The sequence below is a fragment of the Variovorax sp. MHTC-1 genome (genome assembly GCF_003984645.1).
In the GTDB taxonomy this organism is placed as follows: Bacteria; Pseudomonadota; Gammaproteobacteria; order Burkholderiales; family Burkholderiaceae_C; genus Variovorax.
Genome location: NZ_RWKI01000001.1, coordinates 505302 through 561096, shown reverse-complemented (window position 1 = coordinate 561096; position 55795 = coordinate 505302). Strand labels below are relative to the sequence as shown.

At 67.9% G+C, this 55795-nt stretch carries 52 protein-coding genes, 2 tRNA genes and 1 riboswitch (2 of these 55 only partly in view); of the genes, 36 read left to right on the top strand and 18 right to left on the bottom strand.

What is annotated here, in order from left to right:
* Both EJI01_RS02650 and EJI01_RS02645 read right to left on the bottom strand, forming a co-directional pair.
* Positions 1-96, bottom strand: the 5' end (the start) of a protein-coding gene (locus EJI01_RS02650) for a cell division protein ZapA (protein ID WP_126835539.1). The gene continues 240 nt to the left of window position 1, outside the view; the window shows 96 of its 336 coding nt (coding positions 1-96); it begins with the start codon at positions 94-96; the stop codon falls past the left edge of the window.
* The gene (locus EJI01_RS02645) at positions 96-320 is read right to left on the bottom strand and encodes a DUF904 domain-containing protein (protein ID WP_126835538.1); all 225 of its coding nucleotides are present in this window, start codon (positions 318-320) and stop codon (positions 96-98) included. The genes EJI01_RS02650 and EJI01_RS02645 overlap by 1 nt, the downstream gene beginning before the upstream one ends.
* 268 nt (positions 321-588) lie before the next feature.
* A riboswitch (cobalamin riboswitch) is annotated at positions 589-828 on the top strand.
* A 79-nt stretch (positions 829-907) separates the two neighbouring features.
* Between EJI01_RS02645 and EJI01_RS02640 the strand changes: the two genes are divergently transcribed.
* The 8 genes from EJI01_RS02640 to EJI01_RS02605 all read left to right on the top strand — a co-directional run bounded on the left by EJI01_RS02640 (position 908) and on the right by EJI01_RS02605 (position 8761).
* Positions 908-2785 carry a TonB-dependent receptor domain-containing protein gene (locus EJI01_RS02640; RefSeq protein ID WP_312846017.1) on the top strand — a complete coding sequence of 626 codons (1878 nt, stop codon included), beginning with the start codon at positions 908-910 and terminating at the stop codon, positions 2783-2785.
* On the top strand, positions 2782-3354 hold the full coding sequence (gene cobU / locus EJI01_RS02635) for a bifunctional adenosylcobinamide kinase/adenosylcobinamide-phosphate guanylyltransferase (protein ID WP_126835537.1): 573 nt from the start codon (positions 2782-2784) through the stop codon (positions 3352-3354). Before EJI01_RS02640 ends, cobU begins: the two co-directional genes overlap by 4 nt.
* Positions 3351-4211, top strand: a complete 861-nt coding sequence (locus EJI01_RS02630; RefSeq protein ID WP_126835536.1) for an ABC transporter substrate-binding protein — start codon at positions 3351-3353, stop codon at positions 4209-4211. Before cobU ends, EJI01_RS02630 begins: the two co-directional genes overlap by 4 nt.
* Positions 4212-4252: 41 nt before the next feature.
* Entirely contained in the window at positions 4253-5212 is a 960-nt protein-coding gene (locus tag EJI01_RS02625) for a FecCD family ABC transporter permease (RefSeq protein ID WP_126835690.1), read from the top strand.
* Positions 5212-6000, top strand: a complete 789-nt coding sequence (locus EJI01_RS02620; protein ID WP_126835535.1) for an ABC transporter ATP-binding protein — start codon at positions 5212-5214, stop codon at positions 5998-6000. The genes EJI01_RS02625 and EJI01_RS02620 overlap by 1 nt, the downstream gene beginning before the upstream one ends.
* A gap of 21 nt (positions 6001-6021) precedes the next feature.
* Positions 6022-6591 (top strand): cob(I)yrinic acid a,c-diamide adenosyltransferase, encoded by a 570-nt coding sequence (gene cobO / locus EJI01_RS02615; RefSeq protein ID WP_126835534.1) that lies wholly within the window; start codon positions 6022-6024, stop codon positions 6589-6591.
* Positions 6592-6749: 158 nt separating this feature from the next.
* The gene (cbiB, locus tag EJI01_RS02610) at positions 6750-7772 is read left to right on the top strand and encodes an adenosylcobinamide-phosphate synthase CbiB (RefSeq protein WP_126835533.1); all 1023 of its coding nucleotides are present in this window, start codon (positions 6750-6752) and stop codon (positions 7770-7772) included.
* Positions 7769-8761 carry an aminotransferase class I/II-fold pyridoxal phosphate-dependent enzyme gene (locus tag EJI01_RS02605; RefSeq protein WP_126835532.1) on the top strand — a complete coding sequence of 331 codons (993 nt, stop codon included), beginning with the start codon at positions 7769-7771 and terminating at the stop codon, positions 8759-8761. The genes cbiB and EJI01_RS02605 overlap by 4 nt, the downstream gene beginning before the upstream one ends.
* A 4-nt stretch (positions 8762-8765) precedes the next feature.
* Here EJI01_RS02605 and EJI01_RS02600 read toward each other — a convergent pair whose 3' ends face one another.
* The gene (locus EJI01_RS02600) at positions 8766-9680 is read right to left on the bottom strand and encodes a LysR family transcriptional regulator (protein WP_126835531.1); all 915 of its coding nucleotides are present in this window, start codon (positions 9678-9680) and stop codon (positions 8766-8768) included.
* A 169-nt stretch (positions 9681-9849) separates the two neighbouring features.
* Between EJI01_RS02600 and EJI01_RS02595 the strand changes: the two genes are divergently transcribed.
* From EJI01_RS02595 to EJI01_RS02580, 4 genes are all read left to right on the top strand, one after another.
* Positions 9850-10722 carry an alpha/beta hydrolase fold domain-containing protein gene (locus tag EJI01_RS02595; RefSeq protein ID WP_126835530.1) on the top strand — a complete coding sequence of 291 codons (873 nt, stop codon included), beginning with the start codon at positions 9850-9852 and terminating at the stop codon, positions 10720-10722.
* Positions 10723-10866: 144 nt separating this feature from the next.
* Complete coding sequence (locus tag EJI01_RS02590) at positions 10867-12111, top strand: efflux RND transporter periplasmic adaptor subunit (protein WP_126835529.1); 1245 nt, start codon at positions 10867-10869, stop codon at positions 12109-12111.
* 29 nt (positions 12112-12140) lie between these two features.
* The gene (locus tag EJI01_RS02585) at positions 12141-15410 is read left to right on the top strand and encodes an efflux RND transporter permease subunit (RefSeq protein ID WP_126835528.1); all 3270 of its coding nucleotides are present in this window, start codon (positions 12141-12143) and stop codon (positions 15408-15410) included.
* A gap of 12 nt (positions 15411-15422) precedes the next feature.
* Positions 15423-16907, top strand: coding sequence for an efflux transporter outer membrane subunit (locus EJI01_RS02580; protein WP_126835527.1), 1485 nt, complete (start codon positions 15423-15425; stop codon positions 16905-16907).
* Position 16908: 1 nt separating this feature from the next.
* Here EJI01_RS02580 and EJI01_RS02575 read toward each other — a convergent pair whose 3' ends face one another.
* On the bottom strand, positions 16909-17142 hold the full coding sequence (locus EJI01_RS02575) for a hypothetical protein (RefSeq protein WP_126835526.1): 234 nt from the start codon (positions 17140-17142) through the stop codon (positions 16909-16911).
* Between the two features lie 143 nt (positions 17143-17285).
* Here EJI01_RS02575 and EJI01_RS02570 point away from each other — a divergent pair, with 143 nt between their 5' ends.
* Genes EJI01_RS02570 through EJI01_RS02555 form a run of 4 tightly spaced genes read left to right on the top strand, consistent with a single transcriptional unit; the run spans position 17286 to position 21140 of the window.
* Positions 17286-18758 (top strand): cobyric acid synthase, encoded by a 1473-nt coding sequence (locus EJI01_RS02570; protein ID WP_260602277.1) that lies wholly within the window; start codon positions 17286-17288, stop codon positions 18756-18758.
* On the top strand, positions 18755-19798 hold the full coding sequence (cobT, locus tag EJI01_RS02565) for a nicotinate-nucleotide--dimethylbenzimidazole phosphoribosyltransferase (protein ID WP_126835524.1): 1044 nt from the start codon (positions 18755-18757) through the stop codon (positions 19796-19798). Before EJI01_RS02570 ends, cobT begins: the two co-directional genes overlap by 4 nt.
* Positions 19795-20589, top strand: coding sequence for an adenosylcobinamide-GDP ribazoletransferase (gene cobS, locus EJI01_RS02560; RefSeq protein ID WP_126835523.1), 795 nt, complete (start codon positions 19795-19797; stop codon positions 20587-20589). Before cobT ends, cobS begins: the two co-directional genes overlap by 4 nt.
* Complete coding sequence (locus EJI01_RS02555) at positions 20586-21140, top strand: histidine phosphatase family protein (protein WP_126835522.1); 555 nt, start codon at positions 20586-20588, stop codon at positions 21138-21140. The genes cobS and EJI01_RS02555 overlap by 4 nt, the downstream gene beginning before the upstream one ends.
* On the opposite strand, the gene nth is transcribed toward EJI01_RS02555, so the two are convergent.
* On the bottom strand, positions 21141-21779 hold the full coding sequence (nth, locus tag EJI01_RS02550) for an endonuclease III (protein WP_126835521.1): 639 nt from the start codon (positions 21777-21779) through the stop codon (positions 21141-21143). It abuts the gene before it with no gap.
* A gap of 71 nt (positions 21780-21850) precedes the next feature.
* On the opposite strand from nth, the gene EJI01_RS02545 reads away from it, so the two are divergent.
* Positions 21851-23038 (top strand): PLP-dependent aminotransferase family protein, encoded by a 1188-nt coding sequence (locus EJI01_RS02545; RefSeq protein WP_126835520.1) that lies wholly within the window; start codon positions 21851-21853, stop codon positions 23036-23038.
* A gap of 13 nt (positions 23039-23051) precedes the next feature.
* Here EJI01_RS02545 and EJI01_RS02540 read toward each other — a convergent pair whose 3' ends face one another.
* From EJI01_RS02540 to mfd, 6 genes are all read right to left on the bottom strand, one after another.
* Positions 23052-24116, bottom strand: coding sequence for an Ldh family oxidoreductase (locus tag EJI01_RS02540; protein WP_126835519.1), 1065 nt, complete (start codon positions 24114-24116; stop codon positions 23052-23054).
* Between the two features lie 5 nt (positions 24117-24121).
* Entirely contained in the window at positions 24122-25624 is a 1503-nt protein-coding gene (locus tag EJI01_RS02535) for a tripartite tricarboxylate transporter permease (protein ID WP_126835518.1), read from the bottom strand.
* A 12-nt stretch (positions 25625-25636) separates the two neighbouring features.
* Positions 25637-26104, bottom strand: a complete 468-nt coding sequence (locus EJI01_RS02530; RefSeq protein WP_126835517.1) for a tripartite tricarboxylate transporter TctB family protein — start codon at positions 26102-26104, stop codon at positions 25637-25639.
* A gap of 15 nt (positions 26105-26119) precedes the next feature.
* A complete protein-coding gene (locus EJI01_RS02525) occupies positions 26120-27091 on the bottom strand; it encodes a tripartite tricarboxylate transporter substrate binding protein (RefSeq protein WP_126835516.1) in 972 nt (323 codons plus the stop codon).
* A 123-nt stretch (positions 27092-27214) separates the two neighbouring features.
* Positions 27215-27925, bottom strand: coding sequence for a phosphoserine phosphatase SerB (gene serB, locus EJI01_RS02520; protein ID WP_126835515.1), 711 nt, complete (start codon positions 27923-27925; stop codon positions 27215-27217).
* A complete protein-coding gene (gene mfd / locus EJI01_RS02515) occupies positions 27922-31407 on the bottom strand; it encodes a transcription-repair coupling factor (protein ID WP_126835514.1) in 3486 nt (1161 codons plus the stop codon). Before mfd ends, serB begins: the two co-directional genes overlap by 4 nt.
* Positions 31408-31505: 98 nt before the next feature.
* Between mfd and ispD the strand changes: the two genes are divergently transcribed.
* Together ispD and ispF are read left to right on the top strand one after the other, a co-directional pair.
* Positions 31506-32219, top strand: a complete 714-nt coding sequence (ispD, locus tag EJI01_RS02510) for a 2-C-methyl-D-erythritol 4-phosphate cytidylyltransferase (protein ID WP_126835689.1) — start codon at positions 31506-31508, stop codon at positions 32217-32219.
* Positions 32216-32701 (top strand): 2-C-methyl-D-erythritol 2,4-cyclodiphosphate synthase, encoded by a 486-nt coding sequence (gene ispF / locus EJI01_RS02505; RefSeq protein ID WP_126835513.1) that lies wholly within the window; start codon positions 32216-32218, stop codon positions 32699-32701. The genes ispD and ispF overlap by 4 nt, the downstream gene beginning before the upstream one ends.
* Before the next feature lie 115 nt (positions 32702-32816).
* Here the strand turns inward: ispF and EJI01_RS02500 are convergent, their stop codons facing one another.
* On the bottom strand, positions 32817-34217 hold the full coding sequence (locus tag EJI01_RS02500; RefSeq protein WP_126835688.1) for a sensor histidine kinase: 1401 nt from the start codon (positions 34215-34217) through the stop codon (positions 32817-32819).
* An 82-nt stretch (positions 34218-34299) separates the two neighbouring features.
* A complete protein-coding gene (gene ompR, locus EJI01_RS02495) occupies positions 34300-35031 on the bottom strand; it encodes a two-component system response regulator OmpR (RefSeq protein WP_028250078.1) in 732 nt (243 codons plus the stop codon).
* Between the two features lie 172 nt (positions 35032-35203).
* Here ompR and EJI01_RS02490 point away from each other — a divergent pair, with 172 nt between their 5' ends.
* The gene (locus tag EJI01_RS02490) at positions 35204-35554 is read left to right on the top strand and encodes a hypothetical protein (RefSeq protein ID WP_126835512.1); all 351 of its coding nucleotides are present in this window, start codon (positions 35204-35206) and stop codon (positions 35552-35554) included.
* 104 nt (positions 35555-35658) lie between these two features.
* Complete coding sequence (locus EJI01_RS02485) at positions 35659-36330, top strand: SIMPL domain-containing protein (RefSeq protein WP_126835687.1); 672 nt, start codon at positions 35659-35661, stop codon at positions 36328-36330.
* 14 nt (positions 36331-36344) lie between these two features.
* Here EJI01_RS02485 and EJI01_RS02480 read toward each other — a convergent pair whose 3' ends face one another.
* A complete protein-coding gene (locus tag EJI01_RS02480) occupies positions 36345-37115 on the bottom strand; it encodes a 3-hydroxybutyrate dehydrogenase (RefSeq protein WP_126835511.1) in 771 nt (256 codons plus the stop codon).
* Between the two features lie 115 nt (positions 37116-37230).
* Here EJI01_RS02480 and EJI01_RS02475 point away from each other — a divergent pair, with 115 nt between their 5' ends.
* From EJI01_RS02475 to rimO, 5 genes are all read left to right on the top strand, one after another.
* Positions 37231-39462, top strand: a complete 2232-nt coding sequence (locus tag EJI01_RS02475; RefSeq protein WP_126835510.1) for a RelA/SpoT family protein — start codon at positions 37231-37233, stop codon at positions 39460-39462.
* 51 nt (positions 39463-39513) lie between these two features.
* Positions 39514-39590, top strand: a tRNA-Val gene (locus tag EJI01_RS02470).
* A 171-nt stretch (positions 39591-39761) separates the two neighbouring features.
* Positions 39762-40130, top strand: a complete 369-nt coding sequence (locus EJI01_RS02465) for a hypothetical protein (RefSeq protein ID WP_126835509.1) — start codon at positions 39762-39764, stop codon at positions 40128-40130.
* 97 nt (positions 40131-40227) lie between these two features.
* The gene (gene phaR, locus EJI01_RS02460) at positions 40228-40764 is read left to right on the top strand and encodes a polyhydroxyalkanoate synthesis repressor PhaR (protein WP_185878788.1); all 537 of its coding nucleotides are present in this window, start codon (positions 40228-40230) and stop codon (positions 40762-40764) included.
* A gap of 39 nt (positions 40765-40803) precedes the next feature.
* Complete coding sequence (rimO, locus tag EJI01_RS02455; protein ID WP_126835507.1) at positions 40804-42210, top strand: 30S ribosomal protein S12 methylthiotransferase RimO; 1407 nt, start codon at positions 40804-40806, stop codon at positions 42208-42210.
* Between the two features lie 78 nt (positions 42211-42288).
* Here the strand turns inward: rimO and EJI01_RS02450 are convergent.
* Positions 42289-42373 (bottom strand) — tRNA-Leu (locus tag EJI01_RS02450).
* 92 nt (positions 42374-42465) lie between these two features.
* On the opposite strand from EJI01_RS02450, the gene rnr reads away from it, so the two are divergent.
* Complete coding sequence (gene rnr / locus EJI01_RS02445) at positions 42466-44721, top strand: ribonuclease R (protein ID WP_185878794.1); 2256 nt, start codon at positions 42466-42468, stop codon at positions 44719-44721.
* A gap of 13 nt (positions 44722-44734) precedes the next feature.
* Positions 44735-45496: an SDR family oxidoreductase gene (locus tag EJI01_RS02440; protein WP_126835506.1), complete on the top strand. Its 762-nt coding sequence runs from the start codon at positions 44735-44737 to the stop codon at positions 45494-45496.
* Between the two features lie 6 nt (positions 45497-45502).
* Here EJI01_RS02440 and EJI01_RS02435 read toward each other — a convergent pair whose 3' ends face one another.
* The 3 genes from EJI01_RS02435 to EJI01_RS02425 are packed head-to-tail and all read right to left on the bottom strand — an operon-like array spanning position 45503 to position 49606.
* Entirely contained in the window at positions 45503-46951 is a 1449-nt protein-coding gene (locus EJI01_RS02435; protein ID WP_126835505.1) for an NAD(P)H-hydrate dehydratase, read from the bottom strand.
* Between the two features lie 12 nt (positions 46952-46963).
* Entirely contained in the window at positions 46964-48220 is a 1257-nt protein-coding gene (locus tag EJI01_RS02430; RefSeq protein ID WP_126835504.1) for a D-amino acid dehydrogenase, read from the bottom strand.
* A 54-nt stretch (positions 48221-48274) separates the two neighbouring features.
* The gene (locus EJI01_RS02425; RefSeq protein WP_126835503.1) at positions 48275-49606 is read right to left on the bottom strand and encodes an amidase; all 1332 of its coding nucleotides are present in this window, start codon (positions 49604-49606) and stop codon (positions 48275-48277) included.
* Between the two features lie 188 nt (positions 49607-49794).
* Here EJI01_RS02425 and rpsB point away from each other — a divergent pair, with 188 nt between their 5' ends.
* From rpsB to rseP, 8 genes are all read left to right on the top strand, one after another.
* On the top strand, positions 49795-50550 hold the full coding sequence (gene rpsB / locus EJI01_RS02420; RefSeq protein WP_126835502.1) for a 30S ribosomal protein S2: 756 nt from the start codon (positions 49795-49797) through the stop codon (positions 50548-50550).
* A gap of 114 nt (positions 50551-50664) precedes the next feature.
* Positions 50665-51588 (top strand): translation elongation factor Ts, encoded by a 924-nt coding sequence (gene tsf / locus EJI01_RS02415; protein WP_126835501.1) that lies wholly within the window; start codon positions 50665-50667, stop codon positions 51586-51588.
* A 92-nt stretch (positions 51589-51680) separates the two neighbouring features.
* Positions 51681-52403 (top strand): UMP kinase, encoded by a 723-nt coding sequence (gene pyrH / locus EJI01_RS02410; protein WP_126835500.1) that lies wholly within the window; start codon positions 51681-51683, stop codon positions 52401-52403.
* 14 nt (positions 52404-52417) lie between these two features.
* Positions 52418-52978: a ribosome recycling factor gene (gene frr, locus EJI01_RS02405; RefSeq protein WP_126835499.1), complete on the top strand. Its 561-nt coding sequence runs from the start codon at positions 52418-52420 to the stop codon at positions 52976-52978.
* The gene (gene uppS / locus EJI01_RS02400) at positions 52978-53712 is read left to right on the top strand and encodes a polyprenyl diphosphate synthase (protein WP_126835498.1); all 735 of its coding nucleotides are present in this window, start codon (positions 52978-52980) and stop codon (positions 53710-53712) included. The genes frr and uppS overlap by 1 nt, the downstream gene beginning before the upstream one ends.
* 4 nt (positions 53713-53716) lie before the next feature.
* On the top strand, positions 53717-54562 hold the full coding sequence (locus tag EJI01_RS02395; RefSeq protein ID WP_126835497.1) for a phosphatidate cytidylyltransferase: 846 nt from the start codon (positions 53717-53719) through the stop codon (positions 54560-54562).
* Positions 54559-55746, top strand: coding sequence for a 1-deoxy-D-xylulose-5-phosphate reductoisomerase (gene ispC, locus EJI01_RS02390; protein WP_126835496.1), 1188 nt, complete (start codon positions 54559-54561; stop codon positions 55744-55746). Before EJI01_RS02395 ends, ispC begins: the two co-directional genes overlap by 4 nt.
* A gap of 24 nt (positions 55747-55770) precedes the next feature.
* Positions 55771-55795, top strand: the 5' end (the start) of a protein-coding gene (gene rseP / locus EJI01_RS02385; protein WP_126835495.1) for an RIP metalloprotease RseP. It continues 1346 nt past the right edge of the window; the window shows 25 of its 1371 coding nt (coding positions 1-25); the start codon lies at positions 55771-55773; the stop codon falls past the right edge of the window.

The following is a 55795-nucleotide window of genomic DNA, read 5'->3' as shown; positions in this document are numbered from 1 at the left end:
GACGCGCTCGACGGCTTCGCGCAGCTGCGGCTCGCCGCCTTCGGGGCAGCCGAGCAGATAGCTCTGGCCCATGATCTGGACTTCGACTTGTTTCATTAGGAGGAGGGAGCGTCTTGAGAGGGTTCTGCCGGCAGCTGTTCGAGCAGCGCATCGAGCCGCGTACGCGCCGCGGCCAGCCGCGACTTGAGCGCATCGCGTTCGCGCGCGAGCGCGTTCACCTGCTCCAGCAGCAACGCATTGGTGCGCTGCACTTCTTCGTGGCGCACAAGCAAACGTTCGACGCGCTCGGCGATCTGTTCAATACGGCTCGGTGCAAGCATGGGGGGCATTCTAAGTACACCCCCAGGCTTGCCCACTTCGTGTGGCCGCCAACCCCCCTTGCAGGGGGCGCCGCCAGCGGCCCGGCAAAGCCGGTTCCGCGGCGGCTCACCAACCGGCGCGCTACGCGCGGCCGACTGCGCGCAGCGATGGGGGGATGTGCGAGGCTATTCGGGAAACACCGCGGAACCGGCTCTGCCGGGCCGCTGGTGTTGCCCTCGGCGAGGGGGAAGGCGCGCGCGACACGAAGTGCGCGCAGCCTGGGGGCGAGCTTAGAATCCGCGCGTTGGTGCTCGCGCCGCGGTTCACGCGGCGCAGTTCAACGGGAAGCAGGAGTCGAAGCCTCACGGGGCCGAGCCAGCCTGCGCTGCCCCCGCAACGGTCAAGCAGACGGCACCCCTTCGGTGCCACCCCCGTCAACAAGCCACTGGGCGCCCTGAAACAGGTGCCTGGGAAGGCGACGAGGGCGCGCTGCCAGCCCGGATACCGGCCAACGAGGCGGCCGCCGCATGCGTGAAGCATGAGGCGGTCATGACGTCCAAGCACCGGCGGGGAAGCCGGTGGCGGACTTTGATCTCTTGTGTTTCCCATGATGACAACCTGCGTTTCTTCCGCACGCGCCGCCGGGCGTGCTTCGTCGCGTCCGCTTCCGCGGCCCAGTGCCGTTTCCCTGTCGATCGCCGCCCTGCTGGGCATGCCCGCGCTCGCCTTCGCGCAAGCCGCCGCGCCGACACTCACCGAGACGGTGGTGACCGCAACCCGCACGCCCACGCGCGTCGACGAACTGGTGTCGGACACCGTCGTCATCGAACGCGCGCAGATCGAGCGACAGGCCGGCCGCACCTTGCCCGAGCTGCTGGCGCGCGTCGCCGGCGTCCAGATGACGGCCAACGGCGGCGCGGGCAAGGCGAGCAGCGTTTTCATCCGCGGCACCGAGGCGCGGCACACGATCCTGCTGATCGACGGCGTGCGCTACGGCTCCGGCACGCTCGGGACGCCGGCGTGGGAGAACATTCCAATCGAGATGATCGACCGGATCGAAGTGATCAAGGGGCCGGCCTCGGCGCTCTACGGCAGCGACGGCGTGGGCGGCGTGGTGCAGATCTTCACGCGCAGGGCCAAGCCGGGCGAGGATTCGTTCAGCCCGCGGGTGTCGACCACGATCGGCAGCGAGGGCTACAAGCAGCTCGGCGCGGGCTTCCTGGGCGCCACCGGGGATGTGAGCTATTCGCTCGACGTCGCACGCACGATCGACAAGGGCTTCTCCGCGACCAACCGCAAGGCGCCCTTCGGCAACTTCAACCCCGACCGCGATCCCTTCATGCAGAGCGCCCTGAACGCATCGATCGGCTGGCAGCTCAATTCCGACTGGAAGATCGACAGCGGTCTGCTGTACGCCGAAGGCGTGAACCATTTCGACGACGGCCTCGAATTCGATTCGCGCGGCATCGTGCGCACCCAGACCGCGTACATCGGCGCGCGCGGCAAGCTGACGCAGAACTGGTCGACGCAGCTGCGCTACGCACAGAGCCGCGACTACTCGCGCTCCATCATCGCCGCAACGCTGCCGGGCCTGTTCGAAACCACGCAGGACCAGTACCTGTGGCAGAACGACATCGCGACGCCGATCGGCACCGTGGTCGCCGGGCTGGAACGCCGCGTGCAGGAGGTGAACAGCGACACCGCGTACACGGTGACCAAGCGCGACATCGACTCGGCCTTCGTCGGCCTCAACGGCAGCGCCGGCGCCCATAGCTGGCAGGTCGATGCACGACACGACCGCAACTCGCAGTTCGGCGACAGCAACACCTGGTTCGCCGGCTACGGCTATCGCATCACGCCGAACTGGCGCGCCCACGTGTCGCACGGCACCAGCTTCGTCGCGCCCTCGTTCAACCAGCTCTACTTCCCCAACTTCGGCAATCCCGAGCTGCAGCCGGAAGAGGGCAGGAACACCGACGTCGGCATCACCTGGAGCCAAGATGGCCAGAGCGTCAAGCTGGTGCGCTACGACAACCGGATCCGCGGCTTCATCACCAACACCACCCGGGCCGAGAACGTGCCGCGCGCGCGCATCGAAGGCTGGACGCTGGGCTACGACGGCCAGTTCGGACCCTGGGGCCTCCACGCGAACCTGGATTCGCTGGACCCGCGCAACGAGGTCAGCGGCAAGCAGTTGCCGCGCCGGGCGAAGAACACCGTTTCCCTGGGCATCGACTACGCGGTCGGGCCGTGGAAGTTCGGCGGCTCGGCGCTGCACGTCGGCCGCCGCTTTGACGACACGGCCAATACGCGCAGACTCGGCAACTACACGACGGTCGATCTCTACGTCGAATACCAGGTGGCGAAGGACTGGTCGGTGCAGGGACGCATCACGAACCTCAACGACGTGACGTATGAAACGGCCTATGGCTACAACCAGCGCGGACGCGCTGCCTACCTGACCGTGCGGTGGCAGCCGAAATGAACTTCGCACGCCGCGAACTGATCCTCGGCGGTCAGCGCAGCGGCAAGTCGCGCCGCGCCGAAGGGCGCGCGGCCGCGTGGTTGGAGCGCTCGCTCGGCCACCACGCGGTGCTGATCGCGACCGCGATGCCGCATGACGACGAGATGCGCGAGCGCATCGCACGGCATCGCGAGGACCGCGCGCAGCGCGTGCCGGGCCTCGCCACCGTGGAGGAGCCGATCGCCCTCGGCCCCGCTTTGGCGAGGATGAGCGCGCCGCACACGCTGGTGGTGGTCGATTGCCTCACGCTGTGGCTCGCCAACCTGCTGATGCCGGTCGAGGCCGCGCCTCACGGAAGCACCCCTTCGCTGGAGATGGTGCAGGCTTCGCTGCTGCGCGCCCTGCGTGAAGCGCGCGGGCCGGTGGTGCTGGTTGCCAACGAGATCGGCCTCGGCGTGATCCCGATGGGCCGCGAGGTGCGCGCCTTCGTCGATGCGCTGGGCCGCCTCAACCAGGAGGTGGCGGCGGCCTGCGAGCGCGTCACGCTGATGGCCGCGGGCCTGCCGCTCAGCTTGAAAGAACCCGAATGAATCTGCTTTGCAGGTGGTCGCTCGCGCTGGCCGCGGCCGCATTGACGGTCGCGGCGCATGCGGCGGTCGTGACCGACGAACGCGGCGTGCGCGTGGACCTGCCCCGACCGCCGCAGCGCATCGTGAGCCTGCTGCCCTCGCTGACCGAATCGGTCTGCGCGCTTGGCGCCTGCGAGCGGCTCGTCGGCGTCGACCGCTATTCCAACTGGCCCGACGCTGTGCGTGCACTGCCGCAGCTCGGCGGCGGCATCGATCCGAACGTCGAGGCCATCATGGCGCTCAAGCCAGACGTGGTGTTGCTGGCCAAGTCCTCGCGCGTCACCGAGCGGCTCGAGGCGCTGGGACTCAAGGTGATCGTGCTCGAACCGAAGAGCCATGCCGATGTGCGGCGCGTGCTCGATGCGCTTGGCCAGGTGCTGGGCATCGGCGATGCGCAGCGCGTGTGGCGCGCCATCGATGCCAGCGTGTCCGCGGCGGCAGAGTCGCTGCCGGCGCACGCGAGGAACAGGCGCGTGTACTTCGAGGTCAACAGCGCGCCTTTTGCGGCGGGCGAAGTCTCGTTCATCGGCGAGACGCTGACGCGGCTCGGCGTGCAAAACATCGTGCCGGCCTCGCTCGGTCCCTTTCCCAAGCTCAACCCCGAATACGTGGTGCGCGCCGACCCGGACCTCATCATGGTCGGAGAGCGCAGCGCGCAGGGGCTCGAGCAGCGGCCGGGCTGGGCTTCCATCCGCGCTGTGCGCGAGGGCCGCATCTGCCGCTTCAAGGCCGCAGAGTCGGACGTGCTGGTGCGCCCCGGCCCGCGCATGGGCGAGGCCGCGCAGCTGATGGCGAAGTGCCTGCAGGACAAGGCGTGAAGAGCGAGCATCGACGTGCCCTCTCGCTCGGCATCGCGCTGATGGTGCTGAGCGCGGCGCTGATCGTGCTCGGCGCGGGCATCGGCAGCACCGGCTTCGAGAGCGTGTTCGCGGCGCACCGTGATCCGGTCGCGCTGCAGATCGTGCGGGACATCCGCCTGCCGCGCACGCTGGGCGCCTGGCTCGCCGGCGCGCTGCTCGGCCTGGCGGGCGCGGTGGCGCAGGGCCTGTTCCGCAATCCCCTGGCCGACCCCTATCTGCTCGGCAGCGCTTCGGGTGCCTCGCTCGGCATGGCGGTGGCGCTGTCGCTGTTCGGCGTTTCGGCGGCCAGCACGCTGTGGGTGGTGCGCCTGGGGCTGACCGGCGCGGCTTTTCTCGGCGCCGTGCTGGGCGTGCTGCTGACGCTGGTGCTGGCGCGCGGCGTGCAGCAGACGCTCAGGCTGCTGCTGGCCGGCGTGATCGTCGGCGTGGTGCTCGGCGCCGCCAAGGACCTGATCACCATCGCCTCGGCCGAGATCCTGCAGGCGATCCAGGGTTTCATGCTCGGCAGCACGGGCCTGGTCGGCTGGAGCGCCTGCGGCGTGATGGGCGCGCTCGGCCTGGTCTGCGTGCTCGGGGCCTGGGCGCTCGCGCCGGTGCTCGACGGGCTGGCGCTGGGGGAGGCCACGGCCAGCAGCCTGGGCCTGCCGCTGGGCGCGATGCGTGCTGCGCTGGTGGCGGTGCTCGCACTGGCCACCGGCACCGCGGTGGCGCAGACCGGGCTCATCGCGTTCGTCGGGCTGGCGGCGCCGCACCTGGTGCGTTCGGCCGTGAAGACCACGCATGCGCGCCTGATCGTGCTGTCGACCGCGATGGGTGGGCTGCTGCTGATGGCCGCCGACCTGCTGGCGCGCTGGCTGATCGCGCCGCAGGAGCTGCCGGTCGGCGTGCTGACCGCCGTGCTCGGCGGAAGCTACCTGCTGTGGCTCATGCATCGCCGCAGCGCGCGGGGAGGCTTCTGATGGAGCGGGTGGTCGCGCGCGGCATCGCGCTCGAGGCGAGACAGGTCAGCGCATCGCTGGCCCGCACCGAGGTGTTGCACGGCATCGACCTCGCGCTCGCGGCCGGCCGCTGGACCAGCATCGTCGGCCCCAATGGCGCGGGCAAGTCCACCTTGCTCAAGGTGCTGGCGGGCCTGCTGCCGTATCGCGGCGAGGTGCGCCTGTTCGGGCAGCCGCTCGATGCCATTTCCGGCCGTGCGCGCGCGCGGCGGCTGTCGTGGCTCGGCCAGGGCGGCGCGGGCGAAGGCTCTGCCGACGACCTGGTGGTCTACGACGTCGCCATGCTCGGGCGCCTGCCGCACCAGCGCTGGCTCGCCGCACCCAGCGATGCCGATCGCGCTGCGGTCGAGCGCGCGCTGCGCAGCACCCAGGCCTGGGAGTGGGGCGGGCGGCCGCTCGGCCAGTTGTCCGGCGGCGAACGCCAGCGCGTGCTGCTGGCGCGCGCGCTGGCCGTCGAGGCCGAGCTGCTGCTGATGGACGAACCGCTCGCCAACCTCGATCCGCCGCACCAGGCCGACTGGATGGCGAGCGCCCGTGCGCTGGTGGCCGAAGGCAAGACCGTGGTCAGCGTGCTGCACGAACTCAATGCCGCGCTGGCGGCCGATGCGATGGTGGTCATGGCAAAGGGCCGCGTGCTCCACCATGGCCGCTGCGACGATAGCGCCACGCACCAGGCGCTCGAAGCGGTTTTCGACTGCCGCGTCACCGTGCACCGCGTGGCCAACCAGTGGCTGGCCGTCCCGCACTGAACACTTCAACCGAGAACTCCCATGCAGATCGAAACCCCACCCACCGACAAGCCCTACGAGAAGCCTGAAGGCGAACGCCGCGGCTTGGTGATCGTCAATACCGGCGACGGCAAGGGCAAGAGCACCGCGGCCTTCGGCCTCGCGCTGCGCGCGCATGGCCGCGGCAAGGCCGTGAAGATCTTCCAGTTCATGAAGGTGCCGAGCGCGCGTTTCGGCGAGCACCGGATGTTCGAGCAGATCGGCATCCCGATCGAAGGGCTGGGCGACGGCTTCAGCTGGAAGAGCCAGGACCTCGAACGCTCGGCACAGCTCGCGCGCGAGGGCTGGGAGCGCGCGAGGGCGGCGATTCTCTCGGGCGATCATTTTCTGGTGGTACTCGACGAGATCACCTATCCGCTGATCTACGGCTGGCTGCCGCTGGAAGGCGTGCTGGAAACGCTGCGCACGCGGCCGCGCGAGGTCCATGTGGTGCTGACCGGACGCCGCTGCCCGCCGGAGATCGTCGAACTGGCCGATACGGTGACCGAGATGCAGCTGGTCAAGCATGCGTTCAAGGCCGGCATCCCCGCCCAGCGCGGCATCGAGGACTGAAATGACGACCTCCCCCGTTGCTTGCTCGCTGCGTGTAGCCTCCTCCCCCCTCGAGGGGGCAACGCCAGCGGCCCGGCCCGTCGGCGAACTCAGGACAGGCCTAGGCCGATTTCGCGGTGTTACCCGAACGGGCCTCGCCGGGCTCGCCGCGGATTGAGATGCCAAGCCTCTGGCTCCCTCCCCCGCTGGGCGAGGGGTGGGGTGGGGGCGCTCCGGCCCTGATTACCGCCGCCGCACTCTGGCTCGCTCTGGCGATGGATGAATGGCTCGGCGAGCCGCCCGCGCGCTGGCACCCCGTGGTCTGGATGGGCCGCTACCTCGGCTGGGCAGGTCGGCGCATCGCACCACTGGCCAAAGCGGCAGGCGCGCGTGATCTCGCACACTTTGCCGCGGGTGCGATCGCATGGTGCGGTGGCGCGGCGGTGGCGCTGCTCGCCGCTTGGGCGGTGGTGGTTGCCGCGGCCTGCCTGCCAGGCTGGGCCGAGGCGCTGCTGTTGGGCCTGGCGCTCAAGCCGCTCTTCGCCTGGCGCATGCTGCGCGACGAAGTCCTGGCCGTCGAAGCGGCGCTGGCCGGCTCGCTCGACGCCGGCCGCGGTCGCCTGGCGCATCTGGTCAGCCGCGATGTGCATGCGCTGAACGAAGCCGAGGTGCGCGAGAGCGCGATCGAATCGCTGGCCGAGAACCTCAACGACTCGGTGGTGGCGCCGGTGTTCTGGTTCGTGCTCTTCGGCCTGCCCGGGGCCGCGCTCTATCGCTTCGCCAACACGGCAGATGCGATGTGGGGCTATCGCGGCGTGCGCGACGGTCGCGTCTGGGAATGGGCCGGCAAGTGGGCTGCGCGCGCCGACGATGTGCTGTCCTGGCTGCCCGCGCGCCTGACGGCGCTCCTGTTGCCCCTGTCTTGCTCCCTCTCCCGCAAGCGGGAGAGGGCCGGGGTGAGGGCTCTGCCCGCCATCGCCCGCGAAGCCCGCCATACCCCATCCCCCAACAGCGGTTGGCCCATGGCCGCGATGGCGCTCTGCCTCGGGGTACGGCTCGCCAAGCCCGGCGTCTACACCTTGAACGAAGCGGGACGCACGGCCGGAGCGGCGGACACGCAGCGCGCCGCATCGTTGGCGACCAGGGTCGTCGCGCTGTCGGCCCTTGCCGCATCGGCATCGATCCTGGGACTGGCCGGATGACTTTCCTCGACGAAGCCCTGCACGGCGGCCCGGATGCCCGCGGCGCCGCGCCGCACGACTTCTCCACCAATGCCAATGGCTGCGGCCCGTGCCCGGCGGCGCTGGCCGCGCTGCAGCAGGCAGACGCGAGCCGCTATCCAGACTCTCGCTACACCGCGCTTTGCGAGACGCTGGCCCGCTTCCATGGTGTCGATGCCGAGCGCATCGTGATCGCCGCGAGCGCGAGCGAATTCATCGCACGCATCACTGCGGCGGTCGCGCAGCAGGGCGGGCGCGGCGTCTGGATGCCGCCGCACAGCTATGGCGACTACCAGCGGGCCGCCGGCGCGTGGGGCTTCGAATACGTTCCGCCGAACGAAGCCGACCTCATCTGGTGCTGCGATCCATCCAGTCCGCTCGGTCAGGTGCACGAGGGCTTGCAGCTGCAGGTGGATGCGCTGGCGGCGCGATCCACCTGCGTGCTCGACCTGGCCTACGAGCCCCTCCGGCTCGACGGTCGCCTGCAACTGAACCTTGCGCCGAGGGATCGGGTTTGGCAACTGTGGACGCCCAACAAGGCGCTGGGCCTCGCCGGCGTCCGCGCGGCCTACGCGGTCGCCCCGCGCGCTGCGGGCGAGATGGTGCTGCGCCTGGGCCGCCTTGCGCCGTCCTGGCCGCTGGGCGCGCACGGCGTCGCGCTGCTCGAAGCCTGGACCGGGGCAGCAGCGCAGGACTGGCTCCGGCACAGCCTGCACACCTTGCGCGCATGGAAACGCCAGCAGGAGCTTTTGTGCGCAGAGCTCGGCTGGATCTGCCTGCCCAGCCTCGCCAACTATTTCTGTGCGCGGCCGGATGTCCCCTATGCGCCGCGTGCCGCTGCGCTGCGCGATGCGGGCATCCGGCTGCGCGACACCGCCTCCTTCGGCTTGCCGCACCATGTCCGGCTCGGCGTGCTGTCGCCGGCCAGCCAGGCGGCGCTGCAACGCGCCTGGCCGGCGGCGCGGCCCTGAGGCCTCAGCGCCGCTGCAGCTTCGGATTCTTCTGGAACAGCTCCGCCGCCCAGTCGACGAAGACCCGCACCTTGGCGCTCAGGTGGCGGTTCGGCGGATAGACCACGTGCACCGGCAGCGGCGGCCGCGTCCAGTCCGGCAGGATCTCGATCAGCTCGCCGTTGGCCAGGTGGGATTCCGTCATGAAAGTGATGCACTGCGAGATGCCGAAGCCGCCGAGCACCGCCGCCAGGTGGGCGTTGCTTTCGTTGACCGAGACCCGGTAGGGCCCCGCCATTTCGATGTGCTCGTCGCCCTTGTGGAACTCGTGCGGGTAGACGCGGCGCGTGCCGCCGGCGAAGAAGCTCACGAGATGATGGCGCTTCTCGATGTCGGCAGGATGCTGGGGCACGCCGTAGCGCTTCAGGTAGGCCGGCGAGGCCACGGTCACGAACTCCAGCGTGCCGATGCGCCGTGCCACCAGGGACTGGTCGGTCAGGTCGCCGGCCCGGATCACGCAGTCCACGTTGTCGCTGATCAGGTCGACCGGGCGGTCGCTCACGCCCAGGTCGACCTGGATGTCGGGATAGCGGTCGCAGAAGCTCGCCAGCGCCGGCAGGATGATCATCCGCGCCGTCGAGGTGCCGACGTCGATGCGCAGTCGCCCGGTCGGGTTGGCCTGCGCATTGGTCATGCTGGCCTCGATCTCGTCGAAGTCGTTCAAGAGGCGCGCGGTGCGCTCGAAGTACGCCGCGCCGTCCGGCGTGACCGTCACCCGGCGCGTGGTGCGGTTGAGCAGTTTCACGTGCAGGCGCGATTCCAGCGCCTGGATCTGCTTGGTGACCGTGCCCTTGGGCAGGCCGAGCGAATCTGCCGCTCGGGTGAAGGTGCCGGCTTCTACGACGCGGACAAAGATCCGCATGGCCTGGATCTGGTCCATGGATGCTGCTCCTGGGGAAAACCCGGTGATTCCACCGGGGTGCGGATTCTCACATGTCGCTTCTTAGCTGATTGTTAGCCGATTGGAAACAGAGTAGGGGCAGCGAGCTTGTTGAAGCAGCCAATCCGGGCCGTAATATTCAACCATCGTCCACACACCGAGGCCGCTCATGTCATCCCGTCCCACTCCGCGTTCTGCTGAAGCCGCCAAGGCCCCGGCGGGAGCCGTTGTGCAAGGCGCCGAAATCGACATCAGCATCCCGCTGCCCGGCCGCGAGGCGGTCGAAGCGCGCCTCTACGGCCAACGGGCCAAGGGTACGGCGGTGCCGCTGGTGCTGCACTTCCATGGCGGCACTTTCATCAGCGGCGATCTGGATTTCGGCCGCAACGTGGCCCGACTGCTGGCGAGCGCCGGCGCGGTGGTGGTCTCGCTCGCCTATCCGCTGGCACCTTTTCCCGAACCCATCGAAGTCGGCTTCGCAGCGCTGGAGTGGCTCTACAAGCAGCGCGTCAAGCTGGCCGGCAAGGCCGCCCGCATCTATCTAGCCGGCGAGGAGGCCGGCGGCAACGTGGCGGCCGCGGTGGCATTGATGGCACGCGACCGCGCGCATCCGCCGCTGGCGGGCCAGATCCTGCTGTCGCCGATGCTCGATCCCTGCGCCGGCACGCAGTCGCTGCGCAAGGCGACCGGCGACGACGCCAGGTGCCGCTGGGCGACCGGCTGGCAGGAATACCTGAGCCGGCCGATGAACGCGACGCACCCCTATGCGGTGCCTGGCGCATCGCTCAGGCTGGCCGAACTGGCGCCTACGCTGGTGCTGGTCGGCGAGGACGATGCGATGCGCGACGAGGCCCTGCGCTTCGCGCAGCGGCTGCAGGATGCGGGCATTGCGGTGACCCGGGGCGTACTGCCCTCGGCCGCGAAGTGTCCGGACGAGTTGTACGACCCCGCCTATGGCGATTGCGCGTGTCCGGAGACAGTCGGTGAGCACATGCGCGCATTTTTTGCTGCCACGGTGCCGCCGGTGCCTCCCCCGGCCTAGGCCCAGCCGGCCACGCCGGTAACCCTTTTTTCAAACCTTCTCGATCCGCCGGCTTCTGTCGGCGGCAACGGATTCGTCTTGCCTGCGCCCAAGCGCCGGCCGGGCGGTTGCATTTCCAAAGTCATCCAAAAAAGGACGTTCATCATGCAAAGCAAGCTGTCTAACCAGAACCGCCGCCGCCTCTGGCCCGCCGTGACCGGCATCACCGCAGCGGTCGCGATCGCCTGCGCGGCACTCGTGCTCGGCTTGCCGAGCTTCAAGGCCGAGGCCAACAATGCGCCCGCGGCCGATGCCCCGCGCGCCACGCCGGTGTCGGTGGCCACGGTGGCCGCGACCGACGTCAACACCTGGGACGAGTTCTCGGGCCGGCTCGAAGCGGTCGAACGCGTCGACGTGCGTTCCCGCGTGGCCGGCGCCGTGCAGGCGGTCCATTTCCGCGAAGGCTCGCTGGTCAAGCGGGGCGAACTGCTGATCACGATCGATCCCGCGCCCTATGCGGCCGAAGTGGACCGCGCCGAAGCGCAGGTGGCCTCGGCCCAGGCGCGGGTGTCCTTCACGCGCAGCGAGCAGGAACGCGCACGCCGCCTGTGGGAAGAGAAGGCCATCGCCCAGCGCGAGCTCGACGAGCGCGTCAATGCCGGCCGCGAGGCCGAAGCCAACCTGCGCGCGGCGCAGGCTTCGCTGCAGAGCGCGCGCCTGAACCTGGGCTACACCCAGGTGCGCGCGCCGGTGGCCGGGCGCATCGGCAAGATCGAAGTGACGGTGGGCAACCTGGTCGCGGCCGGACCCGGCGCGCCGGTGCTCACCACGCTGGTCTCGGTGAGCCCGATCTACGCGAGCTTCGACGCCGACGAGCAGGTCGTCGTCAAGGCGCTGAAGGATTTGCCCAGCGGCGCCAGCGCCCAAGCCAAGCTCGAAGGCATTCCGGTCCAGATGGGCACCGCCGGCGTCGAAGGCACGCCGTACGAAGGCAAGCTGCAGCTGATCGACAACCAGGTCGATGCCAATAGCGGCACGGTGCGCGTGCGCGCCGCCTTCGACAACAAGGACGGTGCGCTGATCCCCGGCCAGTTCGCCCGCATCCGCATGGGCCAGGCCCGCAGCGAGAGCGCGGTCCTGATCAACGAACGCGCCGTCGGCACCGACCAGAACAAGAAGTTCGTGATGGTCGTCGACGGCGACAACAAAACCGTGTACCGCGAAGTCACGCTGGGCGCATCGGTCAACGGCCTGCGCGTCGTGACCAAGGGCCTGAAGGCGGGCGAACGCATCGTGGTCAACGGCCTGCAGCACGTGCGTCCCGGCGCGCTGGTGGTGCCGCAGCCGGTCACGATGGACGCCAAGTCCGAGGTGCCGCAGCAGCGCGTGGCGGCTGCCGCGAAGTCCTGAGCAGGGCGCCCGCTCTCTAGAGAAACATCATGAATCTATCCAAGTTCTTCATCGACCGGCCGATCTTCGCGGGGGTGCTGTCGCTCCTGATCCTGATCGCCGGCCTGATCGCGCTGCGCGGGCTGCCGATCTCCGAGTACCCCGAGGTCGCACCGCCGTCGGTGGTGGTGCGCGCCCAGTACCCGGGCGCCAATCCCAAGGTGATCGCAGAGACGGTGGCAACGCCGATCGAGGAGCAGATCAATGGCGTCGAGGGCATGCTCTACATGGGCAGCCAGGCGACCACCGACGGCGTGATGACGCTGACCGTCACCTTCAAGCTCGGCACCGACCCCGACAAGGCGCAGCAGCTGGTGCAGAACCGCGTCGCGCAGGCCGAGCCGCGGCTGCCGGAGGAAGTGCGCCGCCTCGGCGTGACCACGGTCAAGAGCGCGCCCGACCTCACGATGGTGGTGCACCTCGTGTCGCCCAACGACCGCTACGACATGACCTACCTGCGCAACTACGCGGTACTCAACGTCAAGGACCGGCTGGCGCGCATCGAGGGTGTCGGCCAGGTGCAGATCTTCGGCGGCGGCGACTATTCGATGCGCGTCTGGCTCGACCCGCAGAAGGTCGCGCAGCGCGGCCTGTCGGCCAGCGACGTGGTGGCGGCGATCCGCGGCCAGAACATCCAGGCGGCGGCCGGCGTGGTCGGCGCTTCACCGGGCCTGCCGGGCGTGGACATGCAGCTGTCCATCAACGCCCAGGGCCGGCTGCAGAGCGAAGAGGAGTTCGGCGACATCATCGTCAAGAGCGGTGCCGACGGCCAGGTCACGCGGCTGCGCGACATCGGCCGGATCGAGCTCGGCTCGGCCGACTATTCGCTGCGCTCGCTGCTCAACAACGACGCGGCGGTCGGCATCGGCGTCTTCCAGGCGCCCAACTCCAACGCGCTCGACATCTCGGCCAACGTCCGCGAGACGATGGAAGACATTAAAAAGAACATGCCCGAGGGCGTGGAGTACCGCATCGCCTACGACCCGACGCAGTTCGTGCGCGCCTCCATCGAATCGGTGGTGCACACGCTGCTCGAAGCCATCGCGCTGGTGGTGCTGGTGGTGATCCTGTTCCTGCAGACCTGGCGCGCTTCGATCATTCCGCTGCTCGCCGTTCCGGTGTCGGTGATCGGTACCTTCGCGGTGCTGCATGTGCTGGGCTTCTCGATCAACGCGCTGTCGCTCTTCGGGCTGGTGCTGGCGATCGGTATCGTGGTGGACGATGCGATCGTGGTGGTCGAGAACGTGGAACGCAACATCGAGGCCGGGTTGACGCCGCGCGAGGCGACGTATCGGGCCATGCGCGAAGTGTCCGGGCCGATCATCGCGATTGCGCTGGTGCTGGTGGCAGTGTTCGTGCCGCTCGCCTTCATCAGCGGGTTGACCGGCCAGTTCTACCGCCAGTTCGCAGTCACCATCGCGATCTCGACCGTGATCTCGGCGATCAACTCGCTGACGCTCTCGCCCGCGCTCGCCGCGCTGCTGCTCAAGGGCCACGACGAGCCGAAGGACGCGCTGACGCGCGGCATGGACCGCGTCTTCGGCTGGCTCTTCCGCGGCTTCAACAGGTTCTTCCATCGCGGCGCCGAGGCTTACAGCGGCGGCGTGCGGAACGTCATCTCGCGCAAGACCTTGATGCTGGTCATCTACCTGGCGCTGGTCGGCGTGACCTTCGGCCTCTTCAAGGCGGTGCCGAGCGGCTTCGTGCCGGCGCAGGACAAGCAGTACCTGATCGGTTTCGCGCAACTGCCCGACGGCGCCACGCTAGACCGCACGGAAGAGGTGATCCAGCGCATGGGCGAGATCACCAAGAAGAACCCGAACGTGGAGGACGCGGTCGCGTTCCCGGGCCTGTCGATCAACGGCTTCACCAACAGCTCGAACTCGGGCATCGTGTTCGCGACGCTCAAGCCCTTTGCCGAACGCACGCGTGCCGACCAGAGCGGCGGCGCGGTGGCGGGCCAGCTCAACCAGCAGTTCGCCGGCATCCAGGACGCCTTCATCGTGATGTTCCCGCCGCCGCCGGTGGCGGGCCTGGGCACCACGGGTGGCTTCAAGCTGCAGCTGGAGGACCGCGGCTCGGTCGGCTACGAGCAGATGGACGCGGCGGTGAAAGCCTTCATGACGAAGGCACGGCAGGCGCCCGAGCTCACCGGCATGTTCACCAGCTGGCAGGTCAACGTGCCGCAGCTCTATGCCGATATCGACCGCACCAAGGCGCGCCAGCTCGGCGTGCCGGTGACGGACATCTTCGACACCATGCAGATCTATCTCGGCAGCCTGTACGCGAACGACTTCAACAAGTTCGGGCGCACGTACTCGGTGCGGGTGCAGGCCGATGCGCCGTACCGCGCACGGGCCGAAGACGTGGGCCTGCTCAAGGTGCGCTCGAATTCGGGCGAGATGGTGCCGCTGTCGGCGCTGATGAAGGTGAACTCCAGCTTCGGGCCCGAGCGCGCGATGCGCTACAACGGCTACCTCTCGGCCGACATCAACGGCGGCCCGGCGCCCGGCTTCTCCTCGGGCCAGGCGCAGGATGCGATCGAGCGCATCGCGGCCGAGACCCTGCCCAAGGGCGTCAGCTTCGAATGGACCGAGCTGACCTACCAGGAGATCCTGGCCGGCAACTCCGCGGTGCTGGTGTTCCCGCTGGCGATCCTGCTGGTGTTCCTGGTGCTTGCGGCGCAGTACGAAAGCCTTACGCTGCCGCTGTCGATCATCCTGATCGTGCCGATGGGCCTGCTCGCCGCGATGACCGGCGTGTGGCTCTCCGGCGGCGACAACAACGTGTTCACGCAGATCGGGCTGATCGTGTTGGTGGGCTTGAGTGCGAAGAACGCGATCCTGATCGTGGAGTTTGCGCGCGAGCTGGAATTCGCCGGGCGAACGCCGATCCAGGCCGCGATCGAAGCCAGCCGCCTGCGCCTGCGTCCGATCCTGATGACCTCGCTGGCCTTCGTGATGGGTGTGCTGCCGTTGGTGCTCGCGACCGGGGCCGGCTCGGAGATGCGCTCGGCGATGGGCGTGGCGGTGTTCGCCGGAATGATCGGCGTGACGGCCTTCGGCCTGTTCCTGACGCCGGTGTTCTATGTCGTGCTGCGCCACCTGACGGGCAACCGGCCGCTCAAGCTGCATGGCGAGGTGCCGCACCTGGATGACAGCTTCGTCTCGGCCGACCACCCGGCGGCGGCGCCGCACGCGGCGGGCGGCGGCGGTGGCCTGCAGCCTGCGCCGGCTTCGCCGCTCAAGTTGCATGAATAAAGAAAGTCGATCATGAAATCCGATTCGAAACTCTCTCGTCCATGGCGCGCCGCGTTGCTGCCGCTGGTCGCCGCGCTGGTCCTGGTCGGCTGCGCGACCGCGCCGGCGGAGCTACCGGCCTTCAATACGCCGGCCCAGTTCAAGGAGCAGGCCGCGCCGCAGGCCGAGGGCACCTGGACGCGCGCGCAGCCGGCCGAGTCGCAGCCGCGCGGCGAATGGTGGCGCGCCTTCAGGGACCCGGTGCTCGACAAGCTGGTCGAAAGGGCCGCGGCCAACAACACCAGCATCCAGTCCGCGGCGGCACGCCTGGCCGAGGCGCGCGCCGTGCTGCGCAGCACCGATGCCGATCGCGCGCCGCAGGTCGGCTTGGGTGCGGGCGCCAGCCGGCAGGCCGGCCTGGACCGCAACCAGAGCAACAGGCCCTCCACGCTGATCACGGCCGGCGTCGATTTCTCCTACGAGATCGATCTCTTCGGCCGCCTCTCGCGGGCCAGCGATGCCGCGCGGCTCGATGCCGAATCGCGCGAAGGCCTGCTGCAAAGCACGCGCCTGCTGGTCCAGGCCGAAACGGCCCAGACCTATCTCTCGCTGCGCGCGCTCGATGCCGAACGCGCGCTGGTGCGCGAAACCGTCGGCGCCTACCGCGACACCCTGCGTCTCGTGCAGCGCCGCAACCAAGCCGGCGATCTCGCCGAACTCGACGTGGTGCGTGTCGAAACCGAAGTCGCGGCCACCGAGTCCGAAGCGCTGACGCTGGACCGTCGCCGTGCCGAGCTCGAACATGCGCTGGCAGTGCTGACCGGCGAAACCGCGTCGAGCTTCGCGCTGGAGACGCAGGACTGGTCGACCGCCTTGCCCACCATTCCGGCCGGGGTGCCGGCCACGGTGCTGACGCGCCGGCCCGACATCTCGGCCGCGCAGAAGGCCGTGTTCGCGGCACAGTCCCGCGTCGGGGTCGCGCAGACCGCGTGGTTTCCGAGCATTTCGCTGACCGGCGGCGGCGGCTATGCGTCCTCCGACATCGACCACCTGTTCAAGTGGTCGGCGCGTTCCTGGGGCATCGGTGCGCTGCTCGCGCTGCCGCTCTTCGACGGCGGCCGGCGCGAGGCCGGCGTGCAGAGCGCCAATGCGCAGCTCGACGGTGCGCTCGCGAACTACCGGGCCCAGGTGCTTGGCGCCTTCAAGGACGTGGAGGACCAACTGTCCTCGCTGCGCATCCTCGAGCAGCAGTCGGGCGTGCAGGGAAGGGCGGTCGCTTCGGCGAGCCGGGCCACCACGCTGTCGGATTCGCGCTACCGCAACGGGCTGGTCAGCCAGCTCGACCTGCTCGATGCGCGCCGCCAGGAACTGCAGAACCGTCGGCAGGCGCTGCAAGTGCGATCGGCGCAATACCAGGCCACGGTCGGGCTGGTGCGCGCTCTGGGCGGCAGTTGGGAAACGCCGCAAGCCGTTGGCGCCGCCACGCCGGAGACGCCGGCGCAGATCGCAACCCGCTGAGTCAGCCGCCGGCGTCCGGCCCGGACGCCGGCTGCGCGTCGGCCAGCCGGCGCAGCGCCGCTGCTCCCAGCGCCAGTGCGCTCGAGTAGCTCGCTTGCGGCGCAGCGGCCGACTTGAAGCGGCGGTAGAGCATTGCTTCGCCCGCCTCGTCGTCAAGCGCTTCGATCAGAACCCAGAAGAATTTTCCTTTCTCGCGCTCCTCCACCGTGAGCGCCATGTCGCGTATCGCGGGCATCAATCCACTCCCCCATTTGTGATCAGAGGAGGCTACGAAGCAATGAGGGTATTTGATGCAGGCGCGTTCCAAAGCAACGCGCCGAAGCGTGAAGGACTCCGCGAGCGCCCGAAAAGACTGAGGCCGTAGCGGACAATCCGCAGATGAATACAAGTGTGGGGCGAGGCGGCCGAGCCCGTTGCGTCATGGTCCTCGGCACCACCAGCGGTGCCGGCAAGAGCTGGCTGGCGACCGCGCTGTGCCGCTGGTATGCGCGCCAGGGCCTGAAGGTGGCGCCGTTCAAGGCGCAGAACATGAGCAATAACGCGCGCGTGGTCGGCGGCGGCGAGATCGGCAGTGCGCAATATTTCCAGGCATTGGCAGCGGGTGCCGAGCCCGATGTGCGCATGAACCCGCTGCTGCTCAAGCCCGAGCGCGATACGCTGAGCCAGGTGGTGCTGATGGGCCGCGTGAGCACCGAGCTGACGGCACTGCCCTGGCGTGGGCGCAGCGAACGTGTCTGGCCGCAGATCGCGCAGGCGCTGGACGACCTGCGGGCCGGGAACGACGTGGTCGTGATCGAGGGCGCCGGTTCGCCGGCCGAGATCAACCTGATGGCGAGCGACATCGTCAACCTGCGCGTGGCCCGGCATGCCGATGCGCGCTGCCTGCTGGTGACCGACATCGACCGCGGCGGCGCCTTCGCGCATCTCTACGGCACCTGGGCGCTGATGCCGGAGGCCGATCGCGCATTGATCAAGGGCTTCGTGCTCAACAAGTTCCGCGGCGATGCATCGTTGCTCGCGCCGGCGCCGCAGCAGCTCGAGCAGCTCACGCGCATACCGACGGTGGCGACACTTCCGATGTGGTGGGAGCATGGGCTGCCGGAAGAGGATGGCGTGTTCGACGACCGCAGCGTCTCGGCAGGAGAGGTCACGCGCACCATCGCCGTCATCGCCTATCCGCGCATCAGCAACCTCGACGAATTCCAGCCGCTGAAGAACCTCGCCGGCGTGCGCCTGCAGTGGGCGCGCAGCCCCGCCGACGTGGCCGGCGCCGACTGGATCGTGCTGCCCGGTTCCAAGAACACCAGCGGCGACCTGGCCTGGCTGCGCGCGCAGGGCCTGGACCGTGCGGTGGCTGCGCATGCGGCCGGCGGCGGCGCGGTGCTCGGCATCTGCGGCGGGCTGCAGATGCTGGGCGAGGCGCTGATCGATCTGCACGGCGTCGACGGCAACGGCCCCGGCCTCGGCCTGTTGCCGCTGGTCACCGTGTTCGCGGCCGACAAGACCGTGCAGCCGCGCGAGGCCCGCTTCGCCGAACTGGCCGGCCCCTGGGCCGCGCTCTCCAATGTCGCCGTGCGCGGCTATGAAATCCACCATGGTCAGACCGCGCCCCATGCCGCGATGGCCGCCGCCGGCGATCACGCGATGGCCGTCATGCCCGGCGAGCTGGCCTGGCAGAACGCCGCCGGCAACGTGCTCGGGCTCTACCTGCACGGACTGTTCGAAGACCCGGCCGCGCTGCATGCGCTCTTCGGCGCAACCGCGCGCACGCTGGACAGCGTGTTCGACGGGCTGGCCGACCACATCGATTCCCACTTTGAAGCGGGCGTGCTGCGCTCCCTGATCGAATGACGCTTGAACTCCCCACCGTCGACAAGCTCGACGACGTTGCGCTCGCCGCGCAACTGCAGCGCCGCATCGACGGCAAGACCAAGCCGCTCGGCGCCCTGGGCCGGCTCGAGGCGCTGGCCTTGCGGCTGGGCCTGATCCTCGGCAGCGAATCGCCCGCGCTCCTGGCGCCGCAGATGCTGGTCTGCGCCGGCGACCACGGCCTGGCAGCGCGCGGCGTCTCGGCCTATCCGAGCGACGTGACCTGGCAGATGGTCGAGAACTTCCTGGCCGGCGGCGCGGCCGTCAGCGTGCTCGCGCGGCAGCATGGGCTGGCGCTGACCGTGGTGGATTGCGGGGTGCGGCATGAGTTCGCGCCGCGTGAGGGGCTTGCAATCCGCAAGATCGCGCCGGGCACCACAGATGCATCGACCGGTCCGGCCATGAGCGCTGCGCAGTGCGATGAGGCCATGGCCAACGGCATCGAACTCGTGCGGACGCTGCCTGGCAATGCGCTGCTGCTGGGCGAGATGGGCATCGGCAATACCTCGGCCGCATCGCTGCTGCTGGCGCGGCTCACCGGGCTGGACATCGATGCCTGCACCGGCAGCGGCACCGGCCTCGATGCCGACGGCCTGGCGCGCAAGCGCCGGCTGCTGCGCGAAGTGCTCGCGCTGCACGCCGATGCCGGCACGCCGCTGACGGCGCTCGCGGCCTTCGGCGGCTTCGAGATCGCCACGCTGGTCGGCGCCGTGCTGCAGGCGGCCCACGAGCGGCGCGTGATCGTGGTCGACGGCTTCATCGCCGGTACCGCGGTGCTGGTGGCGCAGGCGCTTCGGCCGCATGTCGTTCAGCGCTGCGTGGCGGCGCACGAATCGGCCGAGCCTGGCCATCGCCTGCTGCTCGACGCGCTCGGCCTCGAAGCGCTGCTGCGCCTGGATCTGCGTCTCGGCGAAGGCTCCGGTGCCGCGCTCGCCTGGCCCTTGCTCGAATCCGCATGCCGCGTCCTGCGCGAGATGGCGAGCTTCGAATCGGCCGGCGTTTCGCAGCGGGACGACACATGAACGGTCTGCGCCACTTCCTGCTGGCGCTGCAGTTCTTCACGCGCGTGCCCGTCACCGGAAGGCTGGCAGGGTGGGTGGGCTTCAGTCCGGCGATGCTGCGCGCCAGCGCGGCGCATTTTCCCGGCGTGGGCTGGCTGGTGGGTGCGGTGGGCGCGGGCGTGTTCCTGCTTGCGCAGGCGGGGCTGCCGGGCGTGGCAGGCGCTGCCGTTGCGGCACTGCTGTCCACGGCGGCCACGGTTTGGATGACCGGCGCCTTTCACGAGGACGGCCTGGCCGACATCGCCGATGGCCTCGGCGGCACGTCCGATCGCGCGCGGGCGCTGGAGATCATGAAGGACTCGCGCATCGGCGCCTTCGGTGCGATCGCGCTGGTGCTGGCGCTGGGCCTGAAGATCGCGCTGCTCGCCACGTTGGCGGGGCAGGGCGCCATGAGCGCTGCCACCGCGCTGCTCGGCGCGCATGTGCTGTCGCGGCTGGCGCCGCTGTTGCTGATCCGCTCGCTGCCCTATGTCGGCGACGAGGGCGTGAGCAAGGCCAAGCCATTGGCCGATGCGATCGGCGGCGGGGCCTTGCTGGTGGGCGCGCTGTACGCACTGCCGGCCGCTGCGCTGCTGTTGCTCACGCACCCTCCGCTGCAGGGCGTTGCAAGCCTGGTCGCGTGCCTGCTCGGCGCGCTGTACATGGCGGCGCTGCTGCGACGCCGGCTGCAGGGCTTCACCGGCGACGGGCTCGGCGCGACGCAGCAGGTCTGCGAGCTCGCGATCTACCTGGCGCTCGCCTGGCAGGCATGAAGCTCGGGCTCGTGCGCCACGCGCAGACCGACGTAGCGGCCGGCCTGTGCTACGGCCGCACCGATGTGGCGGTGCCGGCCGAGGCGATGCGCACGCTGGCCGAACGCATTGCGCCGCAGCTCGCCGAAGGCATCGAAGAAATCGTCTGCTCTCCCTTGCAGCGCTGCGCCGGATTGGCGCAGGCGATTGCCGCGCGTCGGCCCGGGCTCGCGCTGCGCACCGATGCGCGCATCGCCGAGATGGACTTCGGTTCGTGGGAAGGCCGCAGTTGGTCGAGCATCGAACGCGCCGAGTTCGATGCCTGGACCGGCAGCTTCGCCGACGCGCGCGCCGGCGGCAGCGGCGAAAGCACGCGCGCCTTCATGCAGCGGGTCGGCGAGGCCTTCGACGAGTGGCACGAGGCTGGCCGCGATGCGCTGTGGATCACGCATGCCGGCGTGATCCGCGCGGTGTGGCTGCTGCGCGAGGGCGTGCGTTGCGCGGAGCGCGCCGATCAGTGGCCGGCGCAGAGCATCGCCTTTGGCGAATACCTGAGCGTCGAGCTGCCCTGATCAAGGCGCCGGGGTCTTCGGCTTGTAATCGCAGTACGGCGCGACCGCGCACTTCCAGCACATCGGCTTGCGCGCCACGCAGACATAGCGCCCGTGCAGGATCAGCCAGTGATGCGCATGCAGCCGGAACTCGGGCGGCACGCGCTTCATGAGCTTCAGTTCGACTTCGAGCGGCGTCTTCCCCGGCGCCAGGCCGGTGCGGTTGCCGACGCGAAAGATGTGCGTGTCCACCGCCATCGTCGGCTCGCCGAAGGCCACGTTGAGCACGACGTTGGCGGTCTTGCGGCCCACGCCCGGCAGCGCCTCCAGCTCGGCGCGCGTGCGCGGAACCTCTCCGCCATGTTGTTCGACCAGCATGCGGCAGGCCTCCATCAAGTGCTTGGCCTTGCTGCGATAGAGGCCGATGGTCTTGATATAGCTCTCCAGCCCTTCGATGCCCAGATCGAGGATGGCCTGGGGCGTGTTCGCGACCGGGAACAGCTTGCGCGTCGCCTTGTTCACGCCGACATCGGTGGCCTGCGCGGAAAGCAGCACGGCAGCCAGCAGCTCGAAGGGGGTCGTGTATTCGAGTTCGGTTTCGGGCTCGGGGTTGGCTGCCTGCAGGGTGGCGAAGAAAGGTTCGATCTCTGTTTTTTTCATCGTGGGCGGCAGTGTAGGGATGTCAGCGGAACTTGCGACAATCGCAACCTCCTCTTTCGCAGAAGACCGCCATGCAATTCGCCACCCGCCTCGACAACGTCGAAACCTCCGCCATCCGCGAACTCTTCAAGCTCCTGGGCAAGCCAGGCATCATCAGCTTCGCGGGCGGCTTTCCCGACAGCGCGATGTTCGACGTCGAAGGCCTGAAGGAAGCGAGCGCCAGGGCGCTGGCCGAGGAGCCCGGCGGCGCGCTGCAGTACGGCGCGACCGAGGGCTACGAGCCGCTGCGCACGCAGTTGAGTGCCTTCATGAAGGGCAAGGGCGTCGAGGTCGATCCCAGCGGCCTGATCGTGACCACCGGCAGCCAGCAGGCGCTGGACCTGCTCGGCAAGACCCTGATCTCGCCCGGCGACAAGGTGATCGTCGAAGGCCCGACCTTCCTCGCCACCATCCAGTGCTTCCGCCTCTACGGCGCGCAGCTGATCAGCGCGCCCATCGACGCCGACGGCGTCGACGTCGACAAGCTCGAGCAGCTGATCGCCGAGCACAAGCCCAAGTTCGTCTACCTGATCCCGACCTTCGGCAACCCGAGCGGCGCCATGCTGAGCCTGGCGCGGCGCAAGAAGGTGCTGGAGCTGGCGGTGAAGTACCAGACGCTGATGGTGGAGGACGACCCCTACGGCGACCTGTACTTTGGCAAGGCGCCGCCGCCCTCGATCATGTCGCTCACCGGCGAAGTGCCGGGCAGCCGCGAGCTGGTGGCGCACTGCGGCAGCCTCAGCAAGGTGCTGAGCCCGGGCCTGCGCATCGGCTGGATGATCGCGCCGGCCGAGCTGCTTGCGAAGGCCACCATGTGCAAGCAGTTCAGCGATGCGCACACCAGCACCTTCGCGCAGGCGACGGCCGCGCAGTATTTGAAGAGCGGCCGCATGCCGGACACGCTGGCGCACGTGCGCAAGGTCTATGGCGAACGCGCCCAGGCCATGGGCGCGGCACTGAAACGCGAGCTCGGCGACGCGATCGCCTTCGAGCAACCGGGCGGCGGCCTGTTCTTCTGGGCCCGGCTCACGGGCGCGAACGGCAAGCTGGCCGATGCCAGCGTGCTGGCCCAGCGCGCGATCGAAAAGCTGGTCGCCTTCGTGCCGGGCGCGCCTTTCTTTGCCGAGAAGCCCGATGTCGCGACGCTGCGCCTGAGCTTTGCGACCGCCAACGTGGAGAAGATCGAAGAGGGCATCGCGCGGCTCGGCGCCGCGCTCTGAACCGGCCCTGCTTTCAGCGCAGCGCGTCGGCGAGCTGGAGGCCGTAGCGCTGCCCGGCGTCCTCCAGCGAGGGCGCGATCGAAGGGTGCAGGCGCACGCCCTGGTCGAGCTGCTCGGCGCGCCGCTGCAGCCCGCGTTCTCCGGGAACGCGTACCGGGTTGGCCGCGTCGATCGGTGCGTTGCCGCGGCATTGGGCGGCCAGATGGTCCATCTGCCGCAGGAACTCCGCCTTGCCGCCGAAGGCCTGCAGGTCGTGCAGCGTGAGGTGCACGGTGGCGCCCCAGCCTTCGCGCGCGTCGGCACGGCCATGGCCTGCGAGTCCTGCCGTCAGCGCCTCCACCAGCAGCGCCAGGCCGTAACCCTTGTGGCCATGGCTCAGGCCTCCGACCGGCAGCAGCGTGCCGGGCGGCTGGGCGAACAGGACCGCGGGATCCCTGCTCGGGCGGCCCTGCGCATCGATCAGCCATTCCTCGTCGAACAGCTCGCCGTACTTGTGCTTGCGGTTGCTCATGCCATTGGTGGTGATGGAGGCCGAGATGTCGACCATCACGCCGCCCTCCGAAAGCGGAAAACCCAGCGCCAGCGGATTGGGCGTGAACACCGCCTGCGTTCCGCCGAAGGGCGCGACGCTGGCCGCGTTCGGGTCGGAGCAGGCGAGCACCAGCAGCATGTCTTCTTCGAGCGCGCGCAGGAGGTAGACCGCGAGGCACGCGATGTGATGGCTGCGACGGATCACGAGCGAGGCGGTGCCCAGCTCGCGGGCGCGCGGCAGCAGCAGATCGAGGCCCTGGTGCACCAGCCAAGGGCCGGGCAGGCGGCGGCCGTCCCACAGAACCGCGGCGGGCCGGTCGGACACGACGAGCGGTGGGCCCTCGCGCGTCATCGTGCCGGCCTCGAGTTCTTTCACATAGCCGGCCAGGAGCGCAAGGCCGTGCGTGTCGTGGCCCAGCAGGTCGCCTTGCACGAGCGTATCTGCCACGGTCTGCGCCATGGCTTCGGCCAGGCCGGCATGCCGCAGCAGTTGCGTGGCGAACCGGGCGAGAGCGGCGGCGTCGTAGCGGATGGAGGTGTTGTTCATGGGTTTCAGGCGGCTGAAGCTGGTTGCAGCCGTCGCCGCTGCCGCCGCCAGGCCATGGCGCCCGAGCCGACCCACACGAGGATCGTGAAGATCGCCAGGCCGGCGGCGATCGGCCGCTCGACGAAGGGCAGCCAGCTGCCGTCGGACTTGATCATCGAGGTGATGAAGTTCTCTTCGAGCATCTTGCCGAGCAGCATGCCGAGAATGGCGGGCGCGACGGGGAAGCCGTTTTCTTCCAGCAGCCAGGCCGCGACGCCGAAGCCCAGCAGGATCCAGAGGTCGAACAGCGCGTTGTTGATGGCGAAGGAACCCACCAGGCAGAACACCAGGATGATCGGCATCAGCACGTTGCGCGGCAGGCGCAGGATGCGCGCCGAGGCCTTGATGCAGGCCCAGCCCAGCGGCAGCATCAGCAGGTTGGCGAGGATGAAGACGATGAACACCGCATAGACGCTGTGCGGGTTGTTCATGAAGATCATCGGCCCCGGATTCATGTTCTTCATGTAGAGCACGCCGATCACGATGGCGGTGATCGAGTCGCCGGGAATGCCGAACACCAGCGCTGGGACCCAGGCGCCGGCGATGGCGCTGTTGTTGGCGGCGCCGGCCTCGACCAGCCCCTCTGGATGGCCCGTGCCGAACTTCTCGGGTTCCTTCGAGAGCTTCTTGCTCATCGCAAAGGACATCCAGGCCGCGATGTCGGCGCCGGCGCCGGGCAGGATGCCCACGGCCGTGCCCAGCACGCTGCCGCGCAGCGTCTGCTTGGCGTATTTCCTCATCAGCCCGCCCATGCCCGCGAAGACCGAGCCGATCTGCTTGGTGAAGCTGCCGATGCGGTCGGTGGTCACGGTGAAGCGCAGGATCTCGGAGACCGCGAACATCCCGATCATGGCCGGAATCAAGCTCAGGCCGCCCAGCAGGTCCGCGCTGCCGAAAGTGAAGCGTGGATGCCCCGCCGGGTTCTCGAGCCCCACGCAGCCCATCAACAGGCCGAGGAACAGCGTGATGAGTCCTTTGAGCGGCGTCTCGCTGGTGATGAAGACCGCGCAGGTCAGGCCCAGCACGACGAGCCAGAAGTATTCGAAGGAGCTGAACTTGATCGCGACCTCGGCCAGCGCCGGCGCGGCGACGATCAGCACGGCGGTGCCGAACAGGCCGCCGATGCATGAGAACACCAGGCCGATGCCGAGCGCGGTCTCGCCGTGGCCCTTGCGCGTCATCGCGTAGGACTCGTCGGTGTAGGCCGCCGAGGCCGGCGTGCCGGGAATGCGCAGCAGCGCGCCGGGAACGTCGCCAGCGAAGATCGCCATCGCGGTCGCGGTGACGATCGCTGCGACCGCCGGCACCGGCGGCAGGAAGAAGGTGATCGGCACCAGCAGCGCCGTGGCCATGGTGGCCGTGAGGCCGGGCACGGCGCCGACGAACATGCCGAAAACGCCCGACAGCAGCATCACGATCAACACGGTCGGCGTGGCGACCATCTGCATGGCGAGCCAGACAGATTCCATCGGCGGCGCTCCTTACCAGGCCCAGCGCTGAAGAACGCCCCAGGGCAGGGGCACCTTGAGCAGCTTGTAGAAACCGGTGTGGATCACCAGCGTTGCGACGATGGCCACGAGCACCGCGGTGCGCGGTCGGACGCCGCATGCCCACTGCAGCGCGAAGAGCACCAGCACGCTGCACAGCACGAAGCCCAGCTTCTCCGACAGCAGGATGTAGAACACCGTGCCGGCGATGGTGAGCACGAAGGCCGCCAGATGGCGCGGGGAACGCATGCCCTCGCCGAGCCGAAGCCACGGCTGGTGCGCTCGCAGGCCTTGCCACATCAGCACCGCGGACGACAGCGCAAGGCCGCAGGCGACGAGTCCGGGGAACACGGCCGGCCCGTAGTCCTGGCCGGCCGCTGGCGGAAAGCCCTGGATGTGCCAGAGCACGGCCAGGGCCAGCACCAGCAGCACGCCGCCGATCAGGCTGTCATGGATGCGCATTGAACGGGGTCGCGCTTACTTGGCGATGCCCACTGCCTTCATCGCGACGGCGAAGCTGGCGTCCTTCTCGGCCATGAACTTTGTGAACTCGCCGCGGTCCGCATAGAGCGCGCCGAAACCGCGCGAGGCGAGGAAGTCCTGGTAGGCCTTGCCGTCGAAGATTTTCTTGAGCGTGGCGGCGAGCCGTTCGCTCACGTCCGCAGGCAGCCCCTTCGGACCGGCGATGCCGCGCCAGGCACCGGCGTTCCACATCTTTCCGGCGGCGTCGGTGTAGAGCGGCACATTGGGAAAGATGGCGTCGGCCTTGGAGCCAAGCAGCAGCAGCGGGCGCACCTTGCCGGCGTCGATCAGCGACCGCGCCTCGGGCAGCGAACACGACACCACGTCGACCCCGCCGGCCATCAGGTCCTGCAGCCCGGGGGCGGCGCCCTGGCTCGGCACCCAGGCGATCGCATTGCCGGGCAGCTTGTTGTCGACCAGCCACTGGGCGAGGCCCAGATGCCAGATGCCGCCCTGGCCGGTGCCGCTGGCTTTCATCTTCCCGGGGGCGGCGCGCGCGGCATCGAGCAGTTCCTTGGCGCTCTTGATGGGCGAATCGCTGCGCACGAAGATCGCGTTGGCATCGAAGTTCATCAGCGCGAGCGGCGTGTAGTCGGCACCCGAGAGCTGCGTGAGACCCGCGTGGCGCATCATGCCGATCTCGACGGTGATGATGCCCAGCGTGTAGCCGTCGGGCGCGGCCGAGGCGATGGCCTGGTGGCCGACCACGCCGCTGCCGCCGGTGCGGTTGACCACGTTGATCGGCTGCTTGAGCTCCTTCTCGAACTCGGCCGCGATGATGCGGGCCACGGCATCGGTGCCGCCGCCTGCGCCCCAGGGCACGATCAGCGTGATCGGGCGCTCGGGATAGGCTGCATGGGCGAGCCCGGGAAAAACCACGGCGGCAACGGCTGCACTCATGGCAGCGAGGGACTGGCGGCGCTTCATCTCGTCTCCTTCGTTGTTGGAAGGTCATTCAAGCACCCAAGGCGCCCGCCGCGAAACTGAAGATAACCCTAGGACATCGCAAGCCGCTTTTGCCGTAGGGAGAAACCGGTTTCCGGCTGCGCCTCAGCGCAGCACTTCCAGGAGCCGGTCGAGCCCGCCGTCGTCGATGGCGACCATGGCCTGTTCGCGCACCTTGGGCTTGGCGTGGTAGGCCACGGAAAGGCCGGCTTCGGCCATCATCGGCAGATCGTTGGCGCCGTCGCCGACCGCGATGGCTTCGCCCGGCGAGATGCCGAGCAGGGAAGCGACCTCCAGCAGCGTGCGGCGCTTCTCGGCGCCGTCGCAGATGTCGCCCCACGACTGCATCACCACGCGGCCGGTGAGCCGGCCGTCTGCCTCGTCGAGCAGGTTGGAGCGCGCGAAGTCGAGGCCCAGCCGGTCCTTCACGCGGTTGGCAAAGAAGGTAAAGCCGCCCGAGACCAGCAGCACCTTGAGGCCGGCGGCCTTGCAGGCGGCGACCAGCTCGGCCGCGCCGGGGTTGAGCTGCAGGCGCTGGTCGTAGACCTGCTGCAGCGCATCGACCGGCACGCCCTTCAGCAAGGCCACGCGGCGACGCAGGCTTTCCTTGAAGTCCTTGATCTCGCCGCGCATCGTGGCTTCGGTGATGGCGGCGACCTCGGCCTTCTTGCCCACCGCATCGGCGATCTCGTCGATGCACTCGATGTTGATCAGCGTGGAGTCCATGTCGAAGGCGATCAGCTTGAAGTCGGCGAGCGCGAGCGGCGGCGTGATGCCGCGCACGGCCAGGCCGGGGGAGATCTCTTTGGCGTTCATGCGACTACCGCTTCCTGTTGCACCTTGGGTTGCCCGAGGCTGCGCAGCACGTCGCGCACCATCTGGGCCCGCTCCTTGGGCTCCTTGAGTTCGCGCTCGATGCGAAGCTTCTCGTTGCCTGCGAGCTTGATGTGCTTGTTCTTCTGGATCAGGGCGATGATGTTCATGGAGTCGACCGGCGGGTCCTTCTTGAAGGTGATGTGGATCACGCCCGGCGCGGCATCGACCTTGACCACGCCGTATGGCCGCGCCAGCACGCGCAGCCGATGCACGTCGATCAGCGTATGCGCCTGGGGCGGCAGCTTGCCGAAGCGGTCGACGATTTCCTCCAGCAGCGTATCGATCTGGTCGGAGGTCTTCGCGGTCGCGAGCTTCTTGTAGAAGGACAGGCGCAAGTGCACGTCGCCGCAGTAGTCCTCCGGCAGGAGGGCTGGCGCGTGCAGGTTGATCTCGGTGGTCACCGACAGCGGCGCGAGCAGGTCGGGCTCCTGGCCGGCCTTGAGCGAGCGCACGGCCTCGGCCAGCATCTCGTTGTAGAGCTGGAAGCCGATCTCCATCATGTTGCCGCTCTGGTTCTCGCCCAGTACCTCGCCGGCGCCGCGGATCTCGAGGTCGTGCATCGCGAGGTAGAAGCCGGAGCCGAGCTCCTCCATCTGCTGGATGGCGTCGAGCCGCTGCGCGGCCTGCTTGGTCAGGCCCTCGGTGTCGGGCACCATGAGGTAGGCGTACGCCTGGTGGTGGCTGCGGCCGACGCGGCCGCGCAGCTGGTGCAGCTGGGCCAGGCCGAACTTGTCGGCGCGGCTCATCACGATGGTGTTGGCGCTCGGCACGTCGATACCGGTCTCGATGATGGTCGAGCACAGCAGCAGGTTGTAGCGCTGGGCCACGAAGTCGCGCATCACGCGCTCCAGCTCGCGCTCCGGCATCTGGCCGTGGGCGACGGCGATGCGCGCCTCGGGCAGGATCTGCTCGAGCTTCTGGCGCCGGTTCTCGATGGTCTCGACCTCGTTGTGCAGGAAGTAGACCTGCCCGCCTCGCTTCAACTCGCGCAGCACGGCCTCGCGGATCACGCCGGTGCCCTCGTTGCGCACGAAGGTCTTGATCGCCAGGCGCCGCTGCGGCGCGGTGGCGATCACGCTCAAGTCGCGCAGGCCTTCGAGCGCCATGCCCAGCGTGCGCGGAATCGGGGTGGCGGTGAGCGTGAGCACGTCGACCTCGGCGCGCATGGCTTTCATCGCCTCCTTGTGGCGCACGCCGAAGCGGTGTTCCTCGTCGATGATCAAGAGGCCGAGGTTCTTGAATTTGACCGATTGCGAGAGCAGCTTGTGCGTGCCGACCACGATGTCCACGCTGCCGTCGGCCAGGCCCTTGGCGGCCGCATTGATCTCCTTGGTCGAGCGGAAGCGGCTCATCTCGGCGACCTTGACCGGCCACTTGGCGAAGCGGTCCATCAGCGTCTGGTAGTGCTGCTCGGCCAGCAGCGTGGTGGGCGCCAGGAAGGCGACCTGCTTGCCGCCGGTGACCGCGACGAAGGCGGCGCGCAGCGCGACCTCGGTCTTGCCGAAGCCGACGTCGCCGCAGACCAGCCGGTCCATCGGCTGCGGCGAGATCATGTCGTGGACGACCGCGTGGATCGCAGCCTTCTGGTCGGCCGTCTCGTCGAATCCGAAGTCGTTGGCAAACACCTCGTAGTCGGCGGCCGAGAAGCGGAAGGCGTGGCCTTGGCGCGCCGCGCGCCGGGCGTAGATGTTGAGCAGCTCGGCGGCGGAGTCGCGCACCTGCTCGGCCGCCTTGCGCTTGGCCTTTTCCCATTGGCCGGAGCCGAGCTTGTGCAGCGGCGCCTCGTCGGCGCTGACGCCGGTGTAGCGGCTGACCAGGTGCAGCTGAGAGACCGGCACGTAGAGCGTGGCCTTGTCGGCGTATTCCAGGTGCAGCATCTCCTGCAGCAGCGGCTTGCCCTCGGCATCGGTGCCCTGGCCGAGGTCCATGTGAACCAGGCCGCGGTAGCGCCCGATGCCGTGCGCCGAATGCACCACCGGGTCGCCGATGGCGAGCTCGCTCAGGTCCTTGATCAGCGCCTCGACGTCGCTGACCTGCTCCTGCTTCTTGTTGCGCCGCCGGGTGGCCGGCGCGGTGGCGAAGAGCTCGGTCTCGGTGACGAAGTCGATGCCCTGTTCGCGCCAGGCGAAGCCGGCGACCAGCGCACCGGTCGCGATGCCGATCTTCTCGTCCAGCGAGGCCTCGAACTCGGCCAGCGTATCGAAGGCCGGAGGGGCGACGCCGCTGGCGCGCAGGAAGTCGAGCAGGCTCTCGCGCCGGCCGTCGCTCTCGGCGATCAGCAACACGCGGTGCGGCGTCGTGCGGATGTGCTCCTTGAGCTTGACCAGCGGGTCGTCGGCGCCGCGCACGACGGCGAAGGGCGGCAGCAGATCGAACTCGGTGTAGGGTGACTCGGGCGTGGCTTCGCCGCGCACCGCGAGTTGCGCCAACGGCTTGGCGCGCTGATAGAACTGCTCGGCATTCAAGAACAGCGCTTCCGGCGGCAGCGCGGGACGCTCAGGATCGCCGCGCACCAATCGATAGCGCTCGCCGGTGTCCTGCCAGAAGTGCTGGAACGCGGGCTCGAGCTCGCCGTGCAGCACCACCGTGGTGTCGGCGCCGAGGTAGTCGAACACCGTCGCCGTCTCTTCGAAGAAGAGCGGCAGGTAGTACTCGATGCCGGCGGTGGCGACGCCGTTGCCCATGTCCTTGTAAATGCGGCTGCGCGTGGGGTCGCCCTCGAGCAGCTCGCGCCAGCGGCTGCGAAAGCGCGCGCGGGCATCGTCGTCCATCGGGAACTCGCGGCCCGGCAACAAGCGCACCTCGGGCACCGGGTAGAGGCTGCGCTGGGTGTCGGGGTCGAAGTTGCGGATCGAGTCGATCTCGTCGTCGAACAGGTCGACGCGGAAAGGCATCGGCGAGCCCATCGGGAACAGGTCGATCAGGCCACCGCGTACCGCGTACTCGCCCGGGCTCACGACCTGCGTCACGTGGCTGTAGCCGGCCAGCGTGAGCTGGGCCTTGAGCTTGGATTCCTCGAGCTTTTGCCCGCTCTTGAAATGGAAGGTGTAGCCTGCCAGGAAGGCAGGCGGCGCCAGGCGGTAGAGCGCCGTCGTGGCCGGCACCAACACCACGTCGGCCTCTTTCTGGCTGATGCGCCAGAGCGTGGCGAGCCGTTCGCTGATCAGGTCCTGGTGCGGCGAGAAGTTGTCGTAGGGCAGCGTCTCCCAGTCGGGGAAGAGGGCGCAGCGCAGCTCGGGTGCGAAGAAGGCGATCTCGTCGATCAGCCGCTGGGCGTCGTTCGCGTCGGCGGTGAAGACGGCGGTGGCGCGGCCTGCCGCCTTCTCGCGCTCGGCCAATTGGGCGAGCAGCAGCGCGTCGGCCGACAGGGGCGGGCGGGGCAGCGTGAAACGCTTGCCTGCGGTGAGTTGGGGAAGGTCCATGAAGTGTTGGAGAAATGCAGAACACCCCGCGCCGGCCGGCGAGGGGTGTGACGGCCGATTCTAGAATGGCTGCCTTTTTGCCGCTCGCGCCCGACCCCATGATCGCTTCCCGTCTTTTCGTGTTGATCCCCTGTGCGGGCTCGGGCAACCGCGCGGGCGGCACGGCACCCAAGCAATACCAGCGCATCGCCGGCCGGCCGATGGTGCGCCACACACTCGACGCGTTCCGCGCGCTCGCGGGGCGCTTTGCGGGTATCGCGCTGGTGGTGTCGCCGGAAGATCGCGAGGTCTCGGCCGCCTTGCCGCGCTTCCCGGCCGAGAGAGAACATCTGCTGCACGTGGGCGGCGCAACGCGCGCCGCCACCGTGCGCAACGGTCTCATGGCCTTGCGGCAGCTCGGCGCCGGCCCCCACGACTGGGTGCTGGTGCACGATGCCGCGCGCTGCCTGGTCACGCCGACGCAGATCGAAGCCCTGATTGCCGCCTGCGAGCACGACGCCGTCGGCGGCCTGCTGGCCCATCGCCTGCCGGACACGCTCAAGGTCGCTTCGCCGGAGGGCCGGGTGGCGGGCACGCTGACCCGCGCCGACAAGTGGCTGGCCCAGACGCCGCAGATGTTCCGCATCGGCATGCTGCTCGACGCGCTGGAGCGCGCCGGCGATGCGGTGACCGACGAAGCCGGCGCGATCGAGGCGATCGGCCTCGCGCCGCTCCTCGTGCCGGGCAGCGCGCAGAATTTCAAGCTGACCTATGCCGAGGACTTCGCGCTGGCCGAGGCGCTTCTGCACAGCCGGCGCGTCGCACAGCCATGACCGCTTTCAATATTCGTGTAGGCGAGGGCTGGGACGTCCACCAGCTGGTGGCGGGCCGCAAGCTGATCCTGGGCGGCGTCGAGGTACCGCACAGCACCGGCCTGCTCGGCCATTCGGATGCCGATGTGCTGCTGCATGCGATCACCGATGCGTTGCTTGGTGCGGCCGGACTCGGCGACATCGGCCGGCACTTTCCCGACGCCGATCCGCAGTTCCGCGGCGCCGATTCCGCCGCGCTGCTGGCCGAGGCCGCGCGCCGCGTGCGTGCCGCGGGCTGGCAAATCGGCAACGTCGACAGCACCGTGATCGCGCAGGCGCCGAAGCTTGCGCCGCACATCCCGGCCATGTGCGCGCGCATCGCGGCCGCGCTTGAAATCGCCGTGGATCAGGTGAATGTCAAGGCGAAGACGGCCGAGAAGCTCGGGCCGGTCGGGGAGGGCCGGGCGATGGAAGCGCGCGCCGTCGCGCTGCTTCACCGCTGAAGAACAAGCTCTCCCTCAGGCTGCGCGCACTTCGTGTCGCTACGCCAACCCCCTCGCCGGGGGCAACACCAGCGGCCCGGCAAAGCCGGTTCCGCGGTGTTTCCCGAACCGGGCGCTACTTGACCGCCGGTACTTCGGGCTTGACAGCGGCGGCACGCGGCATGCGTATATGCGCCGCGAGGCCGCGCCCCGGCGTGCTGGTGAGCGCGAAGGTTCCGCCCATGCGCTCGATGTTCTTCGTCACGATCGACAGGCCGAGCCCGGCGCCCGCGGCCGAGGTGCGTGCCACGTCGCCGCGGAAGAAGGGCTTGCTCAGCTGCGACAGCAAGGCGGGCGCGACGCCGGCGCCGTGGTCGCGCACCTTGATGAGCACCGCGTCGTTGTGCGCCTGCGCCTGGATCGCGACGTCGGCGACGCCGGTGGACGGTGTCTTGCCGTAGCGCCGCGCGTTCTCGATCAGATTCGAGATCACGCGCTGGAGCTCGACCTCGTCGGCCATCACGCGCAGGTCGGCCGGCACCTCCACCGTGATTCGGATGTCCTCGTGGTCCTGCACCGCGTAGGTACATGCATCGATCACGTCGCGCAGCAGCACCGGCTTGAAGTCGACATGGTCGGGGCGCGCGTAGTCGAGGAACTTGTCGATGATGGCATCGAGCTGCGCGATGTCGGCCGCCATGTGGTCGCGCGCGTCCTCGTCGGTCACGCTCATCTCGGTTTCGAGCCGAAGGCGCGCGAGCGGCGTGCGCAGGTCGTGCGAGATGCCGGCCAGCATCACGGCGCGGTCCTGCTCGATCTTCGCGAGTTGGTCGGCCATGCGGTTGAAGCCGACGTTGACCGCCCGGATCTCGTTGGTGCGCGCACGTTCGTCGAGCCGGTGCGCCTCGTACTCGCCTTCGCGCACCTGCATCGTGGCCCGCGACAGCTGCTTGAGCGGCAGGTTGATGAGGCGAGTGATCAGGGCCGCGCCGGCCAGCGACAGCATCATCGTCGTCACCAGCCAGACCAGCCAGGTGCGCCCGCCCAGCCGCGTGAAGCGCGTGGGGTCGAGCAGCAGCCAGTACATGTCGCTCTCGATGGTGAAGCCGATCCAGAGCCCGGGCTCGTCATTGACGCGGCTGGCCACAGTCGTGCCTTCGCCCAGGCGGTCGATCAGCTCCTCGGTCACCCGCTGGTCGAGCGCACCGGTGGTGTAGGGGACGAAGCGGTCGTTCGGCTCGCGCGGCAGTATGCGCACGCCTTCCTGGTCGGCCAGCGTCTTGATCAGCGACACGCGGGTGATGGCGTCGGAATACACCAGCGCCGCGCGCGTGAGATTCACCAGCGAGGCGATCTGGTGCGCGGTCTGGATGGCGCGCGGCTCGTACTCGAGCGCGCGGAAGGTCTGCAACCAGGCGACCGTGCAGCCGATCAGGAGCAGCACCAGCAGGAAAAAGGTGCGCCAGAAGAGACTGAGGCCGAGCTGCAGCCTGGGGCGGCGCCTGGACTGGCCCAGGCCCTCCAGCGGGCTCGGCAAGGTGACCTGGGGGCCGTCTTCGCCGAAGGGGCTGGGCTGTGTCGTCTTGGGGCCGAGGGTGGCGGCCACGAGCGTCAGCGTTTCAGGTCGTGCCGTCCGGCACGAACACGTAGCCGACGCCCCAGACCGTCTGGATGTAGCGCGGCGCCGCGGCATCGGATTCGACCAACTTGCGTAGGCGCGAGATCTGCACGTCCAGGCTGCGGTCGAAAGGTTCGAACTCGCGGCCGCGTGCCAGCTGGGCCAGCTTTTCGCGCGACAGCGGCTGCCGCGGATGCCGCACCAGCGCCTTGAGCATGGCGAACTCGCCGGTGGTCAGCGAGAGTTCCTCACCGTCCTTCTTGAGCGTGCGCGACCCGAGGTCGAAACTGAAGGGGCCGAAATTCACGGTTTCGTTGTCGGTCGAAGGCGCGCCCGGCGCCTCGAGCGGCGGGCGGCGGCGCAGCACCGCATGCACGCGCGCCAGCAACTCGCGCGGGTTGAAAGGCTTGCCCAGGTAGTCGTCGGCGCCGACCTCGAGACCGACGATGCGGTCCACGTCCTCGCCCTTGGCGGTGAGCATGATGATCGGTGTGCGGTCGTTGGCGGCGCGCAGGCGGCGGCAGACCGAGAGGCCGTCCTCGCCCGGCATCATCAGGTCGAGAACGATCAGGTCGACCGTGTCGCGCAAAAGTATGCGGTTGAGGGCCTTGCCGTCTTCCGCAACGATGACCTCGAAACCTTCCTGGGTCAGGTAGCGGCGCAGCAGGTCGCGGATGCGGGCGTCGTCATCGACGATGACGATCTTGTCTGTGCGGGCTGGAGCTTGATTCATTTCTACAACGCTGAATTTGTAACAACGCCGATTCTGAAGCCGTTAGGAGCCCATTGAGCGGCTTTTCATAATGCTTTGACACTAAGTTACAAAACTTGCGGGAGCTCGCCGTCCAGACGTCTGCGCCATGCGCAGCGGTGGCACAGTGACTTTGCCTCCCTGACTCAGCATCATGAAATCGTCTGTACTCGCGTTGTCCGTCTTGCTCGCTTGCTCCTCGGTTCCCGCCGCGGCCGAACCCTGGGGATTCCTGCGGGTGAGTGACCCGCGGCGCAACGAGGTGCGCGACGCGGTGGAAGCCCACCGGGCTGCCAAGCGCGAGGAGGTGCGACGCCAGGAAGCGGCGGCCGGCCGGCGTCTGACCGCCGCCGAACTGGCCGAGCTGCGGCAGCAGGTGCGCCAGCAATGGACGCCGCGACAGGACATCGTCCACTCGGCAGAATCGCAGCCGGCCGAGCGGATGACGCCCACGCCCTCGTCGACCGGCAGGGTGAGGGTGGCGCCGCGCAGCCAGCGCCCGTGAGCGTCGCCCCCTTGCGGGCGCGACGCTTTTTCTCTTTTCTCCACTTGGGTTTCCTTGCCTTGAACAACAAGACTGTCAGACGAATCGCGGCCTGTGCCGTGTTGATGATGAGCGCCGGCGCCGCCATGGCACAGGTCGCGCCCTGGGCGCCGCCGCAAAACGTGCTGCAGCTGTCGGCCACGGGAACGGTCGAAGTGCAGCAGGACCTGCTGAGCATGACGCTCAGCACCACGCGCGATGCGGCCGATGCCGCGACGGTGCAGGCCCAACTGAAAACTGCGCTCGACGCTGCCCTGACCGAGGCGCGCAAGAATGCGCAGCCGGGCCTGCTCGACGTGCGCACCGGGAATTTCAGCCTCGTGCCGCGCTACACGCGCGACGGCAAGATCACCGGCTGGCAGGGCACCACCGAACTGGTGCTGGAAGGCAAGGACTTTCCGCGCATCACGCAGACGGCGGGTCGCGTCTCCACGCTCACGGTGGGCGGCATTGGTTTCGGCCTGAGCCGCGAGCAGCGCGCCAAGGTGGAGGCCGAGGCGCAAACGATCGCGATCGAAAACTTCAAGCAGAAGGCGGGCGAGTTGGCCAAGGGCTTCGGCTTCGGCGGCTACACCTTGCGCGAAGTCTCCGTCAACGCCAATCAGGGCGAGCCGATCCGGCCGCGCATGATGGCGATGGAGGCTTCGTCGAAGATGAGCTATGACGCGGCGGTGCCAGTCGAAGCGGGCAAGACCAGCGTTGTCGTCAACGTCTCGGGCTCGGTGCAGCTGAAGTAAAGCCCGGGGCTGTACTACTGCGCGGTCCAGCCGCCGTCGACTTGCCACGCCACGCCGCGGACTTGATCTGCTGCCGGCGAGCACAGGAATACTGCGAGCCCGCCGAGCTGTTCCACCGTGGTGAACTGCAGCGAAGGCTGCTTTTCGCCCAGCAGATCGTTCTGCGCCTGCGTGATCGAAATGCTTTCGCGCGCGGAGCGGTCGTCGATCTGCTTCTGGACCAGCGGCGTCAGCACCCAGCCGGGGCAGATCGCATTGCTTGTGATGCCGGTGGTCGCGGTTTCGAGCGCCACTGCCTTGGTGAGGCCGACGATGCCGTGCTTGGCCGCCACGTAGGCGGATTTCTGGGCCGAGGCGACGAGGCCATGCGCCGAAGCGATGTTGATGATGCGGCCCCAGTTGGCTTCGCGCATGGCAGGCACGGCGAGACGCGTGGTGTGGAAGGCGCTGGTGAGATTGATCGCGATCACCGCGTCCCAACGCTCCGGAGGGAAGTCCTCGACCTTCGCGACATGCTGGATGCCGGCGTTGTTGACGAGGATGTCGATGCGGCCGAACTTTTCGGCCGCGAACTTCATCATGTCTTCGATCTGCGCCGGCTGGCTCATGTCGGCGCCGTGATAGTCGACCTTCACGCCCAGCGCGTCGATCTCTGCCCTCGGCTTGTCGGCATCGCCGAACCCGTTGAGCACGATGTTGGCGCCCTGTTGCGCCAACGCCTTCGCGATACCGAGGCCGATGCCGCTGGTGGACCCCGTGACAAGCGCGGTTTTGCCTTTGAGCATGATGGTCAATCTCCGGATGAATTAGGATGCAACGAGACAATTATCTTCATCGCGACTTCCCCTGTTTCATGACCGAGCCTGCTCTCCATCACGCTGCCTGGGAGGGAGCGACCGAGTGAAGCGCGAACAGCCCAATCTCTCGTTGTCCGGCTCCGCCGTGGTGGACTATCCGCTGTCGGCGGCAACGGCCGATCGCACGCCGGTGGTCGAGAACATGCTTGCGCGCGCGCGTGCGTTCGCCGAACCGCTGATCGTCGACGAAACGCTGGATACCGGCGAGAACACCCTCGCGCATGCCGATGCAGTGGCCGCGATCGTCGCGGCCATGGGCGGATCGGAGGCGATGCAGGCGGCCAGCTACCTGGTCTATTCGTGCCAGCACCTGAACCGGCCGCAAGAAGTGATCGCCAAGGTGTTCGGCGACAACTTCGCGGCGCTCGCGGTGGAAACCACCAAGCTCGTGCATGTGCAGAAGCAGGCGCGATCGGCCACGGCCAGCGCGCACCTGGCGGATGGTGCGAGCACGCAGACCGAGAACGTGCGCAAGATGCTGCTCGCGTTCTCGCGCGACCTGCGGGTCGTGATGCTGCGGCTGGCTTCGCGCCTGCAAACGCTGCGCCATGCGGCGGCAAGCAAGCAGCCGGTGCCCGAGGGCGTGGCACGCGAATCGCTGCAGGTGTTCGCGCCGCTCGCCAATCGTCTCGGCATCTGGCAGGTCAAGTGGGAGATCGAGGACCTGTCCTTCCGCTTTCTCGAGCCCGAGACCTACAAGCTCATCGCGCGGCTGCTCGACGAGAAGCGCGTCGAGCGCGAAGGGTACGTCGAACAGTTGCGTGCGCGCCTCGAACGGGAATTGGCCGAGGAGGGTGTCAAGGCCACGGTGCAGGGACGCCCGAAGAACATCTACAGCATCGTCAAGAAAATGCGCGGCAAGTCGCTCGACTTCGCGCAGGTGTTCGACATCATGGCGCTGCGCGTGGTGGTGGCGGACGTCAAGGATTGCTATGCGGCGCTGGCCTGGGTGCATTCGAATTTCCAGCCGATCGACGAGGAGTTCGACGACTACATCGCGCGGCCCAAGCCCAACGGCTACCAGTCGCTGCACACGGTCGTGCGCGAAGTGGTGGACGGCCAGGCCGGCAAGCCGATCGAGATCCAGATCCGTACCGAAGAGATGCACGATCACGCCGAGCATGGCGTGGCCGCGCATTGGGCCTACAAGGAGGCGGGCCACAAGGGCTATGCCGGGGTCTGGGCGAGCGGCGAGTACGACGCCAAGATCGCCGTGCTGCGCCAACTGTTGGCCTGGGAGCGCGACCTGTCGGGCGGCTCGCAGGGGCAGGGGCTTTTCGACGACCGCATCTACGTGCTGACGCCTGATGCAGCGATCGTCGAATTGCCACAGGGGTCAACGGCGGTCGACTTCGCCTACACGGTGCACACCAGCCTGGGCCATCGCTGCCGCGGCGCGCGCGTCGACGGTGCGATGGTGCCGCTCAACACGCCGCTGCAGAACGGGCAGACGGTGGAGATCATCGCGGCCAAGGAAGGCGGCCCCTCGCGCGACTGGCTCAATGCAGAGCTGGGCTACCTCGCGAGCCATCGCGCACGCGCGAAGGTGCGGGCTTGGTTCAATGCGCAGATCACGCACGAGACGGTGGCGCGCGGCCGCGAGGCGGTCGAGAAGGTGCTGCAACGCGAAGGCAAGACCGCGTTGAAGCTCGACGACCTCGCGTCGCAGCTGGGCTTCAAGTCGGCCGACAACCTGTTCGAGGTGGTGGGCAAGGACGAGTTCTCGCTGCGCAACATCGAGATGCTGCTGCGTCCTCCGGAGCCCGCGCCTGGTCCGGACGACGGGGTGATCATCAAGAAGGCGCGCGCCGGCGGCAACGCGGGCAAGGGCGGTGTGCTGGTGGTCGGCGTCTCTTCGCTCATGACGCAGCTCGCCAAGTGCTGCAAGCCGGCGCCGCCCGATGCGATCCGCGGCTTCGTGACGCGAGGCCACGGCGTCAGCATCCACCGCGCGGACTGCAGCAGCTTCCGCATGATGGCCATGCGCGATGGCGAACGCGTGATCGATGTCGAGTGGGGCGAGCAGAAGGCCGATGCCGGCTCCGTCTATGCGGTGGACGTGGCGGTCGAAGCCGCCGATCGCCAGGGATTGCTGCGCGATATTTCCGACGTGTTCGCACGCGAGAAGATGAACGTGATCGGCGTGCAGACGCAGTCCGTCAAGGGCACCGCATGGATGACTTTCACGATCGAGATCGCCGATGCCGCGCGGCTCGCTCAGGTCCTCAATGTGGTGGCTGCGGTCACCGGTGTGCGTTCTGCGCGTCGTCGCTGAAAAAGGCGGCCTCGCGGCCTGCTACAATCTCGGCTTCTCGGACACATCCTTAGGCGCGTAGCTCAGCTGGTTAGAGCACCACCTTGACATGGTGGGGGTCGTTGGTTCGAGTCCAATCGCGCCTACCAATTTTCCTGATCGCAGCATCCGCTCAACCAACGGTTTGCCTGCGCTCCCAGGCCTCCTGTTCCCCGGCTCCCTCTACACAAGGTCTACTGCCTTCGTCGACTGGCGAATACGCTGTCAGTTGTGGTAACTTGGCCGTCCGCCATCTCCACAGCACTTGACTCAGGGAACCGATGAACACGACAGCGGCTGAGAGCGACCCGGCACTCGAGGAGCTTCGTCTCGCCGCCCTGTTGCGGCAGGCTCCGCTCGAATTCGCGCGCGTGGTCTACGGACTCAATGATCGAGCCAACGGACGGGCCGGCACCATGGCGGCGGAAGACGTCGCGCGCACGGTGCGGCAGGGCGCTCCGGTCACGCGGGAGCGTGCCGAACAGCGGGCGCGAGGCTATTTGCCTCTGGCCGGCCAGGAGCACTGCCCGCGTTGCTGGGTTTTCAACGGCGTCAAGAGTCCCTTGCACTTTCGCGACAGCACCGAAGAGCGCCCCGAATCGGCCGTTTGCAAGGTGTGCGGCGCCGAGTACACCACTTCGCTGGACTGACGCTCCCCGTCAGGGTAAACCTTGTCGCGGTGCAGCAAAACCGCTCCCTAGAATTTGTTTGCGCGCCCCTGGGCGTGAAAACCTGAAGGAGTCCGTAGTGCAGAGCAAGAAATCCGCCGGTGCCAAACCGGTACAGCGGGTGATCAAGAAGTATCCCAACCGAAGGCTCTACGACACGGAAACCTCCACCTACATCACGCTCGCCGAAGTCAAGCAACTGGTGATGGACAAGGCGCCCTTCGTGGTGCGCGACGCCAAGAGCGGCGACGACCTCACGCGCAGCATCCTCTTGCAGATCATTCTCGAAGAAGAGGCCGGCGGCGCGCCGATGTTCACCGAGCAGGTGCTGGGCAACATCATCCGTTTCTACGGCCAGGCCATGCAGAGCTACATGGGGCCGTATCTCGAGAAGAACATTCAGGCCATGACGGAGGTGCAGGCCCAACTGGCTGAAAAGGCGCAGAACCTGACGCCCGAGATGTGGGCCCGATTCATGACCATGCAGTCCCCGATGCTGCAGGGCCTGATGGGAAGTTACGTCGAGCAATCGAAGAATGTGTTCCTGCAGATGCAGGAGCAGATGCAGAAGAACACGGAGCAGGTTCTGGGCGCCTTTGGCATCAAGCGCCCCTAGATCGGGCGCGGAGCCCGATAGCTGGGACAATAAGGGGATATGAGCGAAGTTGCCTCCCCTGAACGAATTGCCGCGCCGGCCGCCCCCAAAGTCGGCTTCGTGAGCCTCGGCTGCCCCAAGGCGCTGACCGATTCCGAGTTGATCCTCACCCAGTTGAGTGCCGAGGGCTACGAGACCTCCAAGACTTTCGAGGGCGCCGACCTCGTGATCGTCAACACCTGCGGCTTCATCGACGACGCGGTCAAGGAGAGCCTCGATACAATCGGCGAGGCGCTGGCCGGCAACGGCCGGGTGATCGTGACCGGTTGCCTGGGCGCCAAGACGGGCGAAGAGGGGGGCAACCTGGTGCGCCAGATGCACCCCAGCGTGCTTGCCGTCACCGGCCCGCATGCGACGCAGGAAGTGATGGATGCGGTGCACGCGAACCTGCCGAAGCCGCACGACCCCTTCGTCGACTTGGTGCCGAACGCGTTCGGCATCGCAGGCTTGAAGCTCACGCCGCGGCACTATGCCTATCTGAAGATCAGCGAGGGCTGCAATCACCGCTGTACCTTCTGCATCATTCCCTCGATGCGCGGCGACCTCGTGTCGCGGCCGGTCGGCGACGTGTTGGGCGAAGCCAAGGCGTTGTTCGAAGGGGGCGTCAAGGAACTGCTGGTCATCAGCCAGGACACCTCGGCCTATGGCGTGGACGTAAAGTACCGCACTGGTTTCTGGGACGGCAAGCCGGTCAAGACGCGCATGCTCGAACTGGTGCGCACGCTCGGCGAAATCGCCGAGCCCTATGGCGCCTGGGTGCGGCTTCACTACGTGTATCCGTATCCCAGCGTCGACGAGGTCATCCCGCTGATGGCGAGCGGCCAGGTGCTGCCCTACCTCGACGTGCCGCTGCAGCACAGCCATCCCGATGTGCTCAAACGCATGAAACGGCCCGCCAGCGGCGAGAAGAACCTGGAGCGCATCGCGCGCTGGCGCGAAGTGTGTCCCGAGCTCGTGATCCGCAGTACCTTCATTGCGGGCTTCCCCGGCGAGACGGAAAAGGAGTTCGAGCACATGCTCGCCTTCATTCGCGAAGCGGAGATCGATCGGGCGGGCTGCTTCGCCTACAGCCCAGTCCAGGGCGCGGCCGCCAACGAGATCCCGGGCATGCTGCCCGAGACCGAGCGCGAAGCGCGGCGCGCTCGTTTCATGGAAGTGGCCGAAGCGGTGTCGATCGCGAAGCTGCAGAAGCGCATCGGCGCGACGATGCAGGTGCTGGTGGATTCAGCGCCGGGCATGGGGCGCAAGGGCGGGGTGGGCCGGAGCTACGCCGACGCGCCCGAGATCGACGGCATCGTGCGGCTGCTGCCGCCCGAGAAGATCAGCAAGACCCTGAAGGTCGGCGAATTCACTCGGGCCCGCATCGTAGGCGCCGAGGGTCACGACCTGATCGCGCTGCCTGTCTGATGCCGCAGACGGACAAGAAAAAAGCCACCGGAAACCGGTGGCTTGAATCGAGAAATCCCGAGAGGGATTATCTAAACTTGGTGCCCAGAAGAGGACTCGAACCTCCACGATGTTACTCGCTAGTACCTGAAACTAGTGCGTCTACCAATTCCGCCATCTGGGCCCACGTGTTGCTTGGGAACTAGTCCCTCGCAACAGGTTTTGAATTTCAGGAAAGAGAGAGATCATATCAAAAATTTAAGCCACCCCAGCGGACTGCTGGACGAGGTTGAAGGCACGGTGCAAGGTCATCGCGACGGGCACGGTTTCGTGCAGCGCGACGATGGCGAAGCCGACATCTATCTGCCCCCCAACGAGATGCGTGCAGTGCTGCACAAGGACCGCGTCAAGGCGCGCGTCGTGCGCCAGGACCGGCGCGGTCGTCCCGAGGGCCGCGTGGTCGAGATCATCGAGCGGCCTGAGCAACCGATCATCGGCCGCCTGCTGCACGAAGGCGGCATCTGGCTGGTCGCGCCCGAAGACAAGCGCTACGGCCAGGACGTTCTGATTCCCAAGGGCGCGACCGGCACGGCCAAGGTCGGCCAGGTCGTCGTCGTGCAGTTGACCGAGCCGCCCGCGCTGTTCGGCCAGCCCGTCGGGCGCGTGAAAGAAGTACTCGGCGAGATCGACGATCCCGGCATGGAGATCGAGATCGCGGTGCGCAAGTACGGCGTGCCGCATGAATTTTCCGAAGCCTGCCTGGCCGAAGCGAAAGCCTTGCCCGACAAGGTGCGCGCGGCCGACAAGAAGGGCCGCATCGACCTGACCGACGTACCCCTGGTCACCATCGACGGCGAGGATGCGCGCGACTTCGACGATGCTGTGTACTGCGAACCCGCCAAGGTGGGTCGCGGCAAGGGCTGGCGCCTGCTGGTCGCGATCGCCGACGTCAGTTCCTATGTGCAGACCGGCTCGGCGATCGACATCGACGCCTACGACCGCGCCACCAGCGTCTACTTCCCGCGCCGCGTGATCCCGATGCTGCCGGAGAAGCTGTCGAACGGGCTGTGCTCGCTCAATCCGGAGGTCGAGCGTCTGTGCATGGTCTGCGACATGCTGGTCGCGGCCGACGGCGAGATCTATGCCTATCAGTTCTACCCGGCGGTGATGTGGAGTCATGCACGCTTCACCTACACCGAGGTGGCCGCCATCCTCGGTAACACGCGCGGGCCGGAAGCGGCGAAGCGCAAGGACCGCGTGAAGGACCTGCTGAACCTGCACGACGTCTATCGCGCGCTGCTCAACCAGCGTTCGAAGCGCGGCGCGGTCGACTTCGAAACCACCGAGACGCAGATCATCTGCGACGACGCAGGCCGCATCGAGAAGATCGTGCCGCGCACGCGCAACGAAGCGCACCGGCTGATCGAGGAGGCCATGCTGGCAGCCAACGTCTGCAGCGCGGACTTCATCGCCGAAGGCAAGCACCCGGGCCTGTACCGCGTGCACGAAGGGCCGACGCCCGAGAAGAAGGAGATCCTGCGCGGCTACCTCAAGGCGATGGGCGTCGGACTCTCGATCACCGACGATCCGAAGCCGGGCGAGTTCCAGGCCATCGCCGAGGCGACGAAGGAACGCCCTGACGCGCAGCAGATCCACACGATGCTGCTGCGCTCGATGCAGCAGGCGATCTACACGCCGATCAACAGCGGCCATTTCGGCTTGGCCTACGAGGCGTACACGCACTTCACGAGCCCGATCCGGCGTTATCCCGATCTGCTGGTGCATCGCGTGATCAAGGCCATCCTCGGCAAGACCAAGTACCAGCTGCCGATGCTGCCGACGCCGGGTGAGGCGCATGCGAAGCTCGCCAAGCGGCTTGCGTCGCGCGTGAAAGCGCCCACCGCCAAGCCGCAGAAGGCCACGGTGGCGCCCAGCAAGGAAGTGCTGGCCTGGGAGGCTGCCGGCCTGCATTGCAGCGCCAACGAGCGGCGCGCCGACGAAGCCAGCCGCGACGTGGAAGCCTGGCTCAAGTGCAAGTACATGCGCGAACACCTCGGCGAGGAGTACGGCGGCGTGGTCACGGCGGCCACCACTTTCGGCATCTTCGTCACGCTCGACGCGATGTACGTCGAGGGCCTGGTCCACATCACGGAACTCGGCGGCGAGTACTTCAAGTTCGATGAGCAGCGGCAGGAATTGCGCGGCGAGCGCACAGGCATCCGCTATGCGATCGGCACGAGGGTGCGGGTGCAGGTGAGCCGCGTCGATCTCGATGGCCGCAAGATCGATTTCCGCCTGGTGCGCGAAGGCGAGGAGTTGGGCACGCGTGCCATGAAGGACAAGGGCGTTGCCACCGGCGGCGTGCCGGCCAAGGCATCGGCCAAGCGCAGTGCGCGCAGCAAGAAGCCCGAACCAGCGGTCGAACGCAGCGATAGGGCCGCTGCGGCCGCCCCGCAATCGGCCATGCAGGCCTTCCGGTCGGCCGTCAAGAAGGCGGCCAACAAGATGAAAGGGCGCAAACCGCGCCGTTGAAGGAGAAACGAAGATGAGCGTTGAAAAGAAGAGCCGCATCGCGGTCGTCACGGGGGCCGGCACCGGCATCGGCCGCGCCGCCGCACTCGCATTGCTGGGCGACGGCTGGAGCGTGGTGCTGGCAGGCCGCCGGCTCGAGCCGCTGGAGGAAGTGGCCGATGCCTCGGGCGCCGGCGCGCGTGCGTTCGCGGTGCCCACCGACGTGGCCAATCCGGAGTCGGTGCAGGCGCTGTTCGCCGCGGCGGTCGAGCGCTTCGGCCGCGTCGACCTGCTGTTCAACAACGCCGGTGTCGGCAATCCGCCCGGCCCGTTCGAGGATTGGACGCCCGAGCAGTGGCGAGGCGTGGTCGACATCAATCTGAACGGGATGTTCTATTGCATCCAGCAGGCCTTTCGCACGATGAAGTCGCAGACGCCGCGGGGCGGCCGCGTCATCAACAACGGCTCCATCTCCGCCACCTCGCCGCGGCCCAACTCAATGGCCTACACCGCGACCAAGCACGCAGTGGAAGGCCTCACCAAGACGGCATCGCTCGACGGTCGCAAGCACGACATCGCCGTGGGGCAGATCGATGTCGGCAATGCGCTGACCGAGCTCGCCGCGCGCATGGCCAAGGGCGTGCCGCAGGCCAATGGCGAGATTGCGATCGAACCGGTGATGGACGTGTCCATCGTCGGCCAGTCGGTGCTCTACATGGCGAATCTGCCGCTGGAGGCGAACGTGCTGTTCCACACGGTGATGGCCACCAAGATGCCCTTCGTCGGACGCGGATAGGCGCGCTCAGCCGCGCGCCAGCGCGCCGGCGGTGAGCGGGCTCTCCGCCGGCCACAGGTCCGCGCGATGGCCATGCCGCCATACCGCCTCGCAGGCCGCCGCCATTGCCGGCAGGCCGGCCGCCAGCTCGGCGCCGATCATGCCGGCCAGCACGTCGCCCGTGCCTGCGGTGGCGAGACGGGCGTTTCCGGTGGCGTTGATCACGGGTGTGGTACCCGGTGCAGCCACGACGGTGCCCGAGCCCTTGAGGACGACCGTCGCGCCGAAGCGATCCACGAGCCGATGCGCGGCACGCAGCCGGTCGGCTTGCACATCCGTCGCGTTCACGCTCAGCAGCCGCGCTGCTTCCAGGGGATGCGGCGTGAGCACAGTGGCGCGGTCCGCGCGGAGGCGCGCAACGAGCAGGGCCTGCAAGGCGTCGTCGCCTGCGATGGCATTGAGCGCATCGGCATCGAGCACCAGCGCACGGGCTGTCTCCATCACTTGCGCCAGAAGATCGCGCACCGCCGACCCGCCGCCGCAGCCGCAAACGACCGTCATGGCGCTCAAATCCAGCGTCTCCGGGCGCCGGAACATCAGCTCGGGCTGCATGAGGTCGAGCATGGGGAGCCGGGTGTCGAGCGGGGCGACGAATACGCGCCCGGCGCCCGCGTTCAGGGCTGCGGAAGCCGCAAGCAAGGCAGCGCCGGCCATGCCGGGCGCGCCTCCGATCACGGCCACATCACCGTAGCTCCCCTTGTGGGAAGCGTGCCGCCGCGCTTGTTCGGGCGGCGCGCCGGAAAGGCGCGCCGTGGCCTGCTCGGCAGCCGGGGCGATGCCGAGGTCGTCGAACCACACCTCGCCGGTCGCATCGCGGCCCTGGCCCGTGAAGAGACCCGGCTTGAGCGTCAGCAGGCTCAGGCAGGTGCGCCGGACGCCTGCGGGCGCTGAGGGGAATTCCATCGACAGCACGCCGGTGTCGGCATTCAGGCCCGACGGCGTGTCGACGCTGAGCACGGCCGCGGAGCCGGCGTGCATGCGGCGCAGCCAGTCGGCCATCAAGCCCTTGGGCGCGCGCGCGGAGCCGATCCCGAGCAGTGCATCGATGGCGAGTTCGGCATGCTGCGGCGGTGCGTCCGCGAAGCGCACGCCGGCATCGCGTGCGCGTTGCAGCGAAGTGCGCGCGTCGGCCGGCAAGTGGCTGTCGTCGCCGATCCGGGTGACAACCGCCGCGAAGCCGCGCTGCTGCAACTGCGCCGCTGCCTCGAAGCCATCGCCGCCGTTGTTGCCGGGCCCGCAGGCGACCCAGATCGTGCGCGCGTGGGGCGCCATCGCCATCGCCAGGCGTGCGACCGCCAAGCCTGCGCGCTGCATCAGCGTGTGCGGTGGAAGGACCGCCGCGGCCGCCTGTTCGATCCGCCGCGAGGCCGCGACGTCGAACAGCGGGGCGGCGGTGGCGGTGGTGACGCGCTGCATGGACCTTCTGCTTCAGTGTTGCAGCAGGCGTTCGATGCCCAAGCCTTCGAGATCGACACCCGCGTCGCGGCCACCCATCATGTCTGCCAGAACGCGCGCACTGCCGCACGACAGGGCCCAGCCGCTGGAACCATGGCCGAGATTGAGCCACACGCCGGGTATGCCGCTCGGACCGATGATGGGCGGGCCGTCCGGCAGCATTGGCCGTGCCCCTTTCCATTGCTGGACGCCGGCCTGCAGGGTGACGGCACCCGGAAACCAGTCGTGCAGCACCTTGTAGAGCGTTTGCAGCGCGGTGGGATGCATCGCGTCGAGCGAGCCGCCGAGCTCGGCGCTTCCGGCCACCCGCACGCGCAGTCCGAGGCGGGAGATCGCCACCTTGTAGCGCTCGTCCATCACGGCGCTGCGCGGTGCGTTGAGCGGTTCGCGGATATTGGCGCTGATCGAATGGCCGTAGACCGGCGCGAGCGGAATGCGCAGGCCCAGGGGCTGCAGCAGGTCGGCCGAGGCCACGCCGGCGCACACCACGACCGCGTCGAAGCGATGGCCCTCCGAGCCGCTCGCCAGCGAAAGCTCGGTCGGCGCCGCGCGCTTCAGCGGCGCGAGATCGCAGTTGAAGTGGAACTGGGCGCCCAGCGCCTCGGCTTCCCACTTGAGCAGCAGTGCGAACTGCCGGCAATTGGCGACCTCGTCCTCGGGCAGGTAAATGGCGCCGGCGAGCGGGGTGTCGGCGCTGAGCGCGGGCTCGATCTTGCGGGCCTCGTCGGCATCCACTTCGCGGAAGCTGCTGCCTGCCGCTCGCAGTACCTCCAGGCCGGCTTGAACGAGCTTCTTCTCGCGCTTGGAACGAAGCAGCACGAGGTATCCGTCGGTACGCTCGTAGCTGAGCTCGCGTGCCTCGGTGATCTCGTGCAGGCGCGTACGGCTATAAAAGGCCAGGCGCTGCATGCGCGCGCGGTTGCTCAGGTAGGTTTCGAGCTTGCAGGCGCGCTGCCAGTGCGCCATCCAGGACAGGTCGCGCCGCGACAATGGCCAGCGCAGCTTGATGGCGCCGTGCGTGGAGAGCAGGGAGCGCAGCACCTTGCCGCGCATGCCGGGGCCGGCCCAAGGCGTGACATAGCCGGGTGCGACCACGCCGGCGTTGGCAAAACTGGATTCCTCTGCGGCGGCGCCGCGGCGCTCGAAAACGACCACTTCGTGCCCATCCGACGCCAGCTCCCAGGCTGTGGTGACGCCAATGATCCCGGCGCCCACGATCGCGATTTTCATTCGATTCTTTGCGGTGAAATGTATGCCGGCGCCTGCCTGCGAGGCGCACGGCCGCTAGTGCCGTTGTTGTAACTCGCGTTCGGCCTGCAATGCGATCGCGAGCAGCGCGTCGTCGTGTAGGGCGCCATGCCAAAGCATGAGGCCGACGGGCAATTCGCCCTCGACGTGGCAAGGCAGCGAAATCGCACAGCCGTCGAGCATGTTGACGACCGACGGGTTGCGCAGCAGCAGCGCGTTGATGCGGAAAAAGATCTCGTCGTGTTCTGCGCCGGGCGCCACGCTGGCGGTGGCCGGCGCGGCGATCGGCACGGTGGGCGAGAGCACGGCGTCGAAGGGCGCGAGCGCCCGTTCCATGCGGGCGATCCAGTCCCGACGCGCGTGGACCAAGTCGATGTATTCGTGCGCCTTCATGGTCGCGCCCTTGAGGATGCGCTGCGCCACCCGCGGGTCGTAGCCAGCGCCGCTGCGCTCCAACAGCAGGCGGTGCCAGGCGTAGCCCTCGGCCGCGGAGAACCCGCCCGTGGCATTGATCGAGCGCAGGTCGGCCAGTTCGGGCAGCGCAATCTCGTCGATGCGCGCACCTGCCGCGCGCAGCGTCCGGATCGTGCGCTCGAAGGCGCTCGCCACCGCGGGCTCGATTTCGTCGAAGAAGAGATCCGTGACCATCGCCAGCCGGTAGGCGGACAGCGGAGCGGTGCCGGCGGTGACGCGCCGGGCGGCGAGGATTTCGTGCGCGGTGATCGCATCACGCACCGAGCGCGTCATGGCGCAGACAGTGTCGAGCGTGGTGGACAGCGGCAGTGCGCCATCCGCCGGCACCAGCCGCGCGGTGTTCTTGAAGCCGACGATGCCGTTGAGCGCGGCCGGGATGCGGATCGAGCCGCCGGTGTCGGAGCCCAGCCCGATGAAGGCGGCGCCGCTCGCCACCGAAACCGCAGCCCCCGACGACGAGCCGCCCGGGATGCGCGGCGTGGCGGCATCGCTCGCGTTGGCCGGCGTGCCGTGGTGCGGGTTCACGCCCACGCCCGAGAAGGCGAACTCGGTCATGTTGGTGCGGCCGATGAGCGCGCCCCCGGCGGCGCGCAGGCGCGCGACTGCGGGGGCGTCCGCCTTGGCCGCCGGCGCATGGGCCAGCACGACCGAGCCGGCCGGCGTCGGCTGGCCGGCCAGGTCGAACAAGTCCTTGGCTGAAAAGGCCAGACCGGCCAGGCGCTGCTGCGGGCGCGCGGACGCCGCAGCATGGCGCGCCTCGTCGAACAGGGTGCGCGTAAAAACGTGCCGGCAGGCCGGAGACTGGGCCTGCGCAATGGAGTGCTCCATTTCGGTGCGCGCATCGGAGGCGCCCGCCAGCAGGGCGAGGCGGGTGGCGTGCAGGTCAGGGCGCATGGTGAGGGTGGCTACAGAGGAGGGGACGGGGGTGCGTGCTATACTCTTTGGGTTTCGCCATGGGCATTTTCCCGAGGCGAGATGCATCCGCAAACCAGCCCATTCAAGGTGTTGTGAGCCTCTTTTCCTTTCGAAGGAAGGCGCACAAAACGGGCTGGATTTTAGACCCAACCTTTGGAGTTATTCCTATGTCGACGACCATGCGCGAAATGCTGGAAGCCGGTGTCCATTTCGGTCACCAAACGCGCTTCTGGAACCCCAAGATGGCCCCGTACATCTTCGGCCATCGCAACAAGATTCACATCATCAACCTGGAAAAGTCGCTTCCGATGTTCCAGGACGCGATGAAGTACGCCAAGCAGCTCACCGCCAACCGCGGCACCATCCTGATGGTCGGCACCAAGCGCCAGGCGCGCGAGATCGTGGCGGCCGAGGCCCGTCGCGCCGGCGTGCCCTTTGTCGATACCCGCTGGCTCGGCGGCATGCTGACCAACTTCAAGACCGTCAAGACCTCGATCAAGCGGCTGAAGGACATGAAGGCCCAGCAGGAAGCCGGCCTCGACAGCTTGAGCAAGAAAGAGCAGCTCACCTTCACCCGCGAGATCGAGAAGCTCGAGAAGGACATCGGCGGCATCCAGGACATGACCTCGCTGCCCGACGCCATCTTCGTGATCGACGTGGGCTTCCACAAGATCGCCGTGGCCGAAGCCAAGAAGCTCGGCATTCCGCTGATCGGCGTGGTCGATTCCAACCACTCGCCCGAAGGCATCGACTACGTGATCCCGGGCAATGACGATTCGTCCAAGGCCGTCACGTTGTACGCCCGCGGCATCGCCGACGCAATCATCGAAGGCCGCGCCAGCGCGGTCAACGACGTGGTGAAGGCCGTTGCCGAAGGCAGCGGGGATGAATTCGTCGAAGTCGAAGAGGGCGCTTCCGCCTGATCGGCGCTCTCACGAGCCTGAAGAAGGGGCTTTGTTGCCCCTTTTTTTTAACTTGATTTTCGCGGCGCGCCCGGTGCGGGCCGTCGCAACTGACAAACCGAACGGAGAAACGACATGGCAACAATCACCGCAAGCATGGTCGGCGAACTGCGCGCAAAGACCGACGCCCCGATGATGGAATGCAAGAAGGCCCTGACCGAGGCCGACGGCAACATGGACAAGGCCGAAGAGCTGCTGCGCATCAAGCTCGGCAACAAGGCCGGGAAAGCCTCGGGCCGCATCACCGCGGAAGGCGTGGTCACGGCTTTCGTCGGTGGCGATGCCGGCGCGATGATCGAAATCAATTGCGAAACCGACTTCGTCACCAAGAACGACAGCTTCCTCGCCATGGCCAATGCCGCAGCGATGCTGGTTGCCAAGCACAACCCCGCCGACCTGGCCGCGCTGGGTGCGCTGCCCTACGAGCAGGACGGGTTCGGCCCGACGCTGGAAGACGTGCGCAAGGGCTTGATCGGCAAGATCGGCGAGAACATGAGCTTCCGCCGCTTCAAGCGTTTCGCCGGCAACGGCAAGCTGGCCTCGTACCTGCACGGCACGCGCATCGGCGTGATGGTCGAGTTCGAGGGCGACGACACGTCCGCCAAGGACGTTGCGATGCACATCGCAGCGATGAAGCCGGTGGCCATCTCCAGCGCCGACGTGCCGGCCGATCTGATCGAGAAAGAGCGTGCGGTCGCCGCCGGCAAGGCCGAGGAAGACCGCAAGGCCGCCGAAGCCGAAGGCAAGAAGCCGCAGCCGGCCGACATCGTGGCCAAGCGCATCGAAGGCGGCGTTCAAAAGTACCTGAAGGAAGTCTCGCTGCACAACCAGGCTTTCGTGAAGAACGATAAGCAGACGGTGGAGCAGATGCTTAAGGCGGCGAACACCTCGATCAAGGGCTTCACTCTCTACGTGGTCGGTGAAGGCATCGAGAAGAAGGTCGACGACTTCGCGGCCGAAGTTGCGGCGCAGGTCGCTGCTGCCAAAGCGGCAGCCTGAGTGCCGCCCCAGGCGACGGCGCGCATCGCGCGCTGCCGCTTTTTAGCAATCACGTTTTACACTCGCCCCGCCAACCCCAAAGGAATTCACCCATGTCCGACGCCCGACCAGCCCACAAGCGGATCTTGTTGAAGCTGTCGGGCGAGGCATTGATGGGTGACGACGCCTTCGGCATCAACCGGGCGACGATCGTGCGCATGGTCGGCGAGGTGGCCGAGGTGGTGAACATGGGTGTCGAGGTCGCCGTCGTGATCGGCGGCGGCAACATCTTCCGAGGCGTGGCCGGCGGCTCGGTGGGCATGGACCGCGCCACTGCCGATTACATGGGCATGCTGGCGACCGTCATGAACGCGCTGGCGCTGGCCGACGCGATGAACAAGCAGGGCTTGATCGCCCGCGTGATGTCGGCCATCGCGATCGAGCAGGTCGTGGAGCCCTACGTTCGCCCCAAGGCGCTGCAGTACCTCGAAGAGGGCAAGGTCGTGATTTTCGCGGCCGGCACCGGCAACCCCTTCTTCACGACCGACACGGCCGCGGCGCTGCGCGGCGCCGAGATCGGTGCGGAGCTGGTGCTTAAGGCCACCAAGGTCGACGGCGTCTATACCGCGGACCCCAAGAAGGACCTGAGCGCGACGCGCTATTCGCGCTTGAGCTTCGACGAAGCCATCGCGCAGAATCTCGGCATCATGGACGCCACGGCTTTCGCGCTGTGCCGCGACCAGAACCTGCCGATCAAGGTGTTCTCGATCTTCAAGAACGGCGCACTCAAGCGCGTTGTGATGGGCGAGGACGAAGGCACGCTGGTGCATGCCTGAAGAGGACCAAGAAGATGACCATTGCAGAAATCCGTGATGCGACCGACGCCAAGATGAACCAGTCGCTCGCCGCATTCCAGAACAACCTGACCAAGATCCGCACCGGCCGCGCCAATCCGGCGCTGCTGGACTCGATCCACGTCGAGTACTACGGCTCCTCGGTGCCGCTGTCGCAGGTGGCGAACGTGTCGCTGCTCGATTCGCGCACCATCAGCGTCCAGCCGTGGGAAAAGGGCATGGGCGCCAAGATCGAAAAGGCGATCCGCGAAAGCGATCTGGGCCTCAATCCCGCGTCGATGGGCGACCTGATCCGCGTGCCGCTGCCGCCGATGAGCGAAGAGCGCCGCAAGGAGATGACCAAGCTGGTGCGCAACGAGGGCGAGACCGCCAAGATCGCGACCCGCAACCTGCGCCGCGACGCCAATGATGCGATCAAGAAGCTGGTCAAGGACAAGCTGGCTTCCGAAGACGATCAGAAGCGGGCCGAGGCCGAGATCCAGAAGGTGACCGATCGCCACATCGGCGAGATCGACCGGCTGGTGGCGGCCAAGGAAGCGGAGATCATGGCCGTCTGATGGCAACCTTGCCTGCCATACCCCACCACATTGCCATCGTCATGGATGGCAATGGACGCTGGGCCACGCGCCGCTTTCTGCCGCGCGTCGCGGGACACAAGCAGGGCGTCGAATCCTTGCGCCGCTGCGTCAAGGCCTGTGTCGATCGCGGCGTCGCGGTTCTCACCGTGTTCGCCTTCTCCTCCGAGAACTGGAACCGTCCCGTCGAGGAAGTTTCCGGGCTGATGGACTTGATGGTCGGCGCGCTCGGCCGCGAGGTGCCGAAGTTGAGCCATGACGGCGTGCGGCTGCATTTCATCGGCGAGCGCGGCGGCCTGTCCGAGAAAATCGCCGCCGGCCTGCTGCAGGCGGAGGCGGCGACGGCCCACAACACCCGGCTGGTGCTCAACGTCTGCTTCAACTACGGCGGCCGCTGGGACATCGCGCGCGCCGCGGCCCAGCTCGCCGCGCGCGGCGAGCCGCTGACCGAGGCCAACCTCGATGCGGCAATGGCGCTGTCGCACGTGCCGGATCCCGATCTGTTCATCCGTACCGGGGGCGAGCAGCGGCTGTCGAACTTCCTGCTGTGGCAGAGCGCCTATGCCGAGCTGTTCTTCAGCGATCGCCTCTGGCCCGAGTTCGACGAGGCTGCACTCGACGAAGCCATTGCCGCCTTCCAGCGCCGCGAGCGCCGGTTCGGCCAGACTTCCGCGCAGGTCGCGGGCAACGCATGGCGCGATCCGCAGGCCGCCTGAGCGAATGCTCAAACAACGCATCCTCACTGCGATCGTCCTGTTGGCGATCCTGCTGCCGGCGCTTTTCTATCCGTCGCACGTACCTCTTGCCTGCGTGATGCTGGCGCTGATCGCCGCGGCGGCCTGGGAATGGGCGCGGCTCAACGGCTACGGGTCGAGGTTGTCGTTGTTCGTGGGACTGGAGACGTTCGTTCTTTGCGTCCTGTCCTGGTGGTTGGGATTGCTCGAGCAGTCGCTGCTACCGGTCTGGATCTTCGCCAGCGCCGCCTGGGTGCTCGGAGGGGCTGCGCTGCTGCGCGCCGCAGTGCCCGGTTGGCCGCGCGTGCCGAGGGGGCTGCGCCTGGTCGGCGGCCTGCTGGTGCTTTGGGTCGCCTGGCTCGCCGTGGTCAAGGCACGCATGATCGGCATCAACTTCCTGCTGTCGATCCTCGTGCTGGTGTGGGTGGCCGACATCTTTGCGTACTTCGCGGGGCGCGCATTCGGGCTCAGGTTCACGCGCAACAAGCTCGCGCCAGCCATCAGTCCCGGCAAAAGCTGGGAGGGTGTCTGGGGCGGCATGGCTGGTGTCGTCGTCCTGGCCTTGGCCTGGGTCTGGGCCGACGCGGCCGCCCAGCCTGCGGTGGTCAGTCTCTACACGCGGCTGGCCGATCGCGGATGGTGGCTGCTGCTGATCGGCGTCGTTTTTCTGGCGGCGATGAGCGTGGTGGGCGATCTGGTCGAGTCGCTGATCAAGCGCAGCGCCGGCGCCAAGGACAGCAGCGCCCTGCTGCCGGGCCACGGCGGTGTGCTCGATCGCGTCGATGCCTTGCTGCCGACGCTGCCCATTGCCATGATGTTGGCCTTCCTGTGAACACGACAAGACAACGCATCACGGTGCTCGGTTCGACCGGCTCGGTCGGCGTCAGTACGCTCGACGTGATCGCCCGGCATCCCGAGCGCTTCGAGGTGTTCGCGCTCTCGGCTGCGACCAAGGTCGACGAACTGCTGGCCCAGTGCGCGCAGTTTTCGCCGAAGTTTGCGGTCATGGCGAGCCCTGCGCATGCCCGGCTGCTGGCCGACAAGCTGAAGCTGAGCGGCCTGCCCACGCGCGTGCTGCAGGGCGCGGACGCCATCGAGACGATCGCCTCGCACGAGGAATGCGATGCCGTGATGGCCGCCATCGTCGGCGCGGCCGGCCTCGGGCCCTGCCTCGCCGCCGCCCGCGCGGGCAAGCGGCTGCTGCTCGCGAACAAGGAAGCGCTGGTGGTCGGCGGCGAGCTGTTCATGCGCACGGTGCACGAGGGCGGGGCGACGCTGCTTCCCATCGACAGCGAGCATTCGGCGATCTTCCAGTCGCTGCCGGAAGATCCGGCCACCTGGCCGCGGCGCATCGACAAGATCATCCTGACCGCGTCCGGCGGCCCGTTCCGGACCCGTTCGCCCGATACGCTCGGCAGCGTGACGCCCGAGCAGGCCTGCGCGCATCCGAACTGGGTCATGGGTCGCAAGATCTCTGTGGATTCCGCCACCATGATGAACAAGGCGCTCGAGGTGATCGAGGCGCGCCACCTGTTCGGGGTGGCGCCCGAGCAGATCGAGGTCGTGATCCACCCGCAGAGCGTGGTGCATTCGATGGTGCAGTTCACCGACGCCTCGGTGATCGCACAGCTCGGCACGCCCGACATGCGGGTGCCCATCGCAGTCGGGCTGGCCTGGCCCGAGCGCATCCAGAGCGGTGCCGCCAGGCTCGATTTCCGGCAGATGGCAGCGCTGACCTTCGATGCGCCCGACGCGCTGCTGTTCCCCGGCCTCGGGCTCGCCTGGCAGGCGCTGCGCGCCGCCTCTGGTACGACCGCAGTCCTCAATGCGGCCAACGAGGTCGCGGTAGAAGCATTCCTGGATCATCGCCTGCGCTTCGACCGCATCCATGCGGTCAACATGGAAACTTTGGAGGCGGTGCTGCCCTCCAACCCGGCATCGCTGGCCGACCTGCTGGCACTGGATGCCAGCGCCCGGGCTGCTGCCAACGCTGCAGCGCTACGCTTCGCAGCCTGACTTTTCCATACGCCGGGGGTCCCCATGCTCACAGTCGTTGCCTTCATCG

Bases quoted from the DNA above. Each gene is read 5' to 3' on its own strand.
- EJI01_RS02645 (WP_126835538.1), bottom strand. From the start codon at position 320: ATGCTTGCACCGAGCCGTATTGAACAGATCGCCGAGCGCGTCGAACGT.
- EJI01_RS02640 (WP_312846017.1), top strand. From the start codon at position 908: ATGATGACAACCTGCGTTTCTTCCGCACGCGCCGCCGGGCGTGCTTCG.
- cobU (WP_126835537.1), top strand. From the start codon at position 2,782: ATGAACTTCGCACGCCGCGAACTGATCCTCGGCGGTCAGCGCAGCGGC.
- EJI01_RS02630 (WP_126835536.1), top strand. From the start codon at position 3,351: ATGAATCTGCTTTGCAGGTGGTCGCTCGCGCTGGCCGCGGCCGCATTG.
- EJI01_RS02625 (WP_126835690.1), top strand. From the start codon at position 4,253: ATGGTGCTGAGCGCGGCGCTGATCGTGCTCGGCGCGGGCATCGGCAGC.
- EJI01_RS02620 (WP_126835535.1), top strand. From the start codon at position 5,212: ATGGAGCGGGTGGTCGCGCGCGGCATCGCGCTCGAGGCGAGACAGGTC.
- cobO (WP_126835534.1), top strand. From the start codon at position 6,022: ATGCAGATCGAAACCCCACCCACCGACAAGCCCTACGAGAAGCCTGAA.
- cbiB (WP_126835533.1), top strand. From the start codon at position 6,750: ATGCCAAGCCTCTGGCTCCCTCCCCCGCTGGGCGAGGGGTGGGGTGGG.
- EJI01_RS02605 (WP_126835532.1), top strand. From the start codon at position 7,769: ATGACTTTCCTCGACGAAGCCCTGCACGGCGGCCCGGATGCCCGCGGC.
- EJI01_RS02600 (WP_126835531.1), bottom strand. From the start codon at position 9,680: ATGGACCAGATCCAGGCCATGCGGATCTTTGTCCGCGTCGTAGAAGCC.
- EJI01_RS02595 (WP_126835530.1), top strand. From the start codon at position 9,850: ATGTCATCCCGTCCCACTCCGCGTTCTGCTGAAGCCGCCAAGGCCCCG.
- EJI01_RS02590 (WP_126835529.1), top strand. From the start codon at position 10,867: ATGCAAAGCAAGCTGTCTAACCAGAACCGCCGCCGCCTCTGGCCCGCC.
- EJI01_RS02585 (WP_126835528.1), top strand. From the start codon at position 12,141: ATGAATCTATCCAAGTTCTTCATCGACCGGCCGATCTTCGCGGGGGTG.
- EJI01_RS02580 (WP_126835527.1), top strand. From the start codon at position 15,423: ATGAAATCCGATTCGAAACTCTCTCGTCCATGGCGCGCCGCGTTGCTG.
- EJI01_RS02575 (WP_126835526.1), bottom strand. From the start codon at position 17,142: ATGCCCGCGATACGCGACATGGCGCTCACGGTGGAGGAGCGCGAGAAA.
- EJI01_RS02570 (WP_260602277.1), top strand. From the start codon at position 17,286: ATGAATACAAGTGTGGGGCGAGGCGGCCGAGCCCGTTGCGTCATGGTC.
- cobT (WP_126835524.1), top strand. From the start codon at position 18,755: ATGACGCTTGAACTCCCCACCGTCGACAAGCTCGACGACGTTGCGCTC.
- cobS (WP_126835523.1), top strand. From the start codon at position 19,795: ATGAACGGTCTGCGCCACTTCCTGCTGGCGCTGCAGTTCTTCACGCGC.
- EJI01_RS02555 (WP_126835522.1), top strand. From the start codon at position 20,586: ATGAAGCTCGGGCTCGTGCGCCACGCGCAGACCGACGTAGCGGCCGGC.
- nth (WP_126835521.1), bottom strand. From the start codon at position 21,779: ATGAAAAAAACAGAGATCGAACCTTTCTTCGCCACCCTGCAGGCAGCC.
- EJI01_RS02545 (WP_126835520.1), top strand. From the start codon at position 21,851: ATGCAATTCGCCACCCGCCTCGACAACGTCGAAACCTCCGCCATCCGC.
- EJI01_RS02540 (WP_126835519.1), bottom strand. From the start codon at position 24,116: ATGAACAACACCTCCATCCGCTACGACGCCGCCGCTCTCGCCCGGTTC.
- EJI01_RS02535 (WP_126835518.1), bottom strand. From the start codon at position 25,624: ATGGAATCTGTCTGGCTCGCCATGCAGATGGTCGCCACGCCGACCGTG.
- EJI01_RS02530 (WP_126835517.1), bottom strand. From the start codon at position 26,104: ATGCGCATCCATGACAGCCTGATCGGCGGCGTGCTGCTGGTGCTGGCC.
- EJI01_RS02525 (WP_126835516.1), bottom strand. From the start codon at position 27,091: ATGAAGCGCCGCCAGTCCCTCGCTGCCATGAGTGCAGCCGTTGCCGCC.
- serB (WP_126835515.1), bottom strand. From the start codon at position 27,925: ATGAACGCCAAAGAGATCTCCCCCGGCCTGGCCGTGCGCGGCATCACG.
- mfd (WP_126835514.1), bottom strand. From the start codon at position 31,407: ATGGACCTTCCCCAACTCACCGCAGGCAAGCGTTTCACGCTGCCCCGC.
- ispD (WP_126835689.1), top strand. From the start codon at position 31,506: ATGATCGCTTCCCGTCTTTTCGTGTTGATCCCCTGTGCGGGCTCGGGC.
- ispF (WP_126835513.1), top strand. From the start codon at position 32,216: ATGACCGCTTTCAATATTCGTGTAGGCGAGGGCTGGGACGTCCACCAG.
- ompR (WP_028250078.1), bottom strand. From the start codon at position 35,031: ATGAATCAAGCTCCAGCCCGCACAGACAAGATCGTCATCGTCGATGAC.
- EJI01_RS02490 (WP_126835512.1), top strand. From the start codon at position 35,204: ATGAAATCGTCTGTACTCGCGTTGTCCGTCTTGCTCGCTTGCTCCTCG.
- EJI01_RS02485 (WP_126835687.1), top strand. From the start codon at position 35,659: ATGATGAGCGCCGGCGCCGCCATGGCACAGGTCGCGCCCTGGGCGCCG.
- EJI01_RS02480 (WP_126835511.1), bottom strand. From the start codon at position 37,115: ATGCTCAAAGGCAAAACCGCGCTTGTCACGGGGTCCACCAGCGGCATC.
- EJI01_RS02465 (WP_126835509.1), top strand. From the start codon at position 39,762: ATGAACACGACAGCGGCTGAGAGCGACCCGGCACTCGAGGAGCTTCGT.
- rimO (WP_126835507.1), top strand. From the start codon at position 40,804: ATGAGCGAAGTTGCCTCCCCTGAACGAATTGCCGCGCCGGCCGCCCCC.
- EJI01_RS02440 (WP_126835506.1), top strand. From the start codon at position 44,735: ATGAGCGTTGAAAAGAAGAGCCGCATCGCGGTCGTCACGGGGGCCGGC.
- EJI01_RS02435 (WP_126835505.1), bottom strand. From the start codon at position 46,951: ATGCAGCGCGTCACCACCGCCACCGCCGCCCCGCTGTTCGACGTCGCG.
- EJI01_RS02430 (WP_126835504.1), bottom strand. From the start codon at position 48,220: ATGAAAATCGCGATCGTGGGCGCCGGGATCATTGGCGTCACCACAGCC.
- EJI01_RS02425 (WP_126835503.1), bottom strand. From the start codon at position 49,606: ATGCGCCCTGACCTGCACGCCACCCGCCTCGCCCTGCTGGCGGGCGCC.
- rpsB (WP_126835502.1), top strand. From the start codon at position 49,795: ATGTCGACGACCATGCGCGAAATGCTGGAAGCCGGTGTCCATTTCGGT.
- tsf (WP_126835501.1), top strand. From the start codon at position 50,665: ATGGCAACAATCACCGCAAGCATGGTCGGCGAACTGCGCGCAAAGACC.
- pyrH (WP_126835500.1), top strand. From the start codon at position 51,681: ATGTCCGACGCCCGACCAGCCCACAAGCGGATCTTGTTGAAGCTGTCG.
- frr (WP_126835499.1), top strand. From the start codon at position 52,418: ATGACCATTGCAGAAATCCGTGATGCGACCGACGCCAAGATGAACCAG.
- uppS (WP_126835498.1), top strand. From the start codon at position 52,978: ATGGCAACCTTGCCTGCCATACCCCACCACATTGCCATCGTCATGGAT.
- EJI01_RS02395 (WP_126835497.1), top strand. From the start codon at position 53,717: ATGCTCAAACAACGCATCCTCACTGCGATCGTCCTGTTGGCGATCCTG.